The sequence below is a fragment of the Acinetobacter sp. 12966 genome (genome assembly GCF_031196995.1).
GTDB classification, from domain to species: domain Bacteria; phylum Pseudomonadota; class Gammaproteobacteria; order Pseudomonadales; family Moraxellaceae; genus Acinetobacter; species Acinetobacter geminorum.
Genome location: NZ_JAVIMC010000026.1, coordinates 115,344 through 173,014, shown reverse-complemented (window position 1 = coordinate 173,014; position 57,671 = coordinate 115,344). Strand labels below are relative to the sequence as shown.

Genomic DNA, 57,671 nt, shown 5'->3' with positions numbered 1-57,671 from the left:
CCGCTTTATGCAAATTGCGTGCACGAGCGTAATAACCTAGGCCAGCCCAATAAGGTGCTACTTCATCCCAAGTTGCATGACCTAAAGCTTCTACCGTCGGAAAGCGCTCCATAAAGCGATCAAAATATTGCAAGACCGTTTTCACCTGAGTTTGCTGTAGCATAATTTCAGAAACCCAAACTTTGTACGGATCATCGGCAACTTGCCAAGGCAAATCGTGCCGACCATGTTGGTCGAACCAGTTTAAGAGGGCATCAGAAAAAGAAAATTCAGGCATGAACAGCTATAGAAGAAAAGTAAGGGCTAAATTATAGCTGAAATTTAGATGAAATTTTGTTTAAAGCAGGCAAACAAAAAGAGTGTATTAAAACAGAGACTACTTCAAAGCGCGTAATCTCTGTTTCAATCAGATAAAAGGATTAATCCTTTTGTACACCCCAAAGTTGATCAAGTTTCAACGGTTGGTTTTTATAGTAAGGAATGACATGAATGTGGAAATGATCTGAAGTTTTTCCAAAAACTTCACCATCATTAAAACCAATATGAAAGCCATCTGGTTGATGACGAAGCTGTGTCTCATGACGGGCAATTTCAAGAAGTGTAAGCAAGCCTTGATGTTCTTTAGACGTAATGTCAAAAAAAGAACTAACATGGCGCAGTGGTGTTACTACACAATGGCCTTTAGATAACGGATTAGAATCAGGCAAAATTACGGCAAATTCATTCTTATCAATGATGTCATATTCATCAAATTCGCAATACGGACATTTCTTGTCAGTCATTGTTGTATCCTCTCATGTTATTCCATTAAACCCCGAGTGCGGGAAATAAGACTAGGCTTTGCTCTAGCTCAACGGGAGTATAGTTATTGAAGTATGGTTTAAAAAATACAGTAAAAATATTGCAAAGTCATAAACATTTAAGGGAGCAAATGCAAAAAAAACCATTTGCTCCAAATTTGCTTCTTTTATTTTAGAGTACGATCTAATAAAGCGTACATTTTAGCAAGGCCTTGTTTTTCCGCTTCGCTATTGTAGCCAAGGTCCACACCGTTCGCTTTAGCTCTTTCATCGGCAAGCGGGTTACTAAAGCCATGTTTAGCACCTTCTAAAACCACTACCTCGTGTTTAACCTCAGCAGCTTGCATCTCTTTTTCAAAATTAGCAACATCTTCTAAGGTGACCATACTGTCTAGTTCACCATGTAGAACTAAAATTTCACCCTGAATGTTGCCTTTTTGAGCAGGAGCCTTCGGTGCTAATGTAGCATGGAACGTTACAATTGCTTTAAGTGGAGCACCTGAGCGAGCAAGATCCAACACGACTTTACCACCATAGCAAAAGCCAATCGCAGCCAATTTCTCGTTATTTACTTCTGGTTGGGCAGCAAGGGTTTGCAGTGCTGCATTAGCACGATCAGTCACCGTGTCTAAATCTTCAAATGTCTGCATCATCCATTCATAGGCTTGAGCTGCTGTTGTCGTGACTTTTTTATCGCCATACATGTCAATAGCAAGAGCTGCATACCCGTGTTCAGCAAGCTCACGTGCGCGTTGCTCAGTATATTCATTACGACCCCACCACTCAGGACCAATAATGATACCTGGTACCGGTTCTCCACTCTCTGGAGCCGCAAAGTAACCAATTAAATGGCTGCCATCTGGTGCAGTATATTGAATTTCACGGGTTTTAATTGCTGTACTCATGACATTAATCCTGAAATTAAACTTGGTTTAAACACGCTTGATTAAAGCATAAAAATTAAGAACTAAAATAAAGAACTATGTAAAAAACTACATCAAAATAAAAAGATAGATATTTCTACGCAATAAAAAAGAAGGAAACCAGTTCCTTCTTTTTATATGGTGATGATTAAATTTAAGTCCGGCCTCTGGAAATGAACCCAATTACAGCTAGAATTACAGCCACAACTAATAAAATCACGGCAAAGTCTTTAGATAGTCCTGCAACACCACCAAACCCTAATAGACTGGCAATGAGTGCAATCACTGCAAAAATTATCGCCCAACGGAACATAATGCTGTTCTCCTTATTTTTCATTGTCATTTAACTATATAGTGTGTTTTTTACCCCGAATGTGTCATTTATGTGGTTGAAATGTATATTAAACAATCATTTTGTGATGCCAGAAATACAGCTTCTTTTTTAGTACAGGCCACTTCAATGCTATACTGATACATCGTTTTATCTCATCAGCTGTTAAAAGATTATGTCTACCGAGACCTCCCTCCGACCACTCTTCTGGAAAAATTATCCATTAGAGCAACTGACTCAACTTGAGTGGGAAGCTTTATGTGATGGGTGTGGTTTATGTTGTCTGGTCAAACTAGAAGATGAAGATACACATGAGGTGGCTTATACAAAAGTGGCTTGTAAGTTACTCGATTGTGGTACAGGGCGTTGTACGGACTATCCAAATCGTCAGCAGCAAGTACCTGATTGTTTACAATTAACGGTAGAGTCTCTAAAAACAATTCATTGGCTGCCCTCAAGCTGTGCTTATAAGCGCTTGAACGAAGGTAAAAATCTACCTTCTTGGCATTATTTAAATACGGGTTCGAGACAAAGCGTGGTTAAGGCGAAAAAGTCAGTTGCAGGACGTTGTATTTCTGAAGTTGATGTACATGAAGATGATGTTGAAGATTATGTGGTACGTTGGGTACGTTAAATAGATCTTAAAAGGCGTTGTTTGATTACAGCGTATAATAAAGTAACATTTTTATCGTCATTTTTTTGCTCATCTCCGTTATATAACAATAAAAGCAAAAGGAGATAAAAACGATGAGACGATTAGCAGCCCCCTTATTATGTAGTAGCTTTTTTTTGTTAATGGCCTGTGGGTCTAATAATACCAATTCAAAAAATCCTGAACAAAATACGACTGCGAAAACAGATCAGTCTGTTGCTGTCAAACAAACTTATCAGGTCGAAGCAGTGGCACATTTTAATGAGCCTTGGGCTGTGACCAGTCTGCCTGATCAACGTTTATTAGTGACTGAACGGCAGGGTAAATTAAAAATTTTTAACCCTAAAAATAAACAAATATTGGATGTCCAGAATGTTCCTGCAGTGAATTATGGGGGACAAGGTGGTTTAGGAGATGTCATTTTACACCCTGACTTTGCCAAGAATCATTGGATTTATCTTAGTTATGCTACAAAAGGACAAGGCGGATCTGGCGCAGTGATTTCACGTGCGAAATTAGATTTATCTAATCCTAATCAGCCAAAACTTAACGATATAAAGCAGATTTGGCAGCAAGTACCTAAAGTCTCAGGACAGGGTCATTATGGACATCGTATGCTTTTTGGTACAGATGGTAAGCTGTGGGTCAGTTCAGGTGAGCGACAAAAGTTTGATCCTGCCCAAAACATGAAAAGTAACTTGGGTAAAATCTTGCGTTTAAATGAGGATGGCACCGCGGCTGAAGGTAACCCTTTTTATAAGCAAGGCGGGGTAACTGCTGAGATATGGTCACTTGGACACCGTAACCCGTTAGGTATGGCTTTTGACCGCCAAGGACAGTTATGGGTGGTTGAGATGGGGCCTAAAGGTGGTGATGAGCTTAATATTATTACCAAAGGTGAAAATTATGGTTATCCAATTGTTTCAAATGGAGACCATTATTCGGGCCAACCTATTCCAGACCATCACACTCGCCCAGAATTTAAAGCACCAGAAATTGACTGGACTCCTGTCATCTCGCCATCGAGTATGATCATTTATCGCGGACAACAATTTCCTGCATGGCAAAATAAAGCCTTAATTGGCGGGTTATCTTCCGAAGCGATTATTGTGGTGGATTTAGAGCATAAGCCCGTGAAAGAAGTGCAAAGATTGGATATGAAAAAACGTATTCGTGGGTTGCATGAAGCACAAGATGGCTCGATTTGGGTGATTGAAGATGGCTCAAATGCGCGTTTACTGAAGCTGAGTAAGAAACCCTCTTAATGCTGAGCAAGAGTCTGTAAATAAAGGACGTGTCTCATAGATTCAAATTGTAGATTTCTGTGAGACACAATAGACTATAGTGAAAAGACGATAAAGCCATTTGAGATGTCAGACACCCATATTCCACTTCCCGAACGCCTGCGCCCAAGAGACTTGTCTGAAATTATTGGGCAAGATCATTTATTAGGTGAACATGCACCATTGCGTCAAATGATTGATCAGGGTCATTTGCCTTCTATTATTTTTTGGGGACCACCAGGCGTTGGTAAAACAACAATTGCTTTGCTTTTGGCTCAGGCAATAGACCGTCCATTTGTGAGCTTATCCGCGCTGAATACGGGCGTAAAAGAATTACGTGAAGTGATTGCAGAAAGTGGTGATTTACTGACACCTGTGGTTTTTATTGACGAAATTCATCGTTTTAATAAATCGCAACAAGATGCTTTATTGGGTGCAGTTGAAAAAGGCAAAATTACTTTAATTGGCGCGACCACTGAAAACCCGTCTTTTGAAGTGAATAGCGCACTTTTATCACGCTGTCAGGTCTATACCTTAAATAGTTTAGACAGTGAGGCAATTCAAACACTACTCAACAATGCACTTCAAAGCGATAAATTCTTAAAAGAACGTTATATCCATATTGAAGAATATGATGCGCTGATTCAGTTTGCAGCAGGTGATGCTCGAAAAGCGCTTAATTTACTGGACTTGATTGCAAGCACCTTTGAACCAGAAATTGAAAACACGATTACTAATGCGGTTGTGGTAAAAGTCGCTCAGCAAAATATTGCGCGTTATGACAAATCTGGCGAGCAGCATTACGACCTCGTTTCTGCCTTTATTAAATCAATTCGCGGCAGTGATCCAGATGCAACGCTATATTGGATGGCTCGTATGCTTAAAGGCGGAGAAGATCCAGTTTTTATTGCAAGACGTATGCTGATTGCGGCCTCAGAAGATATCGGAAATTCCAACCCCAATGCGCTATTGCTTGCAGGTGAGTGTTTCCGCTCCGTACAAGCGGTGGGCATGCCTGAGGCCCGAATTATTCTAGGCCAAACAGCGGTTTACCTAGCAACGAGTGCAAAAAGTAATAGTACTTATTTAGCGATTAATAAGGCTTTGGAACTTGCTGAAAAAACGGCAAATTTACCTGTGCCTTTGCATTTGAGAAATGCGCCAACCAAGCTGATGAAACAGCAAGGCTATGGTATTAATTATCTCTATCCTCATGATTACCCAGAGCACTTTGTGCTGCAAGACTATTTGCCGCCTGAGTTGAAGGGAACCAAACTCTATGAGTCTGCAAGAAATAAGCGTGAGGTTGAAGGTGAGCGCTTACAGCAACGCAGATGGCAGCAGGAACAATAGTTCCTGCTTTATGCTATTCCAGCTCTTCAGTGACCTGACCATAAATCAGTAGCGTGAACACACCTGTACCGCCAATAATATTGCCGATAGTGGTTGGGATGAGGAAAGTAAACAGATACTTGTTAATAGAAGCTTCTCCTTGCCAGACCAGATAGGACATTTCTGTAGAACCAACCACTACATGGGTAAAGTCACCCAGTCCTATCAAATACGTCATAAAAAAGATGAGCAGAAACTTATTGCTGACTGAAGGTAACATCCAGACCAATGCTGCAATTAATAGCCCTGACATAATGCCTTTAAGCAGATTCTGGGTTGCAGAAAAGGAGCCCACATGATGTGCGAGTTCATCCAATGCTTTGTCAATATCTGGAGTAAACAGGTGAGTAGTTAGGAAAAATAAACTCGCCAAAGCTGTTCCAATAATGTTGCATAGAATTACAATGCCCCATAAGCGTCCCACTGCTCGTAATTTATCGAAAGTAAAGGGATTAAATAAAGGCACAACTGTGGTGATCGTATTCTCAGTAAAGAGTTGCATGTGACTCAAAATAGCGATCAAAAACCCAATGGTATAACCCACATTAGTGATTAAATCGGTCCAGACTGCATCAGCTGGGAGATAAGCAGCAATAATCGCTTTAAATACAAATGAAAAACTGATGACTAAACCTGCGGCAATCCCAGAAAAGATCAGTGCAGTTGTTGGACGATTAAGCTCTTCGGCACCATCACGGCGGATAATTTCGTAAACTAGACGGGGTGACAGCTTTTCATGTTCTTCAACCGCTATTTTTTCACGCCAGCTTAAGGTTTTCTCGACTTTCTTTTCCTCTATTTCATGGTCCATTAGATTTACTCCTCACTGAATAAATATCTTATATTTATTGTTTTATTTATTGTTAAGGCAGTGTTCAGGATAAATCTAGTCTATTCATAACAGCTTTATGTGTCTTTTTATAAATTGAATGCACAATGGCTGGATCATCAACAACAAGATTAAAGAAAAGTATAAGCTCTTAAAGTACGGATGAGCGCCATATAGTCGCCTTGAGAGGCTTTAGCAATAACAGATTCAACCTCTGCCTGACTCCAGCCTTGTTTTAAGGCAGTAGTGCTAAAGTTGTTTAATAGAACCAGAGGATTTTCACCAAAATGGATTGGATGATCCGTTACTCTCTTTTCAAGCTTAGATAATTCCATAGGTTCACCCTAGTTTTTAAATTTAATTATTGTGAAGTACTTTGTGTTTTTCTAGATTTTAGTGTTTTAAATTAAGTTTATGCAAGTGTTAATTTATTAAAATAGACAAATCTGTCTACATTATTGGACTTGTATAGTACTGAACATAAAAAAACCGGGCTTTGGCCCGGTTTTTTTATGAAGTTTTACTGATTAGATGTCAGATAAATCTACGCCTAAACGAGCAGCAACTTCTTCATACGCTTCAACAACACCGCCTAACCCTTGACGGAAACGGTCTTTGTCGAGTTTCTTCTTAGAGTCTTTATCCCATAAACGGCAGCCGTCTGGAGAGAACTCATCACCAAGCACGATACGGTCATGGAACACACCGAATTCAAGCTTGAAGTCCACCAAAATCATGTTGCCTTCAGCAAATAATGCTTTTAATACATCGTTTACTTTATAAGTTAAAACTTTCATTTGTTCTAACTGTTCAGCAGTCGCCCAACCTAAAGCAATTGCTTGAGATTCGTTAACCATTGGGTCGCCTAGACCGTCATCTTTATAGAACAATTCAAATGTAGGAGGAGTTAATTCTTTACCTTCTTCTACACCTAAGCGACGGCATAGAGAACCAGCTGCGTAGTTACGAATTACACATTCAACTGGGATCATTTGAAGTTTTTTAACAAGCACTTCAGTTGGAGAAAGCAATTTTTCAAAATGCGTTTCAATACCCGCAGCAGCAAGTTTTTCCATGATGAAGGCGTTAAAACGGTTGTTCACCTTGCCTTTACGATCTAGTTGTTCGATTTTTTCGCCGTTGAACGCAGAGGCATCATCACGAAAGACTAAAATCAGATGGTCGGCATTGTCTGTTTCATATACAGATTTTGCTTTACCAGTATAGAGCAAGGTTTGTTTTAACATGAGGGAACCTTTTTAAAAAAAAATGCCTAGTAAACGACTAGGCTGGCCAATTTTGGTAAATCTGGTTTAGCACTTCAGCAGCCACATCTGGGCTTGCAAAAGTGTTATCTACATTAAATAGAGCAAGAGTATGACTAGAACCTACACCAGTAAGTTTAAGCACATAAGTATTGTCATTTACTTTAATCGTCGCCTGATTGCTGCCTTGAGCGATGATGTTGAAATTTAAAGTACTTAAAGTTGCTTTGGTGTATTGCCAGATCTCGGCTGTATTTCCATCAACTTTTAACAACGGGTTTTTATTGCCGTCAGTCACAAGTTGAGGACGTCCAAGCGCAGTCGCCGTTTCAGTAGAGGCATCTAGTGTTGCATTACCTTGCGTTTGTTCAGGGCGTGGCAAGGCATAACGATTGCCACGCTTGTTTTCAAACTTCGGTGCGTTATCGATAGCGCGCTGTTCTACAGTTGGTGCAGGATACAAAGGTGTCGCTGGTCGTACAGTTGCATCGGCAGGATACTCAAGCGGGGCAAGTTGCTTGGCATTTTTATAATCTAAAGAGTGATTATTAATTGCGAAGCGACCACAACCAGCTAAACTTAAGGCTGAAACTGCAAGGACTAAACCAAGACGTAATTGCATCATAAATTGCTCTTATTAAATAATTCCCGCATCTTTTAGGGCATTGCGGAGAGGTTCGCGATATTGCTCAGCGAGAGGAGTGAGTGGTAAGCGAATACCAGTATCAATCAGTCCCATCTCATGTAGTGCCCATTTCACAGGAATTGGGTTTGATTCGCAAAATAGAATATTGTGTAAATTTGCAATCTTATTGTTAAGCGTCTTCGCTTGTTGTTCATCTTTGGCAATCGCAACAGCACATACTTCACTCATTGCTTTAGGTGCAATATTTGCAGTAACCGAGATATTACCATCAGCGCCAAGAAGCATTAGTTCCCATGCTGTTTCATCATCACCTGAGTACACAGCCATCTTGCCATTTAAAGCTTCGATTAATGATTTACCACGAGGTACATCACCTGTTGCATCTTTAATACCAACAATATTCGAGATCTCTGCTAAGCGTACAGCTGTGTCGTTTGAAAGGTCTACGCCAGTACGACCAGGTACGTTATAGAGAATAAGTGGTAATTCAACAGCTTCAGCAATCGCTTTATAGTGTTGGTAGAGGCCTTCTTGGGTTGGCTTGTTATAATATGGTGTTACAAGTAAAGCAGCATCTGCGCCAAGCTCTTTAGCAGCTTTAGTTAATTCGATTGCTTCACGGGTTGAGTTTGCACCAGTACCGGCAATAATTGGAATACGTTTATTGGCTACACGAATAATTTCTTTAATAACCTGTGTGTGCTCTTCCATGCTCAATGTTGAGGCTTCGCCGGTTGTACCGACGGCTACAATACTGTTTGTACCTTGTTCTATGTGCCACTCAACCAGCTTCTCAAGACCCTTCCAATCTACACCGCCGTCTTTCAACATTGGTGTGACGATTGCGACGATTGAGCCTTGAATGGTCTGTGCTTGCTGAGTCATTTTTAAAAATATCCTATTTATCCATCCGAATCTGAGGTAAGAAAAACAAAATGTGGGATGGTTGCAGTATTTTGATTGTCCAGTTCTAACAATAACAGATTGTTGAATGACAATTATGCAAATTATGACTGATCAGACGCATAAGAACAATACGCCTAACGGATAATCGCGATGTAAACTTGAGGAAAAGATAGGATGTATTCGTATTGTAGGGGTGAGAAGGGTTCGTAAATATAACAATACAGCTTGATTCAACTGAGCCTTACTTAATATCGGCTTTTTTTATGGCAAGATAGAATGCAATTTTCGATACGGTTTAGCTTGAGCTTCTCAGCTTTCACTATCGCTACGATGCGCCAGTGACACTTATTCTTTCCACATGCATCGCATATCAACCGTATATAAAGCGAAAGCCCCATAAGTGTTGAAACTTATGGGGCTTTCGCTTTATATAAAGATAATTGTATGTGTAATTATCTAAAAAAACTGTTCAGAAGAACATTCTTGATGACTAAAGAGTATCTACAAAATCAGTAGTATTCACAGGTTTAACTGCTTGTCGACCATTTGAGTATTGTGCTGAATACTTTAGATTATTTGTCCATCTGATTTCATAAGTTACTGTAATGCTGAGGTGATTTTTCCATAAACCTGTTTTAACTCAACATTTCCCTCTAGTTTAGGATTATTTGAAAATTCATTACGGAGATATTGATCTAGGATAGACAATGATTCTCTATTTACGTTGTTAATGGGAATGTTTCCATCTTCTTTTAAATTAAAAGAAATTACATTATTTAAATCATCTCTAGTAGATTGAGACATATTACTTTGCATAAGACTTTTTAGTTGATCAGTATTGTTTTCTAAGAGAGTCAGCTTAAAGGCATTATCTACATAGCTTAAGCTAGCCTGTGTATTATTATTTGCCGCTTGAATAATATCTGGAATAACATCAACGCCTGTAGCTTCACCATATTCATAAAGTATCTTTGTAGCCATATCACCTAGATTTTGAGCTTCGCTTCGGCTGTTGATTGATTTTAATTCCGAGCTTAATGTATCAATAACTAATTTATTATTTGGGTTATTAGAATTGATATCCATAGAGTTTATAATTTCTAGTAGATCATGACGCGAATTTACACTTTTTTCGCCTAAAGAGGAAATACGGCTATAAGTCTGGGTAATTTCAGGAAGTAAAGAGGGATTTTTTAAGTACATTAAATTATCTTTAATTATTGCTTTAAAGGCGTTATCGTTCCCAAGCCAATCATACTCTATGTACATACTCCATAAAATTTCAGATTTCTGATCCAAACTTAATTTACTGTTTTTCATTATATTTTTTTCAATTAAATTAGAAAATTCATTTAAATAACTTTGAATGTTTTCAGGATTCTGCGCTAGTATTGAATGTGTATCTTCTTGTTTGAAAGGAGCATTATTAATGAAATCTTTGAGTGAGTTCAATGAGGCATTCATCTCTTTGCTACTAGAAGATGTCTGAATACTTTGGTCTGTAATATGATCACCAGAATCTTTTGAACTTTCTTGTAGAAGTTCCACAAGAGAATGGTTTTTATCTGGCTTAAAGTAAAAATAAATAGAAATTAAAATAATTAAACATGTTATTAAAGTAAAAGTAACTTTTTTCAAAACTATAGCTCCAGCATCACCTACAAAATAAGTGATGCTTTTAAATTATAAATTAATAACTAAATTAGACAAAAGGACGATATATATAGATTGCAGGTGCATTCATATCACCCAATCCCTTGTTGGTTGTGTTATAGGATTGATATGTAAGCTTAATATTATTATATTTCATTGTTTGAGTTACATCATACCAAGACTCTGGATTCACAGCAGTTACTACTGCTGTATGATCAACAGAATTACTTGAGCCCCCAATAACAAAATTAAAATCTAAGTAAACAATATCCCCAACTCTAATTTTTGAGAGATCAAGAGGTGATAGAGTTCCATTTACAAGTGTAGTCTTGGTAACTAGATTTAATCTAACTCCTTTGGACTGTAAACTTGTACTGTTTGCTGAGTATGTGAACATTGGTTGTGCACCACGCCAAGCTATAGTCTGGCAGGTATTACCTGTTGTATTACATTTATAAAATACACTCGTATTTTGAACAGCCTTAACAGCCGCAGATTGTGAAAGTAAGGTTTGATTCAATGTTTTAGAATTTGTTATTCCTAATAATCCACCTGATATTGTTTGATTTGCAAAATTAGTGCAATTTCCCCCCTTATCTGAAACATTAATAAATGGGTTTGATGTTGTACTGTATAACAAATTATAGTTATTTACGGCATAGCTAACCGCCGTCGAAGGTGTATATGCTGCGCTAACAGAATTCGAAACTAATATAATAAATAAGGATATAATAATATTAGACTTATTCATAAAGTTTACCTTTTATTAAAAATAATTAAGGTCGAATTTTAACTTATTTTTATTAATTAAAAAAATATATTATATAATTAATGTATTTGTTTTTGGATTAAAATAAATTTTATAAAACTTAGTATGACCATCAAAATTCAATTATTGCATTCCAAAATTCATATCTTGATCTTGCTTAGGTCAAGGTTTTTCCACTTCCTTTTTCCATTCTTTCATTTGAATGATATTTGCTTCAAGAATTTGGATGTTTTGAGAAATTTTTTCTGTGTACTAGCTACTTGCGACGAGACTGAATGCTGTACGGTTGAGATTTTTCTACTACACTCTCGTAGTTCGTTGTAATTTGGCTCATCCCTCTACCTTGCCATTGATCTGATCTGTATGGCTCGCTGTATTTTGTTCTAACTCGTGAAATTGCTTCTGTGTTGTGAATAATGAATTTTGTGTTTGCGCTAAGTCTTTCTGTGCGCTCTCCATTGTCTTTGATTGTGCTAGCAACGATTGGATAATTTTTTGCATTACGCCTAAAGTTTGCTGCTGCAACTGCTTTTGTTGTTGCCATAATTGCTGCTATTGTTCTTCGATGATTCTCATGGGATTGAAGATGACATGAAAATGAATAAACAACCACAAAATGCGGTTTTAATCGTAGTTGATGTACAAAATGGTTTTACACCAGGTGGAAATTTAGCAGTTGCTGACGCCGATACAATTATTCCAACGATTAACCAACTTGCTGATTGTTTTGAAAATGTTGTTCTGACGCAAGATTGGCACCCAGATAATCATATATCTTTTGCACAAAATCATTCGGGCAAGCAGCCATTTGAAACCATTGAACTCGACTATGGACCACAGGTGCTTTGGCCTAAGCATTGTGTACAAGGTACTCAAGATGCCGAGTTTCATCCTGATTTAAATATTCCGACAGCTCAACTGATTATCCGAAAAGGCTTTCATGCTCATATTGATAGCTACTCGGCTTTTATAGAAGCTGATCACTCTACAACGACGGGTTTAACAGGTTATCTAAAAGAGCGCGGTATTGATACGGTTTATGTGGTCGGAATTGCTACAGACTTTTGTGTAGCATGGACTGCTTTAGATGCAGTTAAGCAAGGTTTTAAAACTTTAGTGGTTGAAGATGCTTGTAAAGGGATTGATCTGAATGGTTCTTTAGAACAAGCTTGGCAAACCATGCAGCAACAAGGCGTTATCCGTATCCAATCGAATGATCTGTTGAGCGAGTTTTAAGTATATGCTCTAGTTTTTAACTTTCATATTTTAATTTTTAGGGATAGAAAGTATGGATGCATTCCTGCGCTTTACCCAATTTATTCAAAAAACTTTTGCCCTATGGGTGATTATTTTTGCAGCATTAGCGCTATGGCAGCCTGAACTTTTTGTCTGGCTCAAAGCGTACATTCCATGGATTTTGGGCATTATTATGCTTGGCATGGGAATGACCATGACTGTAGACGACTTTAAAAGTGTATTACAAAGCCCTAAAGCGGTATTGATTGGTGTCGTAGCGCAGTTTGTCGTAATGCCTGGCTTAGCATATGTTCTATGTAAATTATTTAACTTACCGCCTGAAATTGCGGTTGGGGTCATTTTGGTAGGTTGTTGCCCAGGGGGAACAGCTTCAAACGTGATTACCTATATGGCTAAAGGCAATGTGGCTTTATCGGTAGCTTGTACATCGGTATCAACGCTTTTAGCTCCTGTATTAACGCCTGCGATTTTCTATCTGCTTGCTAGTCAATGGCTAAAGATTGACGCAGCTTCGATGTTTATTTCGATTTTGCAGGTGGTGCTACTACCTATCGTAGTCGGTCTAATTTTAAGAACATGGCTTAAACGTCAGGTCGAATCTTATATTCAAGTCATGCCTTTAGTTTCGGTCATTGCAATTGTGGCGATTGTGGCAGCCATTATTGGTGGAAGCAAAGCAGCAATTTTACAGTCGGGTTTGCTTATTTTAGCTGTGGTGATCTTACATAACGGGCTTGGATATTTATTAGGTTTTACCGCGGCACGTTTCTTTAAACTACCTTATGCGGACAGTAAGGCCATTGCTATTGAAGTAGGGATGCAAAACTCTGGCTTAGGTGTTGCGCTCGCAGCAGTACATTTTGCTGCTTCTCCGATTACAGCTGTACCAAGCGCAATTTTCAGTCTTTGGCATAATATTTCTGGGCCTGCACTAGCGACTTATTGGACAAGTAAACACAAACAAGAATAACTGTATAAACAACATACATGACAAAAGAAGGCCAAACGAATAGTTTGGCCTTTTCATTTAAAGCAGATTTTATAGGAGCTTAATTTAGAACTGGTATGTCTTTTGCTTTGGATTGATGCACTAAAAATAACGTGAATATGAGTATAAATCGTAAAGAAAAATAAGGCATTTCCTTGATGAACCAGATTTTTAAATTATTTATTCCCATGCTCTCAAGCAATTTAATTCTAGTTTTAAGTGGATTGGTTGATATTGCTTATGTAGGGCATTTTAGTAACGATCATGTAGCAGCATTATCGGTGACCTTATCTCTATATACAGTGATCTATGTCATTGGTATGGGGATTCTACAAGGTGTGATACTTAAGCTTTCAGAAGCTTATGGTTGCCATGACATACCACGTATTCGTCAAATTTTTATTCAAGGCATTTGGCTGATGTTATGTTCGGCATTGCTGAGTATTGGCTTGCTTTATTTGTTCCGTGATTTGCCCAAATTGTTTGGTGCATCTGAACATGTTGTTTCAATTACTAAAAACTGTATTTGGCTTTTGGTATTTATTTTACCCGCGCATTTATTAATGCGCTTATTTACAGCTTTGTCTCAGGTCACTGAAAATGCGCATAAGGTTTTATTATCAGATAGTGTTTTCTTCATTCTTAAAATTATTTTGTCCTATCTTTTGATTTATGGTGTCGCTTCATTTTCAATTCCGCCACTTGGTGCAATAGGGGCTTTGTTAGCCACTCTCATTGTACGGTGGTTTATGTTGGCTGTTTATTACGTATTTTTCTTGGAAAAAGGATACATCTTTATTGAGCATCCCGAACAGTCGATTGAAGATAGCCGAGAAAGTCTGCGGATGATTTTAAAAATAGGTATCCCGACAGCAATTATGGCGTTGATGGACGTTATTGCATTTTGTTCGGTTGCTATTCTGATTCTGCCTTTTGGGAGTGTGGTGTCAGCAGCACATCAAATTGTCGTGAGCACTGGCGGGTTCATGTTTATTATCCCTTCATCGATTGTCTCGGCTTATAGCATTTTGGTATCGCGATCTATGGGCAGCGGGAACATGGAAGAAGCAGATAAAATTGCCAGGCAAAGTATATGGGTAATTATGGCAGTGAGTGGCTGTCTGTCTCTGTGTTTATGGTTGGAGCGGGACTTCATTGTTACGTTCTATTCGGATGATTTGGCCGTGCAGATTTTGGCTGCATCCTTGTTGTTGATTGTCTGTATGTTTCATTTTCTAGATGGCTTAATGGCGTTATTGACCTCTTTGTTACGCTGTTGGGATGTGTCGATTTTACCGATGCTAATTTTCTTGGTCGTAGTGTTATGTTTCGGATTAGGCGGTGGTTGGTGGATGGCCTATAAAGGACTGCATTGGCAGGATATCTCGATTTCTGCGATGGGAGTTTATGGTTTTTGGTGGATGGCTGCCATAAGTTATTTAGTGGCTTGTCTATTGAGTGCCATGTGTTTCCGTTTTAGAAAACAATTAAGAGGGTTTTGATTAGGTAGATCAACACAATCTTAAAGCAGATGTTCTACTAACCAATCTTCAATCTCATTTTCAGAAATCACTTCAAAACCATGGCGCTGTAAAAGCGCTGTGGTGATTCCAACTCCCGTAATTTTTTCACCTTGAAAAGTACCGTTATAAATTTTTTGACTACCACAAGATGGACTATTCTCTTTTAAGACGACACAGCTTGCTTTTATTTGCTGTGCAATTTCTAGAGTGCGGTAAGCACCTTTCAAATATAGCTTAGTCACATCTAAACCAGATGAATCGGTAATTTTTGCTTTGCCATCTAGCACATCTTGACCTGTTCCTCCCACAATTTCTGCGGGTAAACGGGGAGTGGTAAAACCACCTAATAACTCTGGGCATAATGCTTGGGCTTTTTTATTGATCAATAGTTGCTTAAGTCGGGTATTTGGACAGGATTTACCATCATATCGAACAGGTTCGCCAATTAAACATGCACTGACTAAAAGCATAGTTTTCCAAACTCAAAGCAAGAGAGATTTTTGAAGATAAAGAATCATAAACAGAATATCGAATATGACAATTGATTTTAAAAAAAGACAAATTAAAAGATTACTTAAATTATGCAATTCATAATTAAGTTATGTATTGCATAATTTGATTGTTTTTAGTAGCATCTAATTCAAGGTAAATGGCCATTGGAGATCCAACAAGGATGTTGGTCTCCATAAATCTATAAATGATTTTTAGGAAAAGACGATTTTTAAAGGTTTATTGAAAAATCTCAATCGTACTTTTAGATAACAAAGGACAGTGTGTATGGAAAACAAACACCACATGGAACGGAATTTAATCATCAAAGGTTCTACGCTCATCATATCTTCGTTTTAATGACTCGTTTTTTTCTCATAGGATGCGTTGGGTTAAGCCAATTTGACGGTTCAGGTCTTCACCCAATGATGACGTATACTATAGAGAAAGGAGCTGAGTTCATCAGCAATAGAGATAAACGGAACAGGTAATCACCAGAGGGAAACTAGATGGATATTTTAGAGAACCCATTAGAATTATGCGGTTTTGCATTTATTGAGTTTGTTTCAAAAGAAAATGAATTAGATCCAGTTTTTGAAACAATCGGCTTTTCAAAAGTAGCCAAGCATAAATCGAAAGAAGCGTACTTATGGCGTCAAGGAAATATCAATATTATCCTGAATTATCAGCCAGAATCTTATGCTTCATTCTTCTTTAATGAACATGGTCCATCTGCTTGTGCGATGGGTTTTAAAACACGTGATGCAGCAAAAGCTTTCCAAAAAGCAGTAGAGCTTGGTGCTGAACCAATGTATTCAAAAGTTGGGCCAATGGAGCTCAACATTCCGGCAATTAAAGGTATTGGTGGCATGCCAATCTTTTTAGTTGACCGTGATATTTATGAAAATGACTTTATTTTCTTTGATGATGCCGAGAAACGTCCAGTAGGGGCAGGCTTAAACGAGATTGACCACCTAACTCATAACGTCTACAAAGGCCGTATGGAGTATTGGGCAAACTTCTATGAAAAAATCTTTAACTTCCAAGAAATTCGCTACTTTGATATTAAAGGTGAATATACAGGTTTAACGTCTAAAGCATTAACAGCACCAGACGGTAAGATCCGTATTCCGTTAAACGAAGACTCTGACAAAGGAAACGGTCAAATTGCCGAGTTCCTATCTGACTTTAATGGCGAAGGTATTCAGCATATCGCGTTTATTTGTGATGACTTAATCTCGACTTGGGATAAGTTAAAAGGTCTTGGTCTGAAATTTATGACACCGCCACCAAATACGTATTATGAAATGCTAGAAGATCGTTTACCTGAGCATGGTGAACCGACTGATGAATTAAAACAGCGCGGTATTTTGCTTGACGGTAATACTAAAGACGGTCAGAAAAAGCTTTTATTGCAAATTTTCTCTGAAAATATGATTGGTCCAGTTTTCTTTGAATTTATTCAACGTAAAGATGATGATGGTTTTGGTGAAGGTAACTTCAAAGCGTTATTTGAGTCGATTGAACGTGACCAGATCCGTCGTGGTGTTTTAGAAACTAAATAAATAAGCTGAGCTTTATTCCTGATCTTAAAAAAACCAAGAGTTTGATCTCTTGGTTTTTTATCGCTATTGATTAGCGGCTTTTAATATATTGATTGATGAGGTTCACTTCATTTTTTAAGATTTCAATCGTTTTACTATGAGGGTCGACTGGTAAAAACATTTCGCTATCCAGGGCGACAATACAAAACTCAATACTCTGGTTTGAGTTAAATACAGGTAAACCCACTGCATTAATTCCTGTCAGTAAATCACCTTTCGCTGCCGACATTTGTTGCTGGCGAATGGTGTCTTTAAGCTCTGTAAATGCTTGCCAGTTTTGTGGTGCGATGTTTAGACCAAGCTCTTGATGCTTTTGCCATTCTGCTTCCATTAATGGGCGAACAAAATGTTCAGGAAGATAAGAAGCAAATAGACGTCCCGCAGCAGAATTGACTAAAGGCATAATCGAGCCGACTTTAGTAACAATCGAAATAGGGTGGTTTGATTCAATCGACTGAACCACGACAGGGCCTTTTGGTGACCATTTACTAATTTGTATACCGCAACCAATTTTGTTTTGTAGGTCGTAAATTAAATGCTGTACCAGCTGTAGTGTGTCGCTATGTTGAACACAGTTGAGACCTAAGCGCCATGCCTGATCACCTAAAGCATATTGTCCATCATCAAGCTGTTTTGCATATTCCATTCGAATAAGGCTAACCAGATAGCGGTGAACCTTGGCAGGATGCATTTCTAGCTTGCTAGACAGATCTTTGAGAATAATAGGTTGATTGTGCTCTAAAAGGGCGTTTAGTACAGATAAACCGACTTCAAGTGATTGAACCCCCCCAGATACTTTTTCTTCAATCATTTAAATACCCTTAATAAATTTACTTCAGCTGTTAAACGTGGCGATCAAAACATAAATTGAAATTGGCGCGTTTTACATCATGCCTGAGCCTAGTGAAAAATAGAAATCACCTTTTTCTATTAGCGAAATTGACATGTTTAATAACCAACAATTTTCTAAAATCACTATGCTCTTATTTATAGCGCAATTTTCTAGAAATTTAGCGGTTTTAAATAATATAAATCGGCATTGATATAGAACTGCTCTTAAAACAATTCTAATCAATGCCGATTTTTTAGTGCGCTCTTTAAAAATTAGGTTCCTAACTCTTCTTCATGCAAGAAATGAGTATGGTGCGGAGCGCGTTTGGTTTTGCTCCATTCCTCTAACATTTCAGTTTTCATTTCTTCAGTAATTTTTGCAATTTTTTCTTCAGCATGAGCATCGTTATAAGTCAGTTCTAAACGATGACCATTTGGATCGAAGAAGTAAATTGAGTGGAAAATGCCATGGTTAGTCACACCTAAGACTTTCACACCATTTTCTTCTAAATGTTGCTTGGCAGCCATCAACGCATTTAAGTCTTCAACTTCAAAAGCAATATGCTGCACCCATTGAGGCGTATTTTCATCTCGGCCCATTTCTGGTTGAGTTGGCAATTCAAAAAATGCCAAAACGTTACCTTGACCAGCATCTAAGAATAAATGCATATATGGGTCAAAGGCTTTAGTTGACGGCACATGGTCTTCAGCAAAAGCTAAAATGAAATCCATATTGAGCATTTTTTTATACCACTCAACAGTTTCTTTCGCATCCTTACAACGATATGCAACGTGATGTATTTTTTTAATGGCAAATGTCATATTAAAACTCCTTTTTACTATTCCCAATCTGGTTGTTGTTCTGGCGCCGCGTTATAAAAGGCTGGGATAGACAAACAATGGTGATAAATCGATTCAATTTTTGGAAACGCAGATAAATCAATCTTGAAGCGTTTCGCGTTGTAGACCTGTGGAATCAGACAGCAATCGGCAATAGTTACTTGTTGTCCAAAGCAAAATTGTCCATTTGAATCTTGAAGTAGCTGTTCGAGATTTTGAAAGCCTTCAATAATCCAGTGCTGATACCAATAATTTTTCTGCTCATCTGAAACATTTAAGTCATTTTTTAAGTATTTCAGTACGCGTAAGTTATTTAATGGGTGAATATCACAGGCGATTGCTTGGCCAAAAGCGCGAACTTTTGCTCTGTCTTGCACATCTCTTGGAAGTAATTTGGTTTCTGGATATTGTTCATCCAGATATTCCAAAATACTTAACGATTGAGACAAGGTTAAATCGCCATCAATTAAAGTCGGAACTAGAGCACTACGGTTTAACTTTAAATAGTCTTCGCTTTGCTGTTCGTTTTTTACCAGATGAACTGGAACAGTCTCATAAGCTAATCCTTTAATGTTTAGACCAATCCGTACTCTGTAGGCTGCAGAGCTACGAAAGTAACTATACAGCTTCATAGTCAGGCTCCGAAGTTTCTGCAAAATCGAAATTTAATGCAGGAAGGACTGTATTTCGAACTTCACCGAAGCCAATGCGAATACCATTTTTCTCACAGTGACCTTTCATGATCAGGGTATCGCCGTCTTGCAAGAAACCACGAGTTTCGCCATTGGCAAGTGTTAAAGGCTTGGTGGTGTTCCATGTAAGCTCAAGCAAGCTGCCATACGAATCTGGTGTAGAACCTGAAATGGTACCTGAACCCATTAAATCGCCAACCTGAACATTACAGCCGCCAATGGTGTGGTGAGTAAGCTGTTGAGCCATAGACCAATACATATATTTAAAATTGGTTTTGCAGATCACATCAGCTTGCGTCGATTTCGGGCTTTGAATTTCAACACTCAAATTAATGTCGTAACTATTCGCGATATTTTCTTGTAAATACGCTAAAGGTTTAGGCTCTTGTTTTGGGCCTTCCACTTTAAATGGCTCAAGTGCTTCAAGTGTGACTATCCAAGGTGAGATGGCACTAGCAAATGATTTTGAATTGAAAGGACCTAGAGGCACATATTCCCATTGCTGGATATCGCGTGCTGACCAGTCATTGAGTAATACCATTCCAAAAATATGATCCCACGCATTTTCAATTGAGATTGGCTGGCCAAGCTCGGTTGGTTTACCAATAACAAATGCTGTTTCAAGTTCAAAGTCGAGTTTACGCGTAGCTGAGAAAACTGGACGCTCTTCATTTGGAAGTTTAATTTGTCCAGATGGACGCACGACTTGAGTGCCACTGACTACCACAGAGCTAGCACGGCCATTGTAACCAACAGGCAATTCAGTCCAGTTTGGAAGTAAGGCATTTTTAGGATCGCGGAACATACAGCCTACATTGGTGGCATGTTCTTTAGAAGAATAGAAATCGGTATAACCAGGTACTTGAAGTGGTAAATGCAACGTAACGCTGTCTTGCTTAACCAAAACTTCCTGACGCAATGCTTCATTTTCTTGAAGCGTTAAATTTTCAACCGAGAGAAGAGACTGTAGTGTGTTACGAACTTTTGACCAGTTGGCTTTGCCAGACTCGATAAATTTATTGAGTGTTGGCTGGTTAAAATATGTGTCTTGTTCTGAAAGTTTTAAAAGACCGTGCTTTTCAAGAGCAGCGAGATCAATCACCCAATCACCAATAGCTACACCAACTTGACGCTCACTTTCGTTAGCTCTGCTAAAAACACCGTAAGGCAAATTATGAATAGTGAAATCTGATTGAGGTGAAACTTCAATAAAAGAGTTTAGTTTTTGTTCCATTTTCGCTTCCTTGTCTTTATCTCGAGTCTTATACAAATAAAAGTTCGGTCTAGGACTGAGCTACTCAATAAGTTTTAACCTTTGCTTAGATCATCTTTTGTCTTATGAGTTTGATATAGACCGAGCACAACCAATTGCTTCATGTCTCTATAATACTGAATTCATCAAATTACGCAATACATAATTTAATTACACATTTCATAATAATTGTCATTTCTTGTATTTTCTGTTTTCATTCGCGCTTATGAGAAAAGTCACGCAATTATTTTTTTCATGAATCTCTATGAAAATCTGATCAATTTATGATATACGTAATTTATTGGAAAAAAATTACGTGACACGGATGAGAATAATCATATGTCAGCACAAGAGCAAGGAAACCTGAAACATGGTTTGAGTAATCGGCACATCCAGCTTATTGCATTGGGTGGGGCGATTGGCACAGGGCTTTTTCTTGGTATATCACAATCGATTAAATTAGCAGGTCCATCGGTCATCCTCGGTTATGCCATTGCAGGATTTATTGCTTTTTTAATGATGCGTCAGCTTGGCGAAATGGTGGTAGAAGAGCCAGTCAGTGGATCTTTTAGTCATTTTGCCTACAAATATTGGGGACCATTTGCAGGGTTCATGTCAGGATGGAACTATTGGGTACTCAATGTACTCGTCTGTATGGCAGAACTAAGCGCAATTGGTCTTTATATTCAATATTGGTGGCCGCAAATTCCGACGTGGGCGTCTGCTTTAGCCTTCTTTGTCTTAATTAATGGCATTAATTTGCTACACGTTAAGTTTTTTGGCGAAATGGAATTTTGGTTTTCTATTGTCAAAATTTTAGCAATTCTTGCAATGATTGGCTTTGGTTCATATTTACTTGCAACAGGCACAGCAGGTCCACAGGCAAGTATCAGCAATCTTTGGGCACTTGGCGGTTTCTTCCCGTTTGGCGTTGAAGGCTTAGTGATGGCGATGGCAGTCATTATTTTTGCTTTTGGTGGTATTGAGCTTTTCGGTATTACTGCGGCTGAAGCGCGTGACCCTGATAAAACTTTACCTAAAGCTGTGAATCAAATTATTTACCGTATTTTGATTTTCTATATTGCGACGCTTTTTGTTTTATTCTCGCTATTTCCATGGAATCAAATGGCACAAGGCGGAAGCCCTTTTGTGATGGTCTTTGCTTCTTTAGATAGCCAAGGCATTGCAACATTATTGAACTTTGTCATTTTGACAGCTGCGGTTTCAGTTTATAACGGCACAAGTTATTGCAGTAGCCGTATGCTATTGGGCCTTGCGCAACAAGGAAATGCACCAAAAGTATTTGCACGTATTAATAAACGCGGTATTCCAACCAATGCAGTAATCCTTTCTGCGGCAGTCACTATTTTATGTGTACTGTTAAACTATATTTTCCCTGAAAAAGCATTTGGTTTGCTCATGATGCTGGTGGTTGCAGCGATTGTAATTAACTGGGTTGTAATTTCATGGACGCATTTAAAATTCCGCAAATATATGCAGCGCCAAGGACAAACAACGAAGTTCCCAAGCTTTATGTATCCGTTTAGCAACTATTTATGCATATTATTTATGCTTGGCATTTTGATTGTGATGTCTTTAACACCAGATATGCGTGTTGCGGTCATGATGATTCCTGGTTGGATCTTATGTTTAATGGTGGCGTACCAATTTAAACGCCGAAAATTAAAAGCTGAGCAGTCTATACGCGCCTTAGAGGCAGATATTTAATAAATTATTGAGTTGTATTTAAAAAAGGACGTATCTCATACGTCCTTTTTTATTTTTAAAATTTAGCAACAGAAATTAAAGGATTTTATTATTGTTATAATATAACATTTCATTAATTTAATGATGAGCAATTTTCCCATTTTTGGTGAAGATAGAGCATATTTATGAAGCGTTATTTAGGTTTAATTTTATTAACTCTCACAGCATGTAGCACTCAAACTCCCAAGCCAACAATTCCTCTGCATACCCAGACAACTTTACCTCAACCTACAAAAACAGTGGCCAGAATAAAGCCTCAACCCGAGGCGTATGTTGCGTGGTTAGCAACAGCAGACCATCGACAGTCTGTGCAAGCTTACAAGCAATTTCTTAAGCAAAAAGGGCTTGCCAATTTAGTTCCAGACCATGAATTATTAAGCTCAGCTCGAGATTGGCAAAAATGTGGAGTTGAGCCTTATGCAGTACCTCCACGTGAGATTTGGTCGAATATCGTTCCGACACTTATTATTTTAAAAGCGTTAGTTGAGGATGGTGTAATTAATGATTTTGAAGTGACTTCGGTCTACCGAGCGTTATCTCTAAACCGCTGTGCAGGTGGTGCTGATGCTTCTCGACATGTCTTTAATGCAGCGCTTGATTTTCGAATTGGACCAGAACAGCCGAGTGATTTAGACCAGTTTAATATTCAACAAACCAAAACCAAACTTTGTCAGTTTTGGGCCACAAAAGGTCAAGCGCTTAATATGGGACTAGGTGTTTATGCTTCAGGACAAATTCATATTGATAGCCAAGGATTCCGTGCATGGGGGCCTGACCATCACTACAAAACCTCAATTTGTCAGGGATTATAAAAGCAATTTTTTCAACGACTAAGTAAATTGACCTAAACAAAAGCGGAATAAAAACTTGATCAATAGTTATGTTATAACATAACATTAATATGGTTTAGAAATAGATTACGCCTGTGATCTGGCCATATTAAATGGCCAGCCATGATCAGTTTAAATATTATTCAAAGAGATCAAGCCATGCGCACTGCAATCGCCAACTCATTTGCCAAGCTTCCTGTCACTGTTTTATCAGGCTTTTTAGGTGCAGGAAAGACCACATTACTCAACCATATTTTAAATAATCGTGAAGGCCGCCGTATTGCCGTGATTGTCAATGATATGTCTGAGGTGAATATTGATGCGGCATTAGTACGTGAAGGTGGGGCAGAGCTTTCAAGAACAGATGAAAAGCTGGTTGAAATGAGTAATGGCTGTATCTGTTGTACGCTACGAGAAGATTTATTGGTTGAGGTAAGACGTTTAGCTGATGAAGGACGCTTTGACCAGTTAGTCATTGAGTCAACTGGCATTTCAGAACCTTTACCTGTGGCAGAAACCTTTACCTTTGAAGATGAAGATGGAAACTCACTCAATGAGTTTGCTCGACTCGACACCATGGTCACGGTAGTCGATGCTTTTAACTTTCTTAAAGATTACAGTTCAGTTGACTCCCTGCAACAACGCGGCGAGTCATTAGGCGAACAAGATGAGAGAACTGTGGTTGACCTTCTTATCGATCAGATTGAGTTTTGTGATGTGATTGTGCTGAATAAAATTGATTTGATTGACCAAGCTCAGCAAGACCAGCTTATCGCCATTTTAAAAACATTAAACCCGCGTGCCCGAATTGAAATTGCACAATTTGGAAACATCGCTTTAGATAAAATCTTAAATACACAGCTATTTGATTTTGATGAAGCCGCACAAGCACCAGGCTGGTTAAAAGAGTTACGTGGTGAGCATACGCCAGAGACTGAAGAGTATGGCATTAGTAGCTTTGTTTACCGCGCGCGTCGACCTTTTCATCCAGAGCGTTTTTATGATTTGGTACAGGCTGAATGGCCGGGAGTCGTACGTTCCAAAGGCTTTTTCTGGTTGGCTGCCGAACCGACATTGGCTTATTCATGGTCACAAGCGGGTGCAATGGCTCGACATGGCTTAGCTGGTTATTGGTGGGCGGCCGTTGCAGAAGAAGATTGGCCGAGTGACCTAGCCAGCATTGAACAAATTAAGAAAAATTGGGATGCCCGCACAGGTGATGCGCGTCAGGAACTGGTTTTAATTGGTATGCAAATGGATGAGCAAGCGTTACTACAGCGCTTAGATCGTTGCTTGTTAAGCGATGAAGAAATGGCTTTAGGGCCACAAGTTTGGCAGAGCTGGTCTAACCCTTTTAAGCAAGATGATGAAACCATGTTGATTGCTTAATTAAATAAGCCCCTATTTTAAAGGGGCTTATTTTTATGATTTATCTTTAATGAAAATCTTTCGAACATAGTTGTTGAGCGGAGTCGAATAGTATTTTTCAATCGCTGCGCTGATGATAAAAGTCAAAACCAGATAGCTAATTAAAAGCATAATTTTGATGCTAGAGTCGGTTTGGGCGGGAATAAAAGCAACTTTCATAAGGCCCAGCACAACCAGATGAAACAAATAAGTTTCATAACTTCTTTGCCCCAACAAGACCATCACTTTGGTAAATAGGCTATGCGCTTGCGTTTCGGAAGGATGCTGAAAACACAGAATGAGTAAACTTGTGGCAAGAGCAAATAAGCTAATACCCCATGTGCTAACTTCTTTAATTGGCGCATATAAATATAGAGCGGTCATGCTCAAAATAATTAACCATGAAAGAGGTTTTTTATAGGTCCAATTTGGTCGATATGTATGAGAAAATATCGCAGTTAAGCAACCAATCGCTATGCCGTCAAAACTCGAAAAATAATGATATAAATAGGCACCGCTTTCTTCTCCAAAATGTAGAGATCTAAAATAAGGTCCGTATAAAATTACTCCAATAAGCACGGCAATAAATACCTTATTACTACGCGTGAGCAGGCACAATAATGGGAAAACAAAGTAAAAAACTTCTTCTACAGAGAGTGACCACAACACCCCCAAAGCGTAGTTTACCCAACCAAATTTAATAATCAGGATATTCATCCAGAAGGTTAAAGCCGCAAAAATTGTTAGTGGATAAGAGACCTCAATGCCATTCGGTGCTTGATTCATAAAGGGTTTTAAGTCAAATGAACCAAGTATGCTTACACCTAAAATGAGTAATACCAGACACGGTAAAATACGCGCTGCCCGTCGGATATAAAAATGTTTGAGGTTAATTGCAGAGAATTGTTTGTCTCTTTTTAAGGTGTGATGGGTAATTAAAAAACCCGAAATCACGAAAAACATGGTGACGCCATAATTTCCGTTTCTTGCGATGACTGTGCTAAATGCATCACCTAAGAAATCAAAACCTAACCATGTATCTTTGAGTTTATAGGGAATATTAAAATGATGTAAAAGAACCAAAAGGATAGAGATTCCTCGAAGAATATCTATTTTATAATTACGCATTCGATGTGCTTCCAGCTTTATTAATATACTGTGTGGCAGAAGAATACTATCGATCAGTTATTTTAAATAAAAGTTTTAAGCATCATTTCGTAAATTAGAAAAGACGATACTTTTTACATCCTTGAATTGAGCATAGACTTAGCAGAAATAACTATTAAATAAATATTGATAAAATCCTAATATATTTGAATTTCTCTACATAAAACTTTAAATTAGCTCTTATTGAGATATGTTTAATTTTTAAACTTTTTGAAATCTATTTAATTCATAAATTAACATGTTGTATGTGGTTGTATATACATAGCATGTCAACTAAAATACCTTTTTGCCTGCTGCCTTTTTGAGTATTTGTTATGCCCAGAACATCAAAACAAGAACATACTGAGCTTTCGATTGAAGCTGATAGTCCAGTTCCTCTATACCAACGCGTAAAACAGCTGATTTCACAAAAGATTTATGAAGGTTCGTGGGCTGTAAATAAAAAAATTCCTTCGGAAAGTGAACTCGTTAATCAACTCGGCTGTAGTCGTATGACGGTAAACCGTGCGCTACGTGAGTTAACAACAGAAGGCTTACTTGTTCGAATTCAAGGCGTTGGTTCTTTTGTTGCTGAAGGGCAAGGCCGAACTGCACTTTTTCAGATTAACAATATTGCCGATGAGATTATTGCACGAAACCATAAGCACCATGCTGAAGTTTTAGTCTTAGAACAAATTTATGCAAATGCAGAGCAAAGCGTATTAATGCAGACTCGCGAAGGGCAAAGATTATTTCACTCGATTATTGTGCATTATGAAAATGATGTACCTGTTCAGGTCGAAGATCGTCTGGTTGATGCAGCATTGATTCCAGATTATTTAGAACAAGATTTTAAAACCATTACGCCTAATGCTTATCTCATGGCAAAAGCACCCGTGACGGAAGGTGAACACATTGTTGAGGCCGTTTTAGCATCTCCTCAAGAGTGTAAGTGGTTGAAGATTACTAAAGCTGAGCCATGCTTACTCATTCGTCGCCGTACATGGTCAAATAAACAACTCATTTCAAGTGCGCGTTTGATCTATCCGGGTAGTCGCTATTATCTCGAAGGGAAATTTAACCCATGATTGAATTGATCAGGGCCGATCAATATACAAAAATGCTTTGGAAAAATGGTGCGGGTTTTACTTTGGAAATTGCCAGAAGCCAAGGTGAAGCTGATTTCGATTGGCGTATTTCGATGGCAGATGTGACCACTTCCGGACCATTTTCACTATTTCCCAGTAAGCAGCGCATTATTAGCGTACTCGATGGGCAGGGTATGGTATTGCATGTCGATGATCTTCCTGTCAAAACGCTAAACCAAGGCGATATTTTTGCTTTTGACGGTGAAAGTCATGTCCAAAGTGAACTGGTTGACGGTGCAATTCGAGATTTAAATTTAATTTATGATCCTGCAAAGTTCCATGCCCGTTTTCAGCGGTTGAATGATGCGGCGGAGCAGACATTTATTAGCTCGGCAGACCTGATTTTTATTTTTAATCAGGGCGCTGAAACGGAAGTAAATGTTGATGATCATTCCTTTCAGATTGCTGCTACTGAGACTTTAAAAATTGAAAAAAATAGTGGGGTAACATCGGTTCATTTTACGCAAAATCAGCCAAACAGTTGTTATGTTATTGAGCTAATTCAACGTTAAAACTTAAGTGATTTGCTTCTTTGAAAGCACATGTCTAGTGAAAAGATATGTGCTTTTTTTCTGCTAGATACAAAAATAAATTAATTTAATTCATTAGCTTATTCAATTTTTTCAAAAAAATATGAGTCACCCTCTTCACGCCAAAAAATATTTGTGTAGTATATGGATGTATATACAAGTTAATACATTACTATACAAATGCAGAAACAAGTGATGTTCTGCTGATGTAAGCTCAAAGGAAGGAGTCCGCCTGTGACAACAATGACAACAAAATTTCGTGATGTAGAAATTCGTGCGCCACGCGGCACTGAATTGACGGCTAAAAGTTGGTTAACTGAAGCTCCATTACGTATGTTGATGAATAACCTTGATCCGGACGTTGCAGAAAACCCGAAAGAGTTGGTTGTATACGGTGGTATTGGCCGTGCAGCACGAAACTGGGAATGTTTCGACAAAATTGTAGATACTTTAAAAAATCTTGAAACTGATGAAACATTATTAGTTCAATCAGGTAAGCCAGTAGGCGTATTTAAAACTCATAAAGATGCTCCACGCGTTTTAATTGCAAACTCAAATCTTGTACCGCACTGGGCAAACTGGGAACACTTCAACGAGTTAGATGCAAAAGCACTGGCAATGTACGGTCAAATGACAGCAGGTTCGTGGATCTACATTGGTAGCCAAGGTATTGTACAAGGTACTTACGAAACATTCGTTGAAGCAGGTCGCCAACACTACAACGGTGACCTAAAAGGCCGTTGGGTTCTTACTGCTGGTTTAGGTGGTATGGGTGGTGCTCAGCCTTTAGCTGCAACACTTGCAGGTGCGTGTTCTTTAAACATTGAATGCCAACAAGCAAGTATCGATTTCCGTTTACGTACCCGTTATGTAGACGAACAAGCAACTGACTTAGACGATGCTTTAGCGCGTATTGACCGCTATACAAAAGAAGGTAAAGCAATTTCAATTGCGCTTCATGGTAACGCTGCTGAAATTTTACCTGAGCTTGTACGTCGTGGTGTACATCCAGACATGGTGACTGACCAAACAAGTGCGCACGATCCCCTTAATGGCTACTTACCAGTAGGTTGGACTTGGGATGAATACCGTGCACGTGCGAAAACCGAACCAGAAGCTGTTGTAAAAGCTGCAAAACAGTCGATGGCGAAGCACGTACAAGCAATGCTTGATTTCCAAAAAATGGGTGTCCCAACATTTGACTATGGCAACAACATCCGTCAAATGGCGAAAGATGAAGGCGTAGCAAACGCTTTTGATTTCCCTGGCTTCGTACCTGCATACATCCGTCCATTGTTCTGCCGTGGTATTGGTCCATTCCGTTGGGCTGCGCTTTCTGGTGACCCAGAAGACATTTATAAAACAGATGCAAAAGTTAAAGAGTTAATTCCTGATGATGAACATTTACATCACTGGTTAGACATGGCACGTGAACGTATTAGCTTCCAAGGTTTACCAGCGCGTATTTGCTGGGTTGGTCTAGGCTTACGTGCAAAACTTGGTTTGGCATTTAACGAAATGGTTCGTAGCGGTGAATTATCAGCTCCAGTTGTGATTGGCCGTGACCATTTAGACTCAGGTTCGGTTGCGAGTCCAAACCGTGAAACCGAAGCAATGCAAGACGGATCAGACGCAGTATCAGACTGGCCCTTATTAAACGCGTTGCTCAATACAGCAGGCGGCGCAACTTGGGTGTCTTTACATCACGGTGGTGGTGTAGGTATGGGCTTCTCTCAACACTCAGGCGTTGTGATTGTGTGTGATGGTACAGATGAAGCTGCTGCACGTATTGCTCGCGTACTGACCAATGACCCTGCAACAGGTGTTATGCGTCATGCCGATGCAGGTTATGAGATTGCGATTAACTGTGCGAAAGAGCAAGGCCTACACTTGCCAATGATCACGCAATAAAAATACACGGAAGAACTGGCGGTGCTTTTTGCAATTGTGAAAAGCACCGTCTCAGCAGAATATAGTGCAAAAAATTAGGAAGCCAACATGGAATTACTGATCCAACCGGGAAAACTAACCTTAGCCGATTTACGTCAAGCTTACCTCAACCCAATTAAAGTTAAATTAGATGAAAGTGCTTCATCTGCAATCAATGCAAGTGTGGCTTGTGTAGAGCAGATTGTAAATGAAGGGCGTACAGCTTACGGCATTAATACTGGTTTTGGTTTACTTGCTTCGACCAAGATTGCTCCTGAAGATTTAGAAAAATTACAGCGTTCATTAGTTCTCTCGCATGCGGCAGGTGTAGGTGAAGCACTTGATGATGCAATGGTTCGTTTAATTATTCTATTGAAAGCAAATAGCTTGGCGCGTGGTTTCTCTGGTATTCGCCGTAAAGTCATTGATGCTTTGTTGGCTTTAATTAATGCTGAGGTTTATCCGCATATTCCTCTTAAAGGTTCAGTAGGTGCATCAGGTGACTTAGCACCACTTGCACATATGTCCCTAATTTTATTGGGTGAGAGTAAAGCGCGTTATAAAGGTGAATGGTTACCAGCAGTTGAAGCTTTAAAAGTTGCAGGTTTAGAACCGATTTCTTTAGCAGCTAAAGAAGGTTTAGCACTTTTAAATGGTACACAAGTTTCAACCGCTTATGCTTTACGCGGCTTATTTGAAGCGGAAGATTTATTTGCAGCTGCAACAGTTTGTGGTGGCTTAAGCGTTGAAGCAATGCTGGGTTCACGTGCACCATTCGATGCGCGTATTCATGAAGTACGTGGTCAACGTGGCCAAATTGATGTGGCTGCGGCTTATCGTGATCTATTAACAGACTCAAGTGAAATTGCACATTCGCACGAAGACTGTAGCAAAGTTCAAGACCCGTATTCATTACGTTGCCAACCACAGGTAATGGGTGCATGTTTAACCCAAATCCGTCAGGCTGCTGAAGTACTAGAAATTGAAGCAAATGCTGTATCTGATAACCCGCTTGTTTTTGCTGAACAAGGTGATGTGATTTCTGGTGGTAACTTCCATGCAGAACCTGTAGCAATGGCGGCCGACAACTTAGCATTGGCAATTGCAGAAATTGGTTCACTGTCTGAACGTCGTATTTCGATGATGATGGACCGTCACATGTCACAACTTCCACCGTTCTTAGTAGCAAATGGTGGTGTTAACTCAGGCTTTATGATTGCCCAAGTAACTGCTGCTGCTCTTGCAAGTGACAACAAAGCACTTGCACATCCGGCAAGTGTGGATAGCTTGCCAACTTCAGCGAATCAGGAAGACCATGTATCAATGGCTCCGAATGCTGGTAAACGTCTTTGGTATATGGCTGACAACGTCCGTGGCATTTTAGCTGTTGAATGGTTAGGCGCTTGTCAGGGTCTAGACTTCCGTGAAGGCTTAAAAAGCTCGCCTAAACTTGAACAAGCTCGTAAAATCTTGCGCGCTCAAGTGCCTTACTACAGTGAAGACCGTTTCTTTGCTCCTGATATTGAGCAGGCAAGTGAGTTACTCGCGAGTGGTTGCCTAAACGAGTTACTCATTCCAAAACTACTCCCTAGTTTATCTGAAGTGTGATTGAAAAAACGGTCACATGGAGTGGCCGAATCTAACTAAATATCCTCAAGGATTGGAGATTATAATGTCGCAAAGCTCCACACTACAGCGGGGGTTGAACACTCGCCACATTCGTTTCTTGGCATTAGGCTCAGCAATTGGAACTGGGCTTTTCTATGGTTCGGCAACTGCCATTAAAATGGCAGGGCCTTCAGTATTACTTGCGTATATCGTTGCAGGGATTGCAATTTATATCGTGATGCGTGCACTGGGTGAAATGGCTGTCCAAAACCCAGTTTCTGGCTCGTTTAGCCACTATGCTTCGCAGTACATTGGTCCTTTGGCAGGTTTTACCACAGGATGGACTTATGTTTTTGAGATGATCATTGTGGCTTTGGCCGATGTCACTGCTTTTGGTATTTATATGGGGTTCTGGTATCCCGATGTGCCACGGTGGATCTGGATTTTGTCTCTCATTATGTTCTTAGGTGCGATTAACCTGATTCATGTAAAAGTCTTTGGTGAGCTCGAATTTTGGCTGTCTATCATCAAAGTGAGTGCCATTGTTGCCATGATTTTAGGCGGAATAGGCTTAATGTTCTACGGCTTCCATGCTGACCATAGCAGCGTGGTACCGGGCATTCAAAACTTATGGATTTATGATGGCTTTATGCCACATGGTATTGCAGGTTTGATTGCTTGTTTATCTGTAGTTGTATTTGCTTTCGGTGGTATCGAAATTATTGGTATTACAGCAGGTGAATCACAAGATCCGAAAACCACTTTACCAAAAGCAATTAATGCTGTTCCAGTACGTATTTTACTTTTCTATGTACTGACCATTTTTGTACTGATGTCGATTTTCCCATGGAACCAGATCGGTAGCCAAGGTAGTCCTTTCGTACAGATTTTTGAGAACTTAGGCATTCAATCAGCAGCTACAATTCTAAATATTGTAGTCATTACCGCGGCAGTTTCAGCAATCAATAGTGATGTATTTGGTGCCGGTCGTATGCTTTATGGCATGGCGAATCGTGGTCAAGCACCTCGAATTTTCCAGAAATTATCACGTAATGGTGTGCCATGGATGACTGTAGTGGTTATGGCTGGCGTGCTATTAATTGGTGTAGTGCTGAACTACCTGATTCCTGAAAATGTATTCATGATCATTGCATCAATTGCAACATTTGCAACGGTTTGGGTGTGGCTCATGATCTTGCTTTCACAAGTTGCGATGCGCCGTAAATTATCTACTGCTGAAATTAAGGCATTGGATTTCCCAGTCATTGGTTGGCCATATGCTCCTGCTTTTGCAATTGGTTTTATGGCGTTCATTTTAGTCATGATGGGATATTTCCCAGACTCGCGTCCTGCAATTTATGTCGGAATCACATGGCTTGTTCTGTTAATGATTGCTTATCGTATTTGGGTAAAACCTCAGCAAGATTTGGGAAAGCAAAATAATTCAGTCCCGCATAATATCGAGATAGAAAGCTAACAAATGAACTGCCCAATGGTTTAACGATTGGGCAGTTTCGAGGATAGGCGAATGAAAAAACTTTGGCAAAACTGCCATATTGCGACCATGCAAAATGGGCAATATTCCTACATTGAAGATGCTGCAATCGTCACAGAAGGGCATCTGATTCACTGGATTGGAAAACAACAACAACTTCCTGCCGACACATATTCCGAAACAGTTGATTTAAAAGGAGCTTGGGTAACTCCAGGATTCATCGACTGTCATACACATAGTGTATTTGGTGGCAACCGTAGTGTTGAGTTCGAAAAGCGCTTACAAGGTGTGAGCTATGCTGAAATTGCAGCAAGCGGTGGTGGCATTGCCAGTACAGTACGTGCAACGCGTGAAGCCAGCGAAGAACAATTACTAAGCTCAGCCCTGAAACGTATTCGCTGTATGCAACAAGACGGCGTTACAACCATCGAGATCAAATCTGGCTACGGACTCAATTACGAAAATGAGCGCAAGATGCTGCGTGTGATCCGTCAAATTGGTGAAGCTTTACCAATGACGGTAAAAAGCACTTGCTTGGCTGCACATGCGTTACCGCCAGAGTACAAAGACCAAAGCGATGCTTATATCGAGCATATCTGTACAGAGATGTTGCCTAAACTGCATGCTGAAGGTTTAGTCGATGCAGTAGATGCATTCTGTGAGCATTTGGCATTTTCACCAGCTCAGGTTGAACGTGTTTTTAAAACAGCACAGTCTTTGAATCTACCGGTTAAGCTTCATGCTGAGCAGCTCTCATCGCTAGGTGGCTCAAGTTTGGCAGCACGTTATCATGCTTTGTCGGCTGACCATTTAGAGTACATGACCGAAGATGATGTTAAAGCCATGGCAGAGTCGGGCACGGTTGCGGTGTTATTACCGGGTGCCTTTTATTTATTGCGTGAAACACAATATCCACCGATTGAAAGTCTCATTAAACATGGCGTGCGTATTGCGCTGTCGAGTGATTTAAATCCGGGAACATCTCCAGCACTTTCTTTACGTTTAATGCTCAACATGGGCAGTACACTTTTTCGCTTAACGCCTGAGCAAGCATTAGCGGGTGTCACCATTCATGCTGCACAAGCGCTCGGTTTAGAGCAAACACACGGCAGTTTAGAGCAGGGTAAAGTCGCTGACTTTGTTGCTTGGGATATTGAGCATCCATCTGAAATAGTTTACTGGCTTGGCGGAGATTTGCCTAAGCGAGTAATTCAGCATGGACAAGAAGTTATTTTTTAAACGGTATCACCATGAATCACACATTTAAATGGCAAGGCCGCCATGATGGCGAAGGTGAAGCACACCAACGTATTCATCATATTATCAACAAGACCCAACATGCCGAATTTGCGCTGATTGGTTTTAGCTCTGATGAAGGCGTGAAACGTAATAAAGGTCGCGTCGGGGCTGCCGATGCGCCAGATGCAATCCGTAACCAGCTTGCCAATTTACCTATTCATCGTCCAGTCAGTATTGTCGATTTGGGTACAGTGACCTGCGAATATGACAATTTAGAGCAAGCCCAAACTGAGTTAGCTGAACAAGTCGCAAACAGCTTGCAAAATGGTTTAAAGCCGATTGTATTGGGCGGAGGACATGAAGTTGCATTTGGTAGCTTTAGTGGTCTGTTCCAATATATACAAGCCCACGCGCCAGATAAAAAAATAGGCATTATTAATTTCGATGCCCATTTCGATTTGCGTGAAGCAGAGCATGCTACCTCTGGAACACCTTTCTTACAGGCAGCTCGACTTTCAGAACAGCATCAAAAACAATTTAATTATTTATGTATTGGGGTCGCCAACCATGCCAATACTAAAATTTTATTTGATACAGCCGATGCTCTAAATTGTTCATATGTACGAGATCATGAGGTTAATATTTTTAACCTAAACAACGTGCTTGCAGCGGTTGATGCTTTTATTGAAAAAGTAGACTGTTTGTACGTTACGATTGATTTAGATGTCTTCGCGGCTGCGGTTGCACCGGGGGTCAGTGCGCCAGCTGTAAAAGGAATTGATTTAGCGACTTTTGAAGCGATTTTTAAGCATATTCAAGAGACTGGCAAAATTCAACTGTTAGATATTGCTGAGTGCAATCCAAAATTTGATTTGGACAATAGAACTGCAAAGTTGGCTGCCTATATTGTTTATCAATATTTGTTTTCTTGAGAAACAATTTTTAATGTAGAAATTCAAAAGTGCACTGAGATCGTTCATGTGCACTTTTTTTTAAGTTCTTGGTCTATTAAAGTCAGATGTGGAATATAGATAGCAACTATAAATAATATAATTAAAAAGAAAATTAATTTATAAAATCATTGAGTTAAAAAAATACTCGATTTTTACACCATTTTATATGCTGCTTGGCACGTAATTTGTTTTGTCTTTATTTTAACCTTTGTTAAATATTTCTGGATAATTAAATGAAAAACAGAACCTTACATTTTGCTTGTATCAGTGTTTTATTTTGGATGTCTCATTCTTCTAATGCTGCAACCCCCGAAATAAATACAAATACCATCGAAAAATCACAATCTAAACAAAACAGTAATGTCTCTGTTCGGGTGAAAGCTTTAAACCAGCTTTTACAAGAACAATGGGAATATACTTTGAAAAATAGTCCTGAAACTGCAACCGTTTTAGGAGATTTACGCTACAACAATCGATGGACCGAGCTTTCAAAAAATCAGATCGAGAAAGATAAAAAAAGCACTCAAGATTTTTTAAAACGTTTTGAAGCAATTGATAGCACAGGATTTTCAGCAACTGATCAATTAAATAAAGACTTAATGATTTATCAGTTGAAAGAAACACTTAAAAATTATGATTTGAAATTGTATGAGATGCCTTTTAATCAAATGTGGGGGCTACATTTACAATTTCCGGGATTTATTAGTTCGATTCCATTTGATAATGCTAAGCAATATCAAGACTATATTTCTCGTTTAAAACAAATTCCTCTTATTCTTGATCAAGGTATTCAGTTAGCGAAACAAGGACAAAAAGATGGTTTGATGCCACCCAAATATTTAATTGAAAAGGTGGCAAAGCAGATTAATAGCATTGCAACTCCCGCAGGGAAGGACAGTGTGTTTGCTTCTCCATTAAAGCAATTTCCAAAAAGCATTTCAAAAGCAGAACAAGAGCGTTTAAGCCGTGAAATACTACAGGCCATAGATCAAAATGTTCGACCTGCTTATCAAAAACTCGGGACGTTTATTCAGAAAGATTACTTACCCTATGGACGACAACACGAGGGTATATGGAGCTTGCCAAACGGTGACGAGCTCTATCGCTTTTATGTAGAAAACAATACGACAACTTCTGAAAGCCCTGAAAATATTCATCAGCTCGGGTTAAAAGAAGTTGCTCGCATAGAAGCGGAAATGTTGAAAATTGCCAAAGCGCAAGGTTTCAATGACTTAAAAAGTTTCCAACAATCATTAAAAACAAATCCAGCGGTTTTCCCAAAATCTCGTGAAGAAATTTTAGAAATTTATCGTGGGTATATTGCGCAAATGCAACCAGAGTTGCCGAAGCTGTTTGGTTTATTACCCAAAAATAAAGTCGAAGTTTTACCTGTAGAGCAATATCGAGAAAAAGAAGCGGCAGGTGCGGAGTATCACCAAGGCACACCTGATGGTTCACGTCCCGGACAGGTGTATGTAAATACTGGTGACTTCTCTGAACGTTCCAACATATCCATGGAAGCGACTGCTTACCATGAAGCAATTCCCGGCCACCATATGCAGATTGATATTGCCCAAAACCTGCCAAATTTGCCGATGTTCCGAAAGCAGCCGAATCACACCGCCTATATTGAAGGATGGGCACTTTACGCAGAGCAATTGGGCAAAGATGTGGGTTTCTATAAAGACCCGCTTTCAGACTATGGAAGACTATCGAGTGAGTTGTTCCGTGCTTGTCGTTTAGTGGTTGACACTGGCGTGCATTATAAAAAATGGACCCGTCAGCAAATGATTGATTTTATGCGAGAACATTCTGCGTTAGATGAACCAGATATTCAGGCAGAGGCAGACCGCTATATTGCTATTCCTGCCCAAGCATTAGCATATAAGATGGGACAACTAAAAATTTTAGAGCTAAGAGAGCTAGCCAAACAGGAGCTTGGAGACCGTTTTGACATCAAAGCATTCCATGACATGATTTTAAATGCAGGAACATTGCCTTTAAATATTCTGGATGCACGTATTAAAAATTGGATTAAGGAACAAAAAGCTGCAGCTTAAAACAAAATTCGAAATTTAGGTCAGGTCCTCGTTGGGCCTGATTTAAAAACTGATAGAAAACAGAATATAATTATAAAAAATATATTTTATTTCAGAACTTTAAAATGGAAAAATCTTTAAAAGAATACCAAGCTATTATTTTTGATATGGACGGTACTTTAGTCGACTCCTTTAGCTTCTTTTTAGGTGCTTTAAATCAGCTTGCCAAGAAGCATAAATTTAAATCTGTAGAGCTACATGAAGTAGAGCAGTACAAACATCTTTCACCAAAAGAAATTATGAAAGAGATGAAAGTCTCCAGATGGAAACTACCTTGGATAGCTAAGGATTTCATTCGCTTAATGAAAGAAAGAGATCAAGAAGTTAACATGTTTGAAGGAATGCGGGATCAGCTAATAGAACTCCACAATCGAGGCTATACGCTCGCAATTATTACTTCAAACTCTAAAGAAAACTGTCAAAGTCTTCTTGGTGCAGAGCTATGTGAGCTTTTTGCTCATATTGATGGTGGCTCGTCTATATTTGGTAAGGCAAAAAGAATTAGGCGTGTGCTCAACATTTTGGATGTAAGTAAAAACCAAGCAATTTATGTTGGCGACCAAACCACTGATGGCGAAGCTGCACATAAAGCAGGCATTGATTTTGCTGCGGTAGGTTGGGGTTATACATCGCCTGAAAAATTAAAAACCATTCAGCCCAAAGTCGTGCTAACAGACTTAGCAACCATGAAAGAATTTTTCTAAATATATGAAATGCAGGATAAACCATGAATAACAATAACAACCCGATTGGAATGATTGATTCTGGTTTAGGTGGGCTGTCTCTCTTTAAGCACATTCGGCAGGCACTTCCGAATGAAGACATTATCTATTTCGCTGATTCGAAATATGTCCCGTATGGAGACAAAGAAAGCGACTGGATTGTTTCACGAACCACTCACTTAATCTCAAATCTTATAAATGACGGGAAGTGCAAAGCGATTGTGGTTGCTTGTAACACCATGACGGCAGTAGCGATTGAAACGATTAGAGCACAAATTAGTGTTCCACTTATTGCAATAGAACCGGCCGTAAAACCCGCAGTGGCAATCACTCAAAGTAAACATATTGCGGTTTTGGCAACTGCAACGACGGTTAAGGGAAAAAATCTCAAGAATTTAATCGAAACTTACGCACAAAATATCAAAGTGTCTTTAATACCTTGTATTGGTTTGGCCGAAAAAATCGAAACGGGCAAAGCACATACCGCGGAAGTTAAGGATTATTTAGAAAATATTTTGGCGCCGTTAGTCGAGCAAAAAGTCGATACGATTATTTTAGGATGTACACACTATCCATTTGTCTTAGATACGATTCAGGAAATTGTAGGTCGTGATATACAAATTATTGAGCCTTCGGAAGCTGTAACAGCGCAATTAATTCGGCAGCTCAATCAATATCATTTAAGTTCTGAAAGTCCAAATGAGGGAAATCATATTATTTGGACCAGCTCAGATCCGTTGGAAGTTGCGGACGTGACTTTTTCTTTGTTAGGTAAACATTTACCCGTAGAAACTACTGGTTTTTAAAGCCAAGAAAAACGCCTAGCCCCATAAAAATGAGTCCACCCATAACTGACATAGATTTTTGGGGCTTCTTTGATTTAGTTAATTTTTGGCTAATGTAATTGGCTAAAAACACACAAACAATATCAGCAGAAACAAAGATTAGATTCACAATCAGCCCCAGAATGATGAATTGAGACCAAACTGGAAAATCTAATGAGGTATTAATAAATTGAGGTAAAAATGCGATATAAAAAATAGCGGTTTTAGGGTTTAAAACTTCGACCAGAATGCTCTGCTTTAAAGATAATTGACCATTTTCAACATTTTGTTGAACAGTAGGGGACGAGGTAGATCTAATTAATTTAATGCCTAACCAAACTAAATACAAAGCACCTAAAATCTTAATAATATCATAGAGTTTTGGAATAATTTGAAAGATAGTCGTTAAGCCTAAAGAGGCTGCAATGATATGAAAACAACCTCCTAAGAAAATTCCAAATGCTGCCATCAAACCAGATTTCCTACCGCGAGAAAGCGTCTGTGCAGCCGTATAAAGCATGGCTGGACCCGGAATATAAGCAAAAATAATTGTAGTAATTAAAAATGTAATGAAAAGCTCTAAAGAAATCATGTTTTACCTATCTTATTGTTACTATTTTTGAGTGAATTTTAAACAATTTAAAGTATATGAAATTTATAAGTATTTCAATTTTATAATCAGATTTATGGCTATAAAAACTCAAAATAACTTGATCTAACTTTTAGAGTCACTGTCAAAAAATCTCAATCACAAAACTCTAAGCTCAGAGTACCTAGATTAAGATATTTTTTATACTTAACTTTTCTCATCTTAGACGTATTTATATTAATTGTTAAATTAGAATTAATGATCAATCTATTTTATTAACCAAATATATATAACTCAAGTTTATATTTTAAATTTAATTAAAAGCCGTAAATATAATAAAGAAAATAATATTATTTAAATATGAATAAAATTATTATATTTAAAATTTTTCATTAAAATAAATTGACGTACTTTATTATACCGATTAATATCTCGTTGCTGGCCTACATTGCCAGCCGGTTTTGACAGACCGTACTTAGCAAATGGGTTATACTTACTCAGTATTTCCCATGTGGAAACCTTTGTGCCCCCTTTTTCTCTATGGTAGGGCGGAAGGGGGACGCGTTCGCGCGTGCTGGTCGCTAGGTCTAGTCTGTCAACCCTCTTTCGTCCTGCCACCCTAATCAATTGACGGTGATTTGGTGGTAGGACTCCATTTTTAAGGAGTTGGCCATGCCACTATTTAAACTCATTTTCTCTCTCAGTTAATAATTTTATTTATTTAAAATTGGGATTCTTACAACCTGATTTTTAAAATTTGTAAATTATTTTTATTTTAAAATTTTAATTATTTTATTTTCCTATATTTGTGGGAGGGTTGATTGTCATTTAAAAAATTATTTTAATATTAAGATTGATCATATTTTTATTTTATTTGAAGATATAAATAATCATGAGAATAATATGAAACTTCATAAATTTATATTAGTTTTAAACCTTGTGGTCGGTGCTTATAGTATTACAAATGATGAAGCCAATGCTCAGCAAGAATTTAAAAGAATTTGCTTGTCAGGTGAACACATGCAAGCCAGTTGTAATTGTGTTTGCCAACAGCTTGCGCAAGTGTATTCACCTCAAATCGTGCAACGTTTAAAACACACCAGTTTGCAAAGTCCTGATCTCCCACAGGACTTTGCCCCTAACTTGTTCAGCAGCATTCAACGCTGCGACAAAAATGAAATGGGCTAAGTTCGCTTAGCTCCTTTATCTCTGTGTCGCAATGATCTCTCAAACTTTAAATCAGCGCAAAAGTAAAAGTCCATTGTGACGCAGGGTCCTATAGGGGCTTTACTATCAAACTGGTTTTTCTTTCGTGAGAAAGCTTCTGTGTAGCGGTATGAAAGCAATAAAAAAGCCCGATAGGCAATTAATGCATGTCGGGCTTTCTAATCAACAGAAGCGATCTACACCTTTTATGGCATAGATAGCATGTCTGATTATTATTCTACAGTTACTGACTTCGCCAAGTTACGTGGCTGGTCAACGTCCGTACCACGTAATACAGCAACGTGATAAGACAACAACTGAACTGGCACGCTATAAACGATTGGAGCGAGCCATTCGTTTACTGCTGGAATATGCACAACGTGTTGACGGTCTTTTTCATTGATTCCGCTATTTTCATCAGCAAAAACAAATAACTCACCACCACGTGCCTGAACTTCTTCCATATTTGATTTTAGCTTATCAAGCATTTCATCATTTGGAGCAAGAATCACGATTGGCATTTCGCTATCAACAAGTGCCAATGGGCCGTGTTTTAACTCGCCCGCTGCATAGCCTTCTGCATGAATATATGAAATTTCTTTTAGCTTTAATGCGCCTTCCAATGCGATTGGATAATTCGTACCACGGCCTAAGAATAAGCAGTGATTTTTTTCAACGAATAATTCAGACAAACGCAAAATTTCTGGGTCATTTTTAAGCGTATCAAGAATAACTTTCGGGCTGTGCCATAACTCACGTGTAATCTCTTCAAGCAGAGCAGGGCTAATACGTTGTTTCACTTGACCAATTTTCAAGATTAACAACATAAGCGCAGCGAGCTGAGTCGTAAACGCTTTAGTTGATGCAACACCAATTTCAGGACCAGCAAGCGTCAATAAGTGATGATCGGTTTCACGAACCATTGAAGACGTAGCAACGTTACAGATAGTCAAAGTCTGAATATTGATATTGTTTGCTTTCGCACGCTTTTGAGTTTCACGTAGTGCAGCTAAAGTATCGGCAGTTTCACCTGACTGTGAAATACAAATATAAAGTGTATTTTCGACAATTACAGGAGTGCGATAGCGGAATTCACTTGCGATTTCAACTTGGCAAGGCACACCAATCAGTTGCTCAAACCAATATTTCGCAATCATTCCTGAGTGGTAACTTGTACCACAAGCAATGATTTGTACGCTTTGAATTTTGTTGAAATCTGCATCAGCATTTTTCAGGAAATCATCACGTAAGCTATTGCCATCAAGCGCTTGAGAAATCGTTTGCTTGATTGCTTCTGGTTGCTCATAAATTTCTTTGAGCATGTAGTGCTTGTATTCACCTTTTGATGCACTGCTTACGGTTGCATCAAGCTCTCGCACTGGACGCTCAACGCGCTCGCCATTTGCAAATACTTCAATTGAAGTACGTGTAAGACGTGCAATATCGCCTTCTTCTAGGTACATAAAGCGGTTAGTCACTGGTAAAAGTGCAAGTTGGTCTGAACTAATAAAGTTTTCACCAATACCTACACCAATGACTAAAGGTGAGCCTTCACGTACAGTAATCAGTTCATCTGGATAATCGCTGTGGATAATACCTAGCGCGTAAGCACCTTTAAGCTGAGGTACAACAGTTTCAACAGCTTCTAAAAGGCTATCTGTACTTTTTAATGCTTCAGCAACTAAGTGTGCAACAACTTCAGTATCTGTTTGAGAAGTAAAAACGTAACCTAAAGCTTGAAGGTCATCTTTTAATTCTTGGTAGTTTTCAATGATACCGTTATGTACAACAGCAACCTTACCAGACATATGCGGGTGAGCATTGTTTTCAGTTGGTTTACCGTGTGTTGCCCAACGGGTATGTGCAATCCCGATAGCCCCTGTAAGCTGGTGTTCAGCAACTGCATCGGCAAGATTGATTACTTTACCTACACGACGCTCACGTAAAATTTGTTGGTTATTCAGTAAAGCAACACCCGCAGAATCATAACCGCGGTATTCAAGACGTTTTAAACCTTCAATTAAAATCTCAGTTACACAACGTTCTGCAACGCCTCCGACGATACCACACATACTTCAATCCTCTTATTTCTTCAGCTTTTGGGGACGTTGATAATTTGCTTTTGAAATTTGTTGCGCACGTTCAAAGGAGAGACTTTGTTCGGCTACATCTTTCGTAATCACAGAACCCGCACCAACTGTTGCGCCATTCCCAATGGTTACCGGAGCAACCAGCGAGCTATTAGAACCGATAAAAACGGCATCGCCAATAGTGGTTTTGTGTTTATTTGCACCGTCGTAATTACAAGTAATCGTACCTGCCCCAATATTCGATTCAGCACCGATTTCTGCATCACCTAAGTAGGTGAAATGGTTGGCTTTACTACCCAATCCAATCGTTGTGTTTTTAACTTCAACAAAGTTGCCGATATGTACTTCATTTGCCAATTTAGCGCCTGGGCGTAAGCGTGCAAATGGTCCAATTTGAGCATTTTCACCAACTACTGCACCATCAAAAACGCTATAGGCTTGAACCTTAGTGCCTGCTGCAATTTTGGTATTCTTTAAAATACAACCAGCGCCGATTTCTACAAAATCGCCCAGTTCACAGTCACCTTCAATAATCACATTTACGTCAATACGAACGTCATGTCCAACTTTCACAGAACCGCGTAAGTCAAAGCGTGCAGGGTCTGCAAAAGTTACGCCTTGTTGCATAAGCTCTTTTGCTTGCTGTTGCTGGAACTCACGTTCAAGTGCAGCAAGTTGTAAGCGGTCATTGACGCCTTCAACTTCAAAAGCGAGTTCTGGTTGAATAGATGCGATTTCTAGACCATCTGCAACAGCCATTGCTACGATGTCAGTTAGATAATATTCGCCTTGCGCATTTTCATTTGAAAGTTTAGGCAACCACTCATGAAGTTTTGCATTGCTAACACAGTAGATGCCTGTATTGATTTCTTGAATCTGACGCTGAGCTTCTGTTGCATCTTTATGTTCAACAATCGCTTGAATCTTACCTTCTTGACGAACGATACGACCATAACCTGTTGGGTTGTCGACATGTAAAGTAATCATGCCAATGCCCGTTTTACTTGAAACTTCAACAAGTTGCTCTAGCGTTGTTTGACGTACTAAAGGTACATCACCATAAAGAATTAATGAAATACCGTCTTTAGGAAGTACGGGTAAGGTCATTTGTACCGCATGACCTGTACCTAGTTGTTCTGCTTGTTCAACCCACCCAATATTTTCTTGTGCAAAAGTTTGTTTGACGTGGTCACCACCATGTCCATAAATCGTAATAATATTTTCTGCGTGTATTTTTTTTGCTGTTTGAATGACATGTCCTAAAAGTGGGCGACCCGCTAAAGGTTGTAATACTTTAGGAAGCTGAGAACGCATACGCGTTCCTTTGCCTGCAGCAAGAATAATGACGGTAGTTGACATGAATAACTCTAATGATTTAACTCAAATGGATAATAATTAGTGTACAAAGAGCAGCCCATACACCGGCAATAATATCGTCAAGCATAATACCAAAACCACCATGCACTTGACGATCAATAACGCGTATAGGCCAAGGTTTCCAAACATCGAAAATCCGAAATAATATAAATCCCCCAATCACCCACATCCAATTCATTTGTTGTAAATAAAGCAGGGGAAGGAAGGTAATAGATTGTCCTGCAAATTCATCCCAAACAATTCGACCATCATCGTGTACATCAATAACTTTTGCAGTTTGACCACAAATATAAATTCCTACCAAGGACATGATAAGGATAGCGATTAAGCTTAAGTTAAAGCCAAGCGATAACCAGATTGGAACGAAAAGTAGGGCAAAGGCAGAGCCAAAAGTACCGGGAGCTTTAGGTGCGAGACCAGATCCGAAACCAACTCCACAGAAAACGATGCAGCGGTTGAACCAAGACATGTCCTTAAAATGAATCGGTGGCTTATGCAAAGTGTTGGTATCCATGAATTTGCAATGGGTAATCTGAACCCAAATGCTTAAAAGTTAGTTGTGTTTGCTCAACGATCTCTCCGATCATTGTAATCTTAATGTCTAGTTGTTTTTGCAAAAGTTTTTCATAATTTTGCGGTGTTATTGTAAAACATAACTCGTAATCATCACCACCAGCTAAAGCGTATTGCCAGCGCTGTTGTTCTGGTAGTGCTTGTAGTGTTGAATCAATCGGTAACTTTTCTAAAAGTAATCGGGCACCGACATTTGAAGCTTTTAAGATATGGCCTAAATCTTGGGCTAATCCATCAGAAATATCAATCATACTAGATGCTAATCCCTTCAGCTGTTGTCCAAGCTGACAACGTGGTGTCGGGTAGTCTAGTCTTTCTTGTAATGGATGACCTAGGTGCTGTAAACCATACGCGGCATCACCAACTTGACCGCTCACACAAACATAGTCACCGACTTTGGCACCTGAACGTAACACGGCTTGTCCGTTTTCAACCCAGCCCATGGCTGTGACAGTAATGGTGAGATGAGGGCCTTGGGTCGTGTCTCCACCAATCAGAGCAACCCCAAATTGATTACAGCAGTCATAAATTCCCTGACTGAATCCTTTAAGCCATTCATGATCAATTGTAGGTAGGCTGAGCGCCAGTAAAATACTATGCGGTTTTGCCCCCATTGCTGCAATATCTGAAAGATTAACAGCTACGCTTTTCCAGCCAATTGCATGGGCAGAGGTATCAAGAGGAAAATGACGTCCAGCAACTAGCGTATCTGCACAGATCACCAATTGTTGGTTTACGGGAGGGGTAATTAAGGCTGAGTCATCTCCAATACCCAAGGTGACATCTGTGTAAGATTGTCTGTTAAAGTATTGGTCAATAATAGAAAACTCAGCCATATCAACTTCAAACCTATTAGTTTGCTTGTTGTTTTTCAGCACTACGTAGTGTTGAACTTAAACGATCTAGAACGCCATTAATGTATTTATGGCTATCTGCTCCACCAAAGTGTTTAGCGAGTTCAATAGCTTCATCTAGAACTACTCGGTAAGGTACTTCTAAATGATCACGTAATTCGTAAGCACCCAAGCGTAATGTTGCTAGCTCTACACCATCAAGTGCACTAAGTTCACGGTCAAGGACCGGAATAAGTAATGCATCAAGATCTTCGTGCTGTGCAATCACTTGTGTTAGCAGTTCGTGATAGTAGTTTAAGTCTACCTTGTGCATTGCATTTTCAGCACGGGTGCGTGCTTCGATTTCATGTACAGGGTTGTGACTCATTTGCCACTCATAAATACCTTGTACAGCAAAACGACGTGCTTTACGTTTTGCTGCATAAGCGGCTTGCAGTGTTTGAGACATGCTTTAAATTGCCTTTAATAAATTAACCATTTCAATTGCAGTTAAAGCAGCTTCGCTACCTTTGTTTCCTGCTTTTGTACCTGAACGTTCGATGGCTTGCTCGATGCTATCAGTAGTTAATACACCATTGATGACAGGCAAGCTGCTTTCTAACGCGACTACACCTAAACCTTTTGCACATTCACCTGCAACGAAGTCAAAGTGTGGTGTGCTACCACGAATAACTGCGCCAAGTGCGATGATTGCATCAAACTGGTTTGATGTAGCTAATTTTTTAGCAACAATCGGGAGTTCCCATGCGCCAGGAGCGTGAATAACAGTAATGTTATCTTCATTTACACCATGGCGTTTTAATGTGTCGATTGCACCATCCAATAAGTGTTCAACAACAAAGCTGTTGAAACGACCCACTAAAATCGCATAACGACCTTCGCTTGCGAGATGTAATAAACCTTCAATACGGCGAATTGCCATAGCAACCTCGATTATTTCGTTGTGATTTGATCAGCAGTGACATATTCCACTACTTCTAAATTAAAGCCAGATAAGGCATTGAAACGTAATGGTGAGCTGAGAAGCTTCATTTTTTCAACACCTAAATCACGCAAAATTTGAGCACCGACACCAATGGTTTGATATTGATGTGAAAGTGCTGCATTGGATTTCACCGGTTTTGGCTTATTTAAATCATCCAACGCTGGTCCCAAGTCTTGCAAATGATCTTGTCCGATCCAGACTAAAACACCGCGATCACTCGCTGCAATCGTCTGTAGGGCACGGTCTAAGTTCCACGCAGGTTCACCATCAGCTTTATTGAGCTTAAGCAAATCGCGAATTGGACTAAAACCATGCACACGTACTGTTGTAACACCTTCTTTTGGCTCGCCTTTAACTAAAGCCAAATGAATGTCCGGGTTACCAATCTCACGATAACGATAAAGTTCAAATGAACCATATTCTGTTTGAATGGTTTTTTGATCCAGACGTTCAACCGTTTGCTCATTGGTCATGCGGTAGTGAATCAAGTCCGCAATTGTACCAATTTTTAAGCCATGCTTCTCGGCAAAAATTTCTAAATCTGCACGGCGTGCCATTGTGCCATCTTCATTAATGATTTCACAAATAACAGAAGCTGGTTCAAGACCTGCTAAACGGGCTAAATCACAACCTGCTTCGGTATGGCCTGCACGATGTAAAACACCGCCTGGTTGTGCCATTAACGGGAAAATATGACCCGGCTGTACGATATCAGTTGGTTTTGCATGCGCTGCGACAGCAGCTTGAATTGTATGTGCACGCTCTGCTGCTGAAATACCCGTGGTAATACCTTCAGCGGCTTCAATTGATAAGGTAAAGTTTGTACTGTGCTGAGCACCGTTTTGGTCAACCATCAACGGAAGGTTTAACTGTTTACAGCGCTCACGGCTTAGCGTTAGGCAAACTAGACCACGTGCATGGGTAATCATGAAGTTAATATCTTCAGGACGAACATGCGTTGCTGCAATGACAAGATCACCTTCATTTTCGCGATCTTCGTCATCCATCAAGATAACCATTTTGCCTGCACGAATATCGGCGACAAGATCTTCAACACGACTCAGCGGCATTCGCTTTCACCTTTTTTTGTCGTAAGACAATTTCTATTTAATAAATTTTGCATAGTTTACGCTGTTTAGAGAATTTTGCCTATGATTCTGATTTATCCAAATTTGTGACATCTAAGAATAGATCGAGATTTATTTATACAAATAAATCATAAGAAAATGGAGTGGTTTTAAATAAAAGCCATGAATTTAAATAAAAAAAACCTAGCCAAAAGGCTAGGTTCTGATGCGCGTAGTTACTTTTTATGAAGCTGCACTACTTGGACTATCATTTTGTGGGATTGATTTTTTCCCCATTAAAATTTCAGTCCGGATATTTTGAGCAAGTTCAGCACATTCTGCATTCATACCATTGATCATAAATGCATGACGTGTCATCACATTGCTTGGGTTTGGCATTGCAACAAGTTGGTAGCTGTCTTGAATTGCTTTGAGCTGTTCATTTTCGAGATATAAAGCTGACTCTTTAGCGTGAAGATGCTGTGCTAAACGTTGAGCAGCTTCTTTTGCATCGATTTGCATAGCTTCTACAGCATTACATGTTGCACTACGAGTTTGCAGCGCAAAACGTTTATCTTCACGGTAACGTTTATATAAAACATCTGAAAGTAATTGGAATACGGTTCCAATCATAAGCAGACATTCTACGGCATGCGTATGAGAGGTTGAAATCGCAAGTGTCGCGCCTTCGGCATTAAACTCATCTACTACTTCAATATCTGTGAGCTTCAATTGGTAATGCTTAACGCATAACTCAATACTCTTGTTTAAAAAGAGCTGGCAGAGTTTGAAATAAGGAATAGATACCGATTGGTTAACACTGCTTAATAACTGTTTAGGGTCATAAAACTGAATATTGAGTGCCAACGTATGTTGATCAGCTGAATCTGAAGCTTTCTCGGTTTGTTGGCGAACTGCTGGTTTCGCTTTCGCTTGTTGCTGAGCTTGTGCAACCAAAGTTACCGTATTTTGTTTTTCTAGAGCCAATGCTTGAGTTAACTGCTGAATTTCATGCTTCAAGCGGTTTTCTTCATTAATGCGTGCCAAATATTCGGTACGGGTTGGACGAGCAATCGCGCGATAGGCAAGCCACAATAAAACATGCAAAAACAGAGAAGCTAAAATTGCAAGCCATTGAGTACGAAGAATTTCTCCAATACTTGGCTGAATCAACGTAACTTCGATAGATCCGACTTTCTTTTCATTTTGAAGGGCATCACGAGCAAAAATTTCGCCTTGGCGGGTTTTTGAAATTCCGCTTGTTGCTAGAACCTGTTTGTTTGCATCAAGAATGCGAATAGACGCAACACTTGGATTGGTCGCATAGCGATTGGCAATCAGAGCTAAAGACACCGTATTAGCAGGTTCAAGCTCAGATAAGCTGTCTGCAACGAGCTGACTGGTCATGAGCTGACCTTGACTCGCACGGTTTTCATTAAGCTGGTGTGTCGTTGCAATGACCAATAAAAAGGTATGCAATGCAAAACTAACGATCAGTAGGCTAGCAAATAGCCCTTGTCTAGGCGCAATCAAGTTAAACTTCCAAGGCAATTATATTGAAATTCGATTATGATTCTTACAATAGTTGTCACTCAGACTAGAGTCAATTCATGCGAGAAATCATTCTTATATCCTTTTTAGGACCGGACCAACCAAACCAGTTTACCCGATTAATGCAAGTACTATCCGTACATTCATTGCAAATACTGGATGTAGGTCAGGCTGTTATTCATAATCAACTTACATTAGGCATTGTGGTCGCTTCTGATAATGAAACTGCGACCGCTTTGGCAATGAAAGAGATTTTGATTTTAGCACATGATATTGGCTTAACAGTGCGCTTTAAACCAATCACGGGCGCAGAATACGATCAATGGGTAAGTGAAGGTGGTCGGACTCGTTATATCGTCACGGCTTTAGCCCCAGAACTCACTGCGGCACACTTACAAGCAGTTACAAAAATTGTGTCTAGCCAAGGCTTTAACATCGAAACAGTAACGCGTTTATCAGGTCGTGTAGACTTCGAAAGAGATAATAAATTTCCACGTCGTGCCTGCGTACAGTTTGGTCTAAGTAGCGGCCCAACTTTAGATGCACAAGCCATGCGTGCTGCATGTTTACTTCTTTCAAGCGAATTAAATATCGATGTTGCTGTTCAAGAAGACAATGCTTATCGCCGTAACCGCCGTTTGGTGTGTTTCGATATGGACTCAACATTAATTGAACAAGAAGTGATTGATGAGTTGGCGATTGAAGCAGGGGTAGGTGCACAAGTAGCTGAAATTACTGAAAGAGCGATGCAAGGTGAGCTTGATTTTCAGCAAAGTTTCCGTGCGCGCGTTGCATTATTGAAAGGACTTGATGCTGCTGTTTTACCTAAAATTGCAGAGCGTTTAACCATTACCGAAGGTGCAGAACGTCTTATCTCGACCTTAAAGGCACTTGGTTATAAAACGGCAATTTTATCTGGTGGATTCCAGTATTTTGCTGAATATTTACAAGGCAAACTCGGTATTGATGAAGTCCACGCTAATATCTTGGATGTGCAAGACGGCTTCGTAACAGGTGAAGTGAAAGGCGCAATTGTAGATGGCGCCCGTAAAGCTGAGCTATTACGCGAGCTTGCGAATAAGATGGGGATTTCTCTAGAGCAAGCGATGGCAGTAGGCGATGGTGCAAACGATTTACCAATGCTTGCGATTGCAGGCTTAGGCGTTGCCTATCGTGCAAAACCATTAGTACGCCAAAATGCAAATCAAGCGATTTCAAGTGTTGGTTTAGATGGTGTGCTGTATTTACTCGGTATGCATGATAAAGATTTAAATCGTGCTTAACCTACATGGATAAGCTTTAAGCGCTACTTCAGAGTAGCGCTTTTTTTATGCAGAATAGTCATAAAAACAAGCAAGTTATGACAAAATTTTGCACAGAAAAAAGGCAATAAAAAAATCTGAAAAAAACTTATTTGGGGCCTTAAAAACAGCATATTTTTTTGTAATGACACGCCAGAATTGATGCTATATAGGGAATCGAACTTTTTGAATTTTACAAAAATGTAATGACAAAAGAATGTTGCGACAAAGTATGTCGCATTGAGAAAAAACGGGTCTTTTTTTCTAAAAAAAAACATCCATAATGCATCGTAAGCTTCAACACAAATCATGAATTAAAGTTGTTTTTGGAATGAGGTCGGGTATTTAAGACCGAATGTTTTTAGACGTTTTCATTAAGACGGAGGTTTCTATGGTAACAGCGAATTTTGCCGCTATCGCCGAATTCAGCTTAATTGCTGTCGCGCTTGTTGCTGTTTTCTTTTCTCCTTACCGTCGTTGGCTTGGTTTTATGCTTGCAGGGATGTTCTTTTGGGGGCTATTGGAAGTGGTCCGTTTTGGAGTTCAAGTCACTTTTGAAATGCCAGTCACATATAGTTATTTAACTGCACTAAGTCTAGCGATGGTAATGGTTACATTTATTCTGTTACGTGAGGATAAACAAGCACAAAAGGCATTGGCAAATCGCCAATATATAGAACACACGCCAGTATATGAAGATGATCAGCAGCAATGTTCTAGCCGATAATTAAATTGTTATCTAACGGTAAAAAGGTATGCACAGCATGCCTTTTTCATTTACGAAACGTGATTTTTATTATACAAAGCATTTATTAAAAAATAGCCAGTTATGCTACGATAGATGCGTCTGTTGACGTTTCATCTAGATTGCGTTGCCAGCTAAAAAATTATCAATTGATGCATAAAACACAGGCAATGGTATGTCGTTGCTAAGTTTTGCTCTAAAGTTTTCATAAAAATACAATAGGCGTGAATGTTCATGAAACTTTCTTCCATACCTGTAGTCAAGTTACCTCTCGTTGATGTCAGTACAGACCCGTTAGATTTATTGGTAGCAGGTTTAGTGCTGCGTATGAAGCAGTTGGCGCGTACTAGCCCTAAGTTTATTGAACTGATTCATGACCGCGCGTTCCGTATTCAGATTGGTACAGACCTAGGCGTTGCACGTCAGATCATTATTAATAATGGTCAAATTGACACGGTTGCAGGTGCACCTGAGAAAGCTGATTTTATTTTGCAATTCGCAGACAGTGAGCAAGGTGTAAAAACTTTGATTAAAGGTGACCCAACAGCATTTATGACGGGTATGCAAGACGGCAGCATTAAAATGGAAGGTGATTTCAGCCTATTGGTATGGTTTAACCAAGTCGCTAAGCTCATTCCACCTAAGTTACCAAAACCAGTAAAAGAAAAAGTACGTCAGGCGCGTGCTTTCATTAAAGAGAAAACTGGACGTTAATTGCCAGACATAAAAAAACTCCCATTTGGGAGTTTTTTTATGTCTATGCTTCAACTTCCAAATTGAAAGTTACTGGGCCATCATTAATGAGGTGTACTTTCATATCCGCAGCAAAAATTCCGGTTTGAACGTTTTCAAATTGAGAATGTGTATATTCAACCAATTGTTCGTATAATGCTTTTGCATCGCTAGGTGGCATTGCCGGGCCAAAGTCTGGACGCAAACCTTTTTGTGTTTGTGCCATTAAGGTAAATTGCGACACAAGCAGGATTCCACCATTTGCTTGAGACACGTTCCAGCCCATTTTGCCTTGCTCATCATCAAAGATTCGATATTTCAAAATTTTATCAATAAGCTTTTGGCCAACAGCCAAATTATCATCTCTGCCAATGCCTAAAAACACCAGTAGGCCGTGTTGGATTTCGCCTGTAGTTTCACCGTCTACCACCACTTTGGCTTCAAGAACTCGTTGTATTAAAGCGCGCATAGTTAAAGCAAATTTCTATAATTAATTGAATTAACGTAGTTTAGCAGAATTTAAATTAAATGATTTTTAAAAGGAAATTTCATGGAACTGCAACAATGGTATAAAACCTCGCAATTCATCCATAAAAATATGCTTTAATGCTAAGAAGCAAGCGAATAATCATTGACTATGTCTCCAATTATCCATTCTTTACTAGATACAGACTTGTACAAATTTACGATGTTACAAGTGGTTTTGCATAAATTCCCGCAAACCCATAGTGTCTATCATTTCCGCTGTAGAAATTTAGAAGATACTGTCTATCCACTAGTAGATATTTTGGATGATTTAAACGAGCAACTCGACTATTTGTGTAGCCTTAAATATAAAGAAGATGAGCTTCAATATTTACGTAAATTACGCTTTATCAAAAGTGACTTTGTTGATTATTTAGAACTATTTCAACTGAAACGACGTTTTATTCAGGCTAGCATTGATGCAGAAGGTCGTTTGGATATTCGTATTGAAGGTCCAATGGTCCAGGCCATGATGTTCGAGATTTTTGTTCTGGCAATTGTAAACGAGTTATATTTTAGCCGTATCAAAACAGACCAAGTTTGGGCTGAAGGCGAACGCCGGTTACAAGCAAAACTTGATTTGATTCAGCAATATGAAAAATCTCAACAGCCGAATGATCCACCGTTTTTAGTTTCTGATTTTGGTACACGCCGTCGTTATAGCTTTGCATGGCAAAAGCATGTCGTAGCGGCATTTCATAAAACTGTACCAAATGTGTTCCGTGGTACAAGTAATGTGTTGCTGGCTAAAGAGCTTAACATTACACCAATCGGGACCATGGCACATGAGTTCCTACAAGCTTTTCAGGCACTTGATGTACGTTTGCGTGATTTCCAAAAAGCTGCTCTGGAAACGTGGGTACAAGAGTACCGTGGAGATTTAGGAATTGCCCTAACCGATGTGGTAGGGATGGATGCTTTCTTACGCGACTTTGACCTGTATTTTGCCAAACTCTTTGATGGTTTACGTCATGACAGTGGCGACCCGTATGAGTGGGGCGATAAGGCGTATGCACATTACCGTAAATTAAAAATTGATACCAAAACCAAAATGCTGACCTTTAGCGATGGCCTTAATTTGCCAAAGGCATGGGAATTGCATCAGTACTTTAAAGATCGTTTTCAGGTGAGTTTTGGCATTGGAACTAATTTGACCAATGACATGGGGCAAAAGCCGCTGAATATTGTGTTGAAACTGGTTGAATGTAATGGTCAGTCAGTTGCGAAAATCTCAGATAGTCCGGGTAAAACCATGACTGACAACGATACTTTCTTGGCCTATTTACGTCAGGTTTTTGAAATCGAAGAACTTGAAGAAGCGGTTTAAGTAAAAAGTAGTCTCGCTATTTTTTATTTTTAAAAGTGAGAATGCTGATATCTGATTTGCTGCTAAAGTGTAGCAGAAAATCAGAGTTTGTTAGATATATGCTTATGCTAAGATTGAAAATAAGCTGGTATAAAAAGAAACCATGACGATGACACTCCCTGATTTTAAACTCGATTTATTAATAGAAGCAGAAGAATTAGTGCCTTATTTAGGCAATGAATATATTCGCATTATAGATTTGAGCCGTGCATCGGTTTATGAACAACTCCATATTCCACATGCCATTCATTTACAGCCTAAATGGTTAGTGGCTCAGCATGAAGAAGCAACTGGTGTTTTGCCGGATGAAGCGGGTTTACAAGCACTTATTGAAAAATTGAATATTTCACCTAATCATCATGTCGTAGTGTATGACGATGAAGGCGGGGCATGGGCTGGGCGTTTAATCTGGAATTTGCATTGCTTAGGATTTACCCGTACCAGTTTAATTAACGGTGGTATCCATGCATGGTTAGGGGCAGGCTTACCCACTACAGCAGAAGTCGAAAAAATTTCTCCTGTTACAGACTTAATTCAAATTGATTTATCACATGCTGCTCAGTTCAGAGTGAACTATGAAGAGCTACGCAAACAAGTTGAACAAGAAAGTGTGCAACTATGGGATTGCCGGACGAGTGATGAATATAGTGGTGTCCGTTTAGCAGCGCGACGCGGCGGTCACATTCCAAATGCCCTCCATTTTGAATGGAGTACTGCACTTAATCGTCAAAATCATCTAAAATTGCATCCGCTTGAACGCACGCGGCAGCGCCTTGAACAACTTGGGTTCGATTTACAACAACCTGTAGTTGTGTACTGCCAGTCACATCACCGTTCCGGTTTGGCCTATATTCTGGCTAGACTCTTGGGCTGGGAAGCAAAAGCCTATGATGGTGCGTGGAGTGAATGGGGCAATCGCCTCGATAGTCCTATTATTACTGGAGAATCACCCTCGTGAGTTTCACATCTCGATTAAAAAAAGAATTATTTATTAAGGCACAAAACCTTGTACCACAGCACCAATTGAGCCGTGTGGTAGGTAAAGTTGCTGCGAGTGAAAATCCAGTTGTGAAAAACGCTGTTATTCATGCGTTTAAAGCTAAGTATGGGATTGATTTATCGATTGCTGAACAAGGCAATGCACTGAAATATAAATCTTTTAATGACTTTTTTACCCGTGCATTAAAAGAAGGTGTACGTCTAATTGATGAAAATGCAGATAGTATTGTGTCACCAGCGGACGGTGCAATTTCCCAAATTGGTAAAATTACTGCGGGTGAAGTCTTTCAAGCCAAAGGTCAAAGTTTCTCTGTAGAGAAATTAATTGGTGATCCGCAACTTGCTCAGCCATTCCAAGATGGTGAGTTCGCGACAGTTTATTTATCACCACGCGATTACCACCGTGTTCATATGCCGTTTGCAGGTACTTTAACAGAAACGTTATATGTGCCAGGCGAGCTATTTTCGGTAAATCAGGTCACTGCTGAAAATGTACCGGGATTATTTGCTCGTAATGAACGTATGGTGTGTTTGTTTGATACTGAACTTGGCCGTATGGCTGTTGTTCTAGTGGGGGCGATGATTGTTGCTGGTATTGAAACTGTGGCAACAGGCAAGGTAAAACCTTCAGGTCGTATCGAATTACAGCATCATCAGTTAAAGCTAGAGAAAGGTGCTGAGCTTGGACGTTTTTATTTAGGTTCTACAGCCATTATTTTATTTGAAAAAGATAAGATCGAATGGGAACAACGTTTTAAAGCTGAGTCTGTGGTTGTAATGGGTGAGCGCATGGGACATACAGTTTAGTAAACGATATAATCACCATAAAATAAGTAAACCCTGACTTTAATTATTCAGGGTTTATTTTTTTAATTTAAGTTATATAAAATTAAAATATATAACTATGTTTTGACTTATATTATATAGAAAAATAATTATTATTAAGTGATCTAAATGAGTACGTTATATGAGCTAGTCTATAAATATGTATCTGAAGAGAGCAAAAATATTAATATGATTAAAAATTAATAAATAAAAATAGAATGAAATATTTAAGTTAGACTTAAGTCGAGGTTTTAATTTTATTTGAAGATAAGTTATTAAATCTAAAAAAATTATTTATTTTTTATAACCATGAAGCGCTTTTTTGATATTACACCACTTTAGCCTTGGCACAATGCTTGCTACTTGTTTAGGACTTTACTGTAACTTTCATATTTTTTAGGTTCTGAAATCATGTTAAAAGTTAAACGCCTGACAGCTTCGGTTTTATCTGTACTTTGTATTTCACTCACCCATGCCAATGATTTTAAAGTTTTAAATCAAATTTCAAAACAGCCTACTCAACTTCAAAGTGGCGAATATAAAGGTAATTATTATGTTCCCTCTACTTTAAATACCATTACATGGGGCTATTTACCAAATCGAGATGCTAAACCCGTGCTTACTGTTCCGTCGGGTAGTGTAGTGACATTCGATACGGTTTCTCATGAAGGTTTACTTGAAGATCAGGGGCGTAATGCTGAAAAGTTCTTTAAATCGAAGGGTGTAAATTCTAATCAAATATTGGAAGATGCAAAAACAATTACACAGTCAAATTTAAAGCATGATTTTCATAAAGATGGGCCGCATATTGTGACAGGCCCTGTTGCCATTGAAGGCGCACAGCCCGGTGATATTTTGAAAGTTGAAGTACTTAAAGTTGAACCGCGTGTTCCTTACGGTGTGATTTCAAATCGACATGGTAAGGGGGCTTTAGTAGGGGAGTTTCCTAAAAAAGCGAAGCAAGAAAATGCATCGGCTGAACATCCTGAACGCTATGGAAATGTATCGATTTTCACCCCAATTGAAAAAAATGCACAAGGTGAATATGAAGGGGTATTAAAAACAGAATCTGGTAAATCAATACGTTTTCCGCTGTATCCTTTTATGGGAATTATGGGGGTAGCAGCCAATACATCTGAGCCGGTTCACTCTGTACCACCTGCAATGTATGGCGGAAATATTGATATTAATGAACTAGGTACAGGTTCAACCGCGTATTATCCTGTTCAGGTTAAAGGTGCATTATTCTATACGGGTGATAGCCATTTCGCGCAAGGCGACGGAGAGGTGGCATTAACGGCACTGGAAGCTTCAGCCCGCGCCACGCTCAAATTTACCTTACTCAAAGCAGGTAAGGACAAAATACCGGGCAAAGATTTAAAACAACCCTTAGCTGAAAATGCTGAGTTTTGGATTACGCCGGGACTTGATGAGGATTTAGATGAAGCCATGAAAAAGTCTACACGTGAAGCCATTCGTTTCTTAAACCAAGAATACGGTATTGATGAAGCGACAGCGTATGCCTATTTAAGTGCCGCAACTGATTTTGAAGTTTCACAAGTAGTAGATAAAACTAAAGGTATTCATGCAAAAATCAGAAAAGCTGATTTTAAAGAGTTTGAGCGTAAATAATTGAGATGATCAGAGCTTGGTATTTAAAATATTAAATACCAAGTTAATCTTATTTTAACTATTTATAAGTATTATATAATTTATAATTAAGTATAATGAATATCACACATATTTATTAGTATAAAATCTAATGCAATCACTTCCAAACGTTCTACTATATCTTGCTGCTTTATTAACATTCTGTGCCGCATTACTTCATTTTGTTTGTGTGTTCTGGGGAGCAAATGGTTTTCGGTTTTTAGGGGCGGGGAAAAGTATTGTCCAGATGGTTGAAAGAGGGCACTGGTATCCTAATTTTACAGCTATAACTGTGGGGTTAATTCTAACTGTATGTGCTATTTATGCCTTCTTTGCAGCAAAGGGAATACAGGTATTACCATTTACTAAACTTATTTTGTCACTTGTTTCAGCGGTTTTTCTTATCCGTGGTTTTGCTTTTTCATGGTTAAAGTCAAAATTTGTGGGAAATAGTGATTTATTTTGGTATGTCAGCTCAGCCTTTTGTTTAATACTCGGCGCTTTATATGCCGCAGGCGTATATTTAATTTGAAACGAATATATTCTAAGTGAACTAGAGTGAATAATTTTAAAAATTAAAAAGGGAGCTTAGCTCCCTTTTTAATTATTTAGTC

58 protein-coding genes and 1 pseudogene (2 of these 59 cut by a window edge) are annotated in these 57,671 nt (G+C 39.1%); 29 read left to right on the top strand and 30 right to left on the bottom strand.

Annotation, left to right across the window (positions count from 1 at the left end; genetic code table 11):
- The 4 genes from mutY to RFW85_RS05215 form a co-directional block, all read right to left on the bottom strand.
- A protein-coding gene (mutY, locus tag RFW85_RS05230; protein WP_170247955.1) for an A/G-specific adenine glycosylase crosses the window boundary here: on the bottom strand, window positions 1-277 show its 5' end (the start). The gene continues 758 nt to the left of window position 1, outside the view; only the first 277 of its 1,035 coding nucleotides appear in the window; the start codon lies at window positions 275-277; its stop codon lies off the left edge, out of view.
- 142 nt (window positions 278-419) lie between these two features.
- Complete coding sequence (locus RFW85_RS05225; RefSeq protein WP_002119132.1) at window positions 420-782, bottom strand: HIT family protein; 363 nt, start codon at window positions 780-782, stop codon at window positions 420-422.
- Between the two features lie 185 nt (window positions 783-967).
- Complete coding sequence (locus RFW85_RS05220; RefSeq protein ID WP_170247956.1) at window positions 968-1,705, bottom strand: dienelactone hydrolase family protein; 738 nt, start codon at window positions 1,703-1,705, stop codon at window positions 968-970.
- Window positions 1,706-1,877: 172 nt separating this feature from the next.
- Window positions 1,878-2,036, bottom strand: coding sequence for a DUF1328 domain-containing protein (locus tag RFW85_RS05215; protein WP_002053759.1), 159 nt, complete (start codon window positions 2,034-2,036; stop codon window positions 1,878-1,880).
- A gap of 193 nt (window positions 2,037-2,229) precedes the next feature.
- Between RFW85_RS05215 and RFW85_RS05210 the strand changes: the two genes are divergently transcribed.
- The 3 genes from RFW85_RS05210 (at window position 2,230) to RFW85_RS05200 (ending at window position 5,342) form a co-directional block, all read left to right on the top strand.
- On the top strand, window positions 2,230-2,688 hold the full coding sequence (locus RFW85_RS05210; protein WP_170247957.1) for a YcgN family cysteine cluster protein: 459 nt from the start codon (window positions 2,230-2,232) through the stop codon (window positions 2,686-2,688).
- Between the two features lie 113 nt (window positions 2,689-2,801).
- A complete protein-coding gene (locus RFW85_RS05205) occupies window positions 2,802-3,971 on the top strand; it encodes a PQQ-dependent sugar dehydrogenase (protein ID WP_216076496.1) in 1,170 nt (389 codons plus the stop codon).
- A 105-nt stretch (window positions 3,972-4,076) separates the two neighbouring features.
- Window positions 4,077-5,342, top strand: coding sequence for a replication-associated recombination protein A (locus tag RFW85_RS05200; RefSeq protein ID WP_017481876.1), 1,266 nt, complete (start codon window positions 4,077-4,079; stop codon window positions 5,340-5,342).
- Between the two features lie 13 nt (window positions 5,343-5,355).
- On the opposite strand, the gene RFW85_RS05195 is transcribed toward RFW85_RS05200, so the two are convergent.
- From RFW85_RS05195 to RFW85_RS05160, 8 genes are all read right to left on the bottom strand, one after another.
- On the bottom strand, window positions 5,356-6,192 hold the full coding sequence (locus tag RFW85_RS05195) for a formate/nitrite transporter family protein (RefSeq protein ID WP_170247958.1): 837 nt from the start codon (window positions 6,190-6,192) through the stop codon (window positions 5,356-5,358).
- Between the two features lie 149 nt (window positions 6,193-6,341).
- Entirely contained in the window at window positions 6,342-6,545 is a 204-nt protein-coding gene (locus tag RFW85_RS05190) for a hypothetical protein (RefSeq protein ID WP_075383276.1), read from the bottom strand.
- A gap of 192 nt (window positions 6,546-6,737) precedes the next feature.
- Window positions 6,738-7,457, bottom strand: coding sequence for a phosphoribosylaminoimidazolesuccinocarboxamide synthase (gene purC, locus RFW85_RS05185; RefSeq protein WP_002119240.1), 720 nt, complete (start codon window positions 7,455-7,457; stop codon window positions 6,738-6,740).
- A gap of 37 nt (window positions 7,458-7,494) precedes the next feature.
- Complete coding sequence (locus RFW85_RS05180) at window positions 7,495-8,097, bottom strand: lipoprotein-34 precursor (NlpB) (RefSeq protein ID WP_075383299.1); 603 nt, start codon at window positions 8,095-8,097, stop codon at window positions 7,495-7,497.
- Window positions 8,098-8,112: 15 nt separating this feature from the next.
- The gene (gene dapA, locus RFW85_RS05175) at window positions 8,113-9,006 is read right to left on the bottom strand and encodes a 4-hydroxy-tetrahydrodipicolinate synthase (protein ID WP_170247959.1); all 894 of its coding nucleotides are present in this window, start codon (window positions 9,004-9,006) and stop codon (window positions 8,113-8,115) included.
- Window positions 9,007-9,624: 618 nt separating this feature from the next.
- Window positions 9,625-10,665 (bottom strand): hypothetical protein, encoded by a 1,041-nt coding sequence (locus RFW85_RS05170; RefSeq protein ID WP_309171219.1) that lies wholly within the window; start codon window positions 10,663-10,665, stop codon window positions 9,625-9,627.
- A 64-nt stretch (window positions 10,666-10,729) separates the two neighbouring features.
- Entirely contained in the window at window positions 10,730-11,431 is a 702-nt protein-coding gene (locus tag RFW85_RS05165; RefSeq protein ID WP_170247960.1) for an amidase domain-containing protein, read from the bottom strand.
- 274 nt (window positions 11,432-11,705) lie between these two features.
- The gene (locus tag RFW85_RS05160; protein WP_235944453.1) at window positions 11,706-11,993 is read right to left on the bottom strand and encodes a hypothetical protein; all 288 of its coding nucleotides are present in this window, start codon (window positions 11,991-11,993) and stop codon (window positions 11,706-11,708) included.
- A 47-nt stretch (window positions 11,994-12,040) separates the two neighbouring features.
- Between RFW85_RS05160 and pncA the strand changes: the two genes are divergently transcribed.
- The 3 genes from pncA (at window position 12,041) to RFW85_RS05145 (ending at window position 15,196) form a co-directional block, all read left to right on the top strand.
- Complete coding sequence (gene pncA / locus RFW85_RS05155) at window positions 12,041-12,685, top strand: bifunctional nicotinamidase/pyrazinamidase (RefSeq protein WP_170247961.1); 645 nt, start codon at window positions 12,041-12,043, stop codon at window positions 12,683-12,685.
- Between the two features lie 52 nt (window positions 12,686-12,737).
- The gene (locus tag RFW85_RS05150; protein WP_170247962.1) at window positions 12,738-13,676 is read left to right on the top strand and encodes a bile acid:sodium symporter family protein; all 939 of its coding nucleotides are present in this window, start codon (window positions 12,738-12,740) and stop codon (window positions 13,674-13,676) included.
- A gap of 176 nt (window positions 13,677-13,852) precedes the next feature.
- Window positions 13,853-15,196, top strand: coding sequence for an MATE family efflux transporter (locus tag RFW85_RS05145; protein ID WP_170247963.1), 1,344 nt, complete (start codon window positions 13,853-13,855; stop codon window positions 15,194-15,196).
- A 20-nt stretch (window positions 15,197-15,216) separates the two neighbouring features.
- Here RFW85_RS05145 and RFW85_RS05140 read toward each other — a convergent pair whose 3' ends face one another.
- Window positions 15,217-15,687 (bottom strand): DUF523 domain-containing protein, encoded by a 471-nt coding sequence (locus RFW85_RS05140; protein ID WP_170247964.1) that lies wholly within the window; start codon window positions 15,685-15,687, stop codon window positions 15,217-15,219.
- A 528-nt stretch (window positions 15,688-16,215) separates the two neighbouring features.
- On the opposite strand from RFW85_RS05140, the gene hppD reads away from it, so the two are divergent.
- Window positions 16,216-17,271 carry a 4-hydroxyphenylpyruvate dioxygenase gene (hppD, locus tag RFW85_RS05135; protein WP_063097640.1) on the top strand — a complete coding sequence of 352 codons (1,056 nt, stop codon included), beginning with the start codon at window positions 16,216-16,218 and terminating at the stop codon, window positions 17,269-17,271.
- 70 nt (window positions 17,272-17,341) lie between these two features.
- On the opposite strand, the gene RFW85_RS05130 is transcribed toward hppD, so the two are convergent.
- The 4 genes from RFW85_RS05130 to fahA form a co-directional block, all read right to left on the bottom strand.
- Window positions 17,342-18,121, bottom strand: coding sequence for an IclR family transcriptional regulator (locus RFW85_RS05130; RefSeq protein WP_005066619.1), 780 nt, complete (start codon window positions 18,119-18,121; stop codon window positions 17,342-17,344).
- Window positions 18,122-18,414: 293 nt separating this feature from the next.
- Window positions 18,415-18,963 carry a VOC family protein gene (locus tag RFW85_RS05125; protein WP_002119119.1) on the bottom strand — a complete coding sequence of 183 codons (549 nt, stop codon included), beginning with the start codon at window positions 18,961-18,963 and terminating at the stop codon, window positions 18,415-18,417.
- Window positions 18,964-18,980: 17 nt separating this feature from the next.
- Window positions 18,981-19,613: a maleylacetoacetate isomerase gene (gene maiA, locus RFW85_RS05120; protein ID WP_170247965.1), complete on the bottom strand. Its 633-nt coding sequence runs from the start codon at window positions 19,611-19,613 to the stop codon at window positions 18,981-18,983.
- Window positions 19,600-20,907: a fumarylacetoacetase gene (gene fahA / locus RFW85_RS05115; RefSeq protein WP_170247966.1), complete on the bottom strand. Its 1,308-nt coding sequence runs from the start codon at window positions 20,905-20,907 to the stop codon at window positions 19,600-19,602. Before fahA ends, maiA begins: the two co-directional genes overlap by 14 nt.
- A gap of 357 nt (window positions 20,908-21,264) precedes the next feature.
- Here fahA and RFW85_RS05110 point away from each other — a divergent pair, with 357 nt between their 5' ends.
- The 3 genes from RFW85_RS05110 (at window position 21,265) to zigA (ending at window position 24,911) form a co-directional block, all read left to right on the top strand.
- Entirely contained in the window at window positions 21,265-22,653 is a 1,389-nt protein-coding gene (locus RFW85_RS05110; protein ID WP_086354959.1) for an amino acid permease, read from the top strand.
- Window positions 22,654-22,817: 164 nt separating this feature from the next.
- On the top strand, window positions 22,818-23,504 hold the full coding sequence (locus RFW85_RS05105) for a D-Ala-D-Ala carboxypeptidase family metallohydrolase (RefSeq protein WP_309171218.1): 687 nt from the start codon (window positions 22,818-22,820) through the stop codon (window positions 23,502-23,504).
- Window positions 23,505-23,645: 141 nt separating this feature from the next.
- Window positions 23,646-24,911, top strand: a complete 1,266-nt coding sequence (gene zigA, locus RFW85_RS05100) for a zinc metallochaperone GTPase ZigA (protein WP_170247967.1) — start codon at window positions 23,646-23,648, stop codon at window positions 24,909-24,911.
- A gap of 33 nt (window positions 24,912-24,944) precedes the next feature.
- Here zigA and RFW85_RS05095 read toward each other — a convergent pair whose 3' ends face one another.
- Entirely contained in the window at window positions 24,945-26,057 is a 1,113-nt protein-coding gene (locus tag RFW85_RS05095; RefSeq protein ID WP_170247968.1) for an acyltransferase, read from the bottom strand.
- Between the two features lie 353 nt (window positions 26,058-26,410).
- On the opposite strand from RFW85_RS05095, the gene hutC reads away from it, so the two are divergent.
- From hutC to murI, 10 genes are all read left to right on the top strand, one after another.
- Window positions 26,411-27,163 (top strand): histidine utilization repressor, encoded by a 753-nt coding sequence (hutC, locus tag RFW85_RS05090; RefSeq protein WP_086376018.1) that lies wholly within the window; start codon window positions 26,411-26,413, stop codon window positions 27,161-27,163.
- Window positions 27,160-27,735, top strand: a complete 576-nt coding sequence (locus RFW85_RS05085; RefSeq protein ID WP_216076497.1) for a HutD family protein — start codon at window positions 27,160-27,162, stop codon at window positions 27,733-27,735. Before hutC ends, RFW85_RS05085 begins: the two co-directional genes overlap by 4 nt.
- 261 nt (window positions 27,736-27,996) lie before the next feature.
- Complete coding sequence (hutU, locus tag RFW85_RS05080; protein ID WP_309171224.1) at window positions 27,997-29,664, top strand: urocanate hydratase; 1,668 nt, start codon at window positions 27,997-27,999, stop codon at window positions 29,662-29,664.
- Between the two features lie 87 nt (window positions 29,665-29,751).
- On the top strand, window positions 29,752-31,290 hold the full coding sequence (gene hutH / locus RFW85_RS05075; RefSeq protein WP_170247970.1) for a histidine ammonia-lyase: 1,539 nt from the start codon (window positions 29,752-29,754) through the stop codon (window positions 31,288-31,290).
- A 64-nt stretch (window positions 31,291-31,354) separates the two neighbouring features.
- Window positions 31,355-32,767 (top strand): amino acid permease, encoded by a 1,413-nt coding sequence (locus tag RFW85_RS05070; protein ID WP_170247971.1) that lies wholly within the window; start codon window positions 31,355-31,357, stop codon window positions 32,765-32,767.
- 51 nt (window positions 32,768-32,818) lie between these two features.
- On the top strand, window positions 32,819-34,024 hold the full coding sequence (gene hutI, locus RFW85_RS05065) for an imidazolonepropionase (protein ID WP_170247972.1): 1,206 nt from the start codon (window positions 32,819-32,821) through the stop codon (window positions 34,022-34,024).
- Window positions 34,025-34,035: 11 nt separating this feature from the next.
- Window positions 34,036-34,956: a formimidoylglutamase gene (hutG, locus tag RFW85_RS05060; protein WP_170247973.1), complete on the top strand. Its 921-nt coding sequence runs from the start codon at window positions 34,036-34,038 to the stop codon at window positions 34,954-34,956.
- Between the two features lie 254 nt (window positions 34,957-35,210).
- The gene (locus RFW85_RS05055) at window positions 35,211-37,037 is read left to right on the top strand and encodes a DUF885 family protein (RefSeq protein ID WP_170247974.1); all 1,827 of its coding nucleotides are present in this window, start codon (window positions 35,211-35,213) and stop codon (window positions 37,035-37,037) included.
- 104 nt (window positions 37,038-37,141) lie between these two features.
- Window positions 37,142-37,780, top strand: coding sequence for an HAD family hydrolase (locus RFW85_RS05050; RefSeq protein WP_170247975.1), 639 nt, complete (start codon window positions 37,142-37,144; stop codon window positions 37,778-37,780).
- A 23-nt stretch (window positions 37,781-37,803) separates the two neighbouring features.
- Window positions 37,804-38,604 carry a glutamate racemase gene (murI, locus tag RFW85_RS05045; protein WP_170247976.1) on the top strand — a complete coding sequence of 267 codons (801 nt, stop codon included), beginning with the start codon at window positions 37,804-37,806 and terminating at the stop codon, window positions 38,602-38,604.
- On the opposite strand, the gene RFW85_RS05040 is transcribed toward murI, so the two are convergent.
- Window positions 38,591-39,214, bottom strand: coding sequence for a LysE family translocator (locus tag RFW85_RS05040; RefSeq protein WP_005300472.1), 624 nt, complete (start codon window positions 39,212-39,214; stop codon window positions 38,591-38,593). The two genes, murI and RFW85_RS05040, sit on opposite strands and share 14 nt — an antisense overlap.
- 900 nt (window positions 39,215-40,114) lie before the next feature.
- Here RFW85_RS05040 and RFW85_RS05035 point away from each other — a divergent pair.
- A pseudogene (locus tag RFW85_RS05035) lies at window positions 40,115-40,409 on the top strand (hypothetical protein).
- Between the two features lie 241 nt (window positions 40,410-40,650).
- On the opposite strand, the gene glmS reads toward RFW85_RS05035, so the two are convergent.
- From glmS to RFW85_RS04995, 8 genes are all read right to left on the bottom strand, one after another.
- Window positions 40,651-42,489, bottom strand: a complete 1,839-nt coding sequence (gene glmS / locus RFW85_RS05030) for a glutamine--fructose-6-phosphate transaminase (isomerizing) (protein ID WP_170247977.1) — start codon at window positions 42,487-42,489, stop codon at window positions 40,651-40,653.
- 12 nt (window positions 42,490-42,501) lie between these two features.
- Window positions 42,502-43,866, bottom strand: a complete 1,365-nt coding sequence (gene glmU, locus RFW85_RS05025) for a bifunctional UDP-N-acetylglucosamine diphosphorylase/glucosamine-1-phosphate N-acetyltransferase GlmU (protein ID WP_170247978.1) — start codon at window positions 43,864-43,866, stop codon at window positions 42,502-42,504.
- A 16-nt stretch (window positions 43,867-43,882) separates the two neighbouring features.
- Complete coding sequence (locus RFW85_RS05020) at window positions 43,883-44,398, bottom strand: phosphatidylglycerophosphatase A (protein ID WP_016143831.1); 516 nt, start codon at window positions 44,396-44,398, stop codon at window positions 43,883-43,885.
- Window positions 44,376-45,293 (bottom strand): thiamine-phosphate kinase, encoded by a 918-nt coding sequence (gene thiL, locus RFW85_RS05015; protein WP_170247979.1) that lies wholly within the window; start codon window positions 45,291-45,293, stop codon window positions 44,376-44,378. Before thiL ends, RFW85_RS05020 begins: the two co-directional genes overlap by 23 nt.
- 16 nt (window positions 45,294-45,309) lie before the next feature.
- A complete protein-coding gene (nusB, locus tag RFW85_RS05010) occupies window positions 45,310-45,759 on the bottom strand; it encodes a transcription antitermination factor NusB (RefSeq protein WP_002119137.1) in 450 nt (149 codons plus the stop codon).
- 3 nt (window positions 45,760-45,762) lie between these two features.
- Window positions 45,763-46,233: a 6,7-dimethyl-8-ribityllumazine synthase gene (gene ribE, locus RFW85_RS05005; RefSeq protein WP_002119264.1), complete on the bottom strand. Its 471-nt coding sequence runs from the start codon at window positions 46,231-46,233 to the stop codon at window positions 45,763-45,765.
- 11 nt (window positions 46,234-46,244) lie between these two features.
- Window positions 46,245-47,366, bottom strand: a complete 1,122-nt coding sequence (ribBA, locus tag RFW85_RS05000; protein WP_002119278.1) for a bifunctional 3,4-dihydroxy-2-butanone-4-phosphate synthase/GTP cyclohydrolase II — start codon at window positions 47,364-47,366, stop codon at window positions 46,245-46,247.
- 240 nt (window positions 47,367-47,606) lie between these two features.
- On the bottom strand, window positions 47,607-48,914 hold the full coding sequence (locus RFW85_RS04995) for a hypothetical protein (RefSeq protein WP_170247980.1): 1,308 nt from the start codon (window positions 48,912-48,914) through the stop codon (window positions 47,607-47,609).
- A gap of 59 nt (window positions 48,915-48,973) precedes the next feature.
- Here RFW85_RS04995 and serB point away from each other — a divergent pair, with 59 nt between their 5' ends.
- A complete protein-coding gene (gene serB / locus RFW85_RS04990; RefSeq protein ID WP_046812091.1) occupies window positions 48,974-50,197 on the top strand; it encodes a phosphoserine phosphatase SerB in 1,224 nt (407 codons plus the stop codon).
- Between the two features lie 23 nt (window positions 50,198-50,220).
- On the opposite strand, the gene RFW85_RS04985 is transcribed toward serB, so the two are convergent.
- Window positions 50,221-50,493 carry a hypothetical protein gene (locus RFW85_RS04985; protein ID WP_309171223.1) on the bottom strand — a complete coding sequence of 91 codons (273 nt, stop codon included), beginning with the start codon at window positions 50,491-50,493 and terminating at the stop codon, window positions 50,221-50,223.
- Window positions 50,494-50,606: 113 nt separating this feature from the next.
- Here RFW85_RS04985 and aciT point away from each other — a divergent pair, with 113 nt between their 5' ends.
- Complete coding sequence (gene aciT / locus RFW85_RS04980; RefSeq protein ID WP_309171217.1) at window positions 50,607-50,942, top strand: ciprofloxacin tolerance protein AciT; 336 nt, start codon at window positions 50,607-50,609, stop codon at window positions 50,940-50,942.
- Between the two features lie 252 nt (window positions 50,943-51,194).
- Entirely contained in the window at window positions 51,195-51,674 is a 480-nt protein-coding gene (locus RFW85_RS04975) for an SCP-2 sterol transfer family protein (RefSeq protein ID WP_033849133.1), read from the top strand.
- 43 nt (window positions 51,675-51,717) lie between these two features.
- On the opposite strand, the gene dtd is transcribed toward RFW85_RS04975, so the two are convergent.
- Window positions 51,718-52,161, bottom strand: coding sequence for a D-aminoacyl-tRNA deacylase (dtd, locus tag RFW85_RS04970; RefSeq protein WP_170247981.1), 444 nt, complete (start codon window positions 52,159-52,161; stop codon window positions 51,718-51,720).
- Between the two features lie 168 nt (window positions 52,162-52,329).
- Here dtd and pncB point away from each other — a divergent pair, with 168 nt between their 5' ends.
- From pncB to RFW85_RS04945, 5 genes are all read left to right on the top strand, one after another.
- Complete coding sequence (pncB, locus tag RFW85_RS04965; RefSeq protein WP_170247982.1) at window positions 52,330-53,544, top strand: nicotinate phosphoribosyltransferase; 1,215 nt, start codon at window positions 52,330-52,332, stop codon at window positions 53,542-53,544.
- A 148-nt stretch (window positions 53,545-53,692) separates the two neighbouring features.
- On the top strand, window positions 53,693-54,541 hold the full coding sequence (locus tag RFW85_RS04960) for a sulfurtransferase (protein ID WP_032006659.1): 849 nt from the start codon (window positions 53,693-53,695) through the stop codon (window positions 54,539-54,541).
- Window positions 54,538-55,389, top strand: coding sequence for an archaetidylserine decarboxylase (gene asd, locus RFW85_RS04955; RefSeq protein ID WP_170247983.1), 852 nt, complete (start codon window positions 54,538-54,540; stop codon window positions 55,387-55,389). The genes RFW85_RS04960 and asd overlap by 4 nt, the downstream gene beginning before the upstream one ends.
- Window positions 55,390-55,818: 429 nt before the next feature.
- Window positions 55,819-57,039, top strand: a complete 1,221-nt coding sequence (locus RFW85_RS04950) for an acetamidase/formamidase family protein (protein ID WP_170247984.1) — start codon at window positions 55,819-55,821, stop codon at window positions 57,037-57,039.
- A gap of 130 nt (window positions 57,040-57,169) precedes the next feature.
- On the top strand, window positions 57,170-57,589 hold the full coding sequence (locus tag RFW85_RS04945; RefSeq protein WP_170247985.1) for a hypothetical protein: 420 nt from the start codon (window positions 57,170-57,172) through the stop codon (window positions 57,587-57,589).
- Between the two features lie 72 nt (window positions 57,590-57,661).
- Here RFW85_RS04945 and RFW85_RS04940 read toward each other — a convergent pair whose 3' ends face one another.
- Window positions 57,662-57,671: the 3' end of an AcfC family putative adhesin gene (locus RFW85_RS04940; RefSeq protein ID WP_309171216.1), read on the bottom strand. It continues 749 nt past the right edge of the window; the window shows 10 of its 759 coding nt (coding positions 750-759); the start codon falls outside the window, past its right edge; it ends in the stop codon at window positions 57,662-57,664.

Excerpts from the sequence above, each read along its gene's own strand:
- RFW85_RS05225 (WP_002119132.1), bottom strand. The coding sequence starts at position 782 with ATGACTGACAAGAAATGTCCGTATTGCGAATTTGATGAATATGACATC.
- RFW85_RS05220 (WP_170247956.1), bottom strand. The coding sequence starts at position 1,705 with ATGAGTACAGCAATTAAAACCCGTGAAATTCAATATACTGCACCAGAT.
- RFW85_RS05215 (WP_002053759.1), bottom strand. The coding sequence starts at position 2,036 with ATGTTCCGTTGGGCGATAATTTTTGCAGTGATTGCACTCATTGCCAGT.
- RFW85_RS05210 (WP_170247957.1), top strand. The coding sequence starts at position 2,230 with ATGTCTACCGAGACCTCCCTCCGACCACTCTTCTGGAAAAATTATCCA.
- RFW85_RS05205 (WP_216076496.1), top strand. The coding sequence starts at position 2,802 with ATGAGACGATTAGCAGCCCCCTTATTATGTAGTAGCTTTTTTTTGTTA.
- RFW85_RS05200 (WP_017481876.1), top strand. The coding sequence starts at position 4,077 with ATGTCAGACACCCATATTCCACTTCCCGAACGCCTGCGCCCAAGAGAC.
- RFW85_RS05195 (WP_170247958.1), bottom strand. The coding sequence starts at position 6,192 with ATGGACCATGAAATAGAGGAAAAGAAAGTCGAGAAAACCTTAAGCTGG.
- RFW85_RS05190 (WP_075383276.1), bottom strand. The coding sequence starts at position 6,545 with ATGGAATTATCTAAGCTTGAAAAGAGAGTAACGGATCATCCAATCCAT.
- purC (WP_002119240.1), bottom strand. The coding sequence starts at position 7,457 with ATGTTAAAACAAACCTTGCTCTATACTGGTAAAGCAAAATCTGTATAT.
- RFW85_RS05180 (WP_075383299.1), bottom strand. The coding sequence starts at position 8,097 with ATGCAATTACGTCTTGGTTTAGTCCTTGCAGTTTCAGCCTTAAGTTTA.
- dapA (WP_170247959.1), bottom strand. The coding sequence starts at position 9,006 with ATGACTCAGCAAGCACAGACCATTCAAGGCTCAATCGTCGCAATCGTC.
- RFW85_RS05165 (WP_170247960.1), bottom strand. The coding sequence starts at position 11,431 with ATGAATAAGTCTAATATTATTATATCCTTATTTATTATATTAGTTTCG.
- RFW85_RS05160 (WP_235944453.1), bottom strand. The coding sequence starts at position 11,993 with ATGGCAACAACAAAAGCAGTTGCAGCAGCAAACTTTAGGCGTAATGCA.
- pncA (WP_170247961.1), top strand. The coding sequence starts at position 12,041 with ATGAAAATGAATAAACAACCACAAAATGCGGTTTTAATCGTAGTTGAT.
- RFW85_RS05150 (WP_170247962.1), top strand. The coding sequence starts at position 12,738 with ATGGATGCATTCCTGCGCTTTACCCAATTTATTCAAAAAACTTTTGCC.
- RFW85_RS05145 (WP_170247963.1), top strand. The coding sequence starts at position 13,853 with ATGAACCAGATTTTTAAATTATTTATTCCCATGCTCTCAAGCAATTTA.
- RFW85_RS05140 (WP_170247964.1), bottom strand. The coding sequence starts at position 15,687 with ATGCTTTTAGTCAGTGCATGTTTAATTGGCGAACCTGTTCGATATGAT.
- hppD (WP_063097640.1), top strand. The coding sequence starts at position 16,216 with ATGGATATTTTAGAGAACCCATTAGAATTATGCGGTTTTGCATTTATT.
- RFW85_RS05130 (WP_005066619.1), bottom strand. The coding sequence starts at position 18,121 with ATGATTGAAGAAAAAGTATCTGGGGGGGTTCAATCACTTGAAGTCGGT.
- RFW85_RS05125 (WP_002119119.1), bottom strand. The coding sequence starts at position 18,963 with ATGACATTTGCCATTAAAAAAATACATCACGTTGCATATCGTTGTAAG.
- maiA (WP_170247965.1), bottom strand. The coding sequence starts at position 19,613 with ATGAAGCTGTATAGTTACTTTCGTAGCTCTGCAGCCTACAGAGTACGG.
- fahA (WP_170247966.1), bottom strand. The coding sequence starts at position 20,907 with ATGGAACAAAAACTAAACTCTTTTATTGAAGTTTCACCTCAATCAGAT.
- RFW85_RS05110 (WP_086354959.1), top strand. The coding sequence starts at position 21,265 with ATGTCAGCACAAGAGCAAGGAAACCTGAAACATGGTTTGAGTAATCGG.
- RFW85_RS05105 (WP_309171218.1), top strand. The coding sequence starts at position 22,818 with ATGAAGCGTTATTTAGGTTTAATTTTATTAACTCTCACAGCATGTAGC.
- zigA (WP_170247967.1), top strand. The coding sequence starts at position 23,646 with ATGATCAGTTTAAATATTATTCAAAGAGATCAAGCCATGCGCACTGCA.
- RFW85_RS05095 (WP_170247968.1), bottom strand. The coding sequence starts at position 26,057 with ATGCGTAATTATAAAATAGATATTCTTCGAGGAATCTCTATCCTTTTG.
- hutC (WP_086376018.1), top strand. The coding sequence starts at position 26,411 with ATGCCCAGAACATCAAAACAAGAACATACTGAGCTTTCGATTGAAGCT.
- RFW85_RS05085 (WP_216076497.1), top strand. The coding sequence starts at position 27,160 with ATGATTGAATTGATCAGGGCCGATCAATATACAAAAATGCTTTGGAAA.
- hutU (WP_309171224.1), top strand. The coding sequence starts at position 27,997 with ATGACAACAAAATTTCGTGATGTAGAAATTCGTGCGCCACGCGGCACT.
- hutH (WP_170247970.1), top strand. The coding sequence starts at position 29,752 with ATGGAATTACTGATCCAACCGGGAAAACTAACCTTAGCCGATTTACGT.
- RFW85_RS05070 (WP_170247971.1), top strand. The coding sequence starts at position 31,355 with ATGTCGCAAAGCTCCACACTACAGCGGGGGTTGAACACTCGCCACATT.
- hutI (WP_170247972.1), top strand. The coding sequence starts at position 32,819 with ATGAAAAAACTTTGGCAAAACTGCCATATTGCGACCATGCAAAATGGG.
- hutG (WP_170247973.1), top strand. The coding sequence starts at position 34,036 with ATGAATCACACATTTAAATGGCAAGGCCGCCATGATGGCGAAGGTGAA.
- RFW85_RS05055 (WP_170247974.1), top strand. The coding sequence starts at position 35,211 with ATGAAAAACAGAACCTTACATTTTGCTTGTATCAGTGTTTTATTTTGG.
- RFW85_RS05050 (WP_170247975.1), top strand. The coding sequence starts at position 37,142 with ATGGAAAAATCTTTAAAAGAATACCAAGCTATTATTTTTGATATGGAC.
- murI (WP_170247976.1), top strand. The coding sequence starts at position 37,804 with ATGAATAACAATAACAACCCGATTGGAATGATTGATTCTGGTTTAGGT.
- RFW85_RS05040 (WP_005300472.1), bottom strand. The coding sequence starts at position 39,214 with ATGATTTCTTTAGAGCTTTTCATTACATTTTTAATTACTACAATTATT.
- glmS (WP_170247977.1), bottom strand. The coding sequence starts at position 42,489 with ATGTGTGGTATCGTCGGAGGCGTTGCAGAACGTTGTGTAACTGAGATT.
- glmU (WP_170247978.1), bottom strand. The coding sequence starts at position 43,866 with ATGTCAACTACCGTCATTATTCTTGCTGCAGGCAAAGGAACGCGTATG.
- RFW85_RS05020 (WP_016143831.1), bottom strand. The coding sequence starts at position 44,398 with ATGGATACCAACACTTTGCATAAGCCACCGATTCATTTTAAGGACATG.
- thiL (WP_170247979.1), bottom strand. The coding sequence starts at position 45,293 with ATGGCTGAGTTTTCTATTATTGACCAATACTTTAACAGACAATCTTAC.
- nusB (WP_002119137.1), bottom strand. The coding sequence starts at position 45,759 with ATGTCTCAAACACTGCAAGCCGCTTATGCAGCAAAACGTAAAGCACGT.
- ribE (WP_002119264.1), bottom strand. The coding sequence starts at position 46,233 with ATGGCAATTCGCCGTATTGAAGGTTTATTACATCTCGCAAGCGAAGGT.
- ribBA (WP_002119278.1), bottom strand. The coding sequence starts at position 47,366 with ATGCCGCTGAGTCGTGTTGAAGATCTTGTCGCCGATATTCGTGCAGGC.
- serB (WP_046812091.1), top strand. The coding sequence starts at position 48,974 with ATGCGAGAAATCATTCTTATATCCTTTTTAGGACCGGACCAACCAAAC.
- RFW85_RS04985 (WP_309171223.1), bottom strand. The coding sequence starts at position 50,493 with ATGTTTTTTTTTAGAAAAAAAGACCCGTTTTTTCTCAATGCGACATAC.
- aciT (WP_309171217.1), top strand. The coding sequence starts at position 50,607 with ATGGTAACAGCGAATTTTGCCGCTATCGCCGAATTCAGCTTAATTGCT.
- RFW85_RS04975 (WP_033849133.1), top strand. The coding sequence starts at position 51,195 with ATGAAACTTTCTTCCATACCTGTAGTCAAGTTACCTCTCGTTGATGTC.
- dtd (WP_170247981.1), bottom strand. The coding sequence starts at position 52,161 with ATGCGCGCTTTAATACAACGAGTTCTTGAAGCCAAAGTGGTGGTAGAC.
- pncB (WP_170247982.1), top strand. The coding sequence starts at position 52,330 with ATGTCTCCAATTATCCATTCTTTACTAGATACAGACTTGTACAAATTT.
- RFW85_RS04960 (WP_032006659.1), top strand. The coding sequence starts at position 53,693 with ATGACACTCCCTGATTTTAAACTCGATTTATTAATAGAAGCAGAAGAA.
- RFW85_RS04950 (WP_170247984.1), top strand. The coding sequence starts at position 55,819 with ATGTTAAAAGTTAAACGCCTGACAGCTTCGGTTTTATCTGTACTTTGT.
- RFW85_RS04945 (WP_170247985.1), top strand. The coding sequence starts at position 57,170 with ATGCAATCACTTCCAAACGTTCTACTATATCTTGCTGCTTTATTAACA.